This window comes from Nitrosospira sp. Nsp13 (assembly GCF_900101945.1).
GTDB lineage: Bacteria > Pseudomonadota > Gammaproteobacteria > Burkholderiales > Nitrosomonadaceae > Nitrosospira > Nitrosospira multiformis_D.
Genome location: NZ_FMVD01000008.1, coordinates 1 through 57,671 on the forward strand (window position 1 = coordinate 1; position 57,671 = coordinate 57,671).

The window sequence follows — 57,671 nt, forward strand, 5'->3', positions numbered from 1 at the left end:
ATTGGCCGGCTTAGGCCTGGTGGGTGCGATGGCCCGTCGCAGGAAAGCTTTTATCGAACGTTAAGTTCGAATAGGCAAAAGGGGGCTTCGGCCCCTGATCCTGTTTATTCAGGTTCATCAGAGCGTGGAACCAGACCCGTCAACCGCCACACATGGGAAGCTTCCTCATAAGCCGCGCGATTGACAGGATCCTTTTCCAGCCAGGCAATCAATTCATCCTCAGCAACACTGTCCAATGGCGACTCATGTTTGCGTATGATCCACTCGACTGCGGTTTGCCAGACAATATCGTCATGGCGCGAATTTGCCATAAGGTTCACCTTGTGACCAGATCGATCTATATAGATGCCTGGAATCTTCCTGGTTTAGTCTAAATTGACTATTAACCATGCAAGGTGATTGTAACTGACATTGAGAATTTATCGACGGAGAAATGAGATCAGATGGATCGAAGCGCGGCCCGGCAATGATCCATTGCATCATGGATCAGGATATTCACCAGAGAAGTTGAGATATCCAGCTTGGAAGCAATTGCGCAGTGCGTATGCCCGTCGAGGCGATGGAGTTCAAAAACCTGTCTCGTCCGTTCAGGGAGCTCCGATAAAGCGTGTGCAATCAGCGTCAGATGCTGCCGGCTGATCGCAGTCGCCTCTGGCGCTCCTATCAGGGCAGGAACGTGCAGCCCTTCTTCCTCGCTTTCAAAAAGCCCCGTCTCAAACGCAGTCCGCCGATGACGATCGATCGCGAGATTTCGCACCATTTGAAGCAGATATGCTAATGGTTGTTTGATATTTAGTATGTCCGCCGCTTCGGTTGCCTTGATATAAGCATCCTGCACAATGTCCTCTGCTCGCTCGGGATTGCGCACGATATTCAATGCAACCCGCCGCAGTTGCGCCAGATGAGCGACAAAAACCGTACTTAAATCAGCAGACTGCTGGTCCGGAAGCATTTAACACCCCCTGTTTCACTTATAAACAATAACGAGAATTGTTCTTATTATCATACAAGGAAAAGGTTTTTACAATAGAAGTAAATTGCAATGATGCTCATTGCGGCATATAGTTCGCATAAGATACTGATTACAATATATGTATTTAATATCGGATGGAGGGAAGAAAGGAAGCATGGGGTTGACTGCCGGGTTCCCATTCTCCTTTTTATCCACCGCATTATCGCAAAATGATTCTCATTTTATAATGACTTGATCTACAGGCCTGGGAAGCCATGTAGGGAAGCGAATGCAGGCTGACTCAACCCGGCCTGCCCGCCCCTGTTTTCCAATGCCTGTTTCCAGCGGCACTTACCACCATAACCATTTTTCCGGATAGGGAGAATGACTCTTCGCCTCCACCGTGGTCATACCGGTACGGCGAATATCAGCGAATCGTGCCAGCCCCACCCTGACTTGCTCATCTACCCATTGAACAAACATCGGATGCGGTGCAAAGCCGCTACCCAGATCATATTCAAGCCCGGAAAGAAATTTATCTTCAGGGCCTTGCCCGGTGGTTCGCGCGGGGATGACGATCGCTTTTCCCCCTTCCGTTTTTGCGTCCTCAACCATTGCACGTATTTTGTCCACCCACGGTGCGCGCTTGTCGGGCCAGTCTTCGCGCCAGGTGGCCACCCGGATTGCATGGAACTCCTTTCCACCACCCTTGCGCATCTGCTCCGCCATATCTTCCAGCGCCTGGGTCCACAGCTCGTTCTGGTGGTCGCTGCCGGAACCGTGCGCGATCAGAATTACCGTGTCGCGAGCGGGATTTTTGGAGAGTGCGCGTGCCCGTTCAAGCAGCGCGGCGGCAAACAAGGGGCTGGCACCCAGGCCGCCCACCGTCTGAATTGGCAGGCTGGTGCGAATACGAGGTGCCGGAACGGAGGGGGCTGCCCCATGTCCATGACTATGACCATACCCGGCATGGACATCTGCGGTGTCCTGCGCCACGCCTTCGATATCCAGTCCGATCATACGTTCAACAGGCTTGCGGAAACTGCTTTCCATGGCAAATACGCGCACGATTACCGCCGCTTTTGCGCCGCGCTGCTCCAGCTTGCGGAGCGCGCGTTCAATAGTCGGCTGATCCGCCATGGAGAATACGAACTCGATTTTATACTGCTTCATCAACGGCTGGACCGCCTCGCGCATGGTCTCGTTCCAATTGAAGTCGGAGCCATGGGACAGGATGACAACACCGACATCTTCCCTGGCAAGCGGTTGACTTTGATTGGCTTCACGTTGCAGCCAGGTGACCAAATTTATGGTAGCCGAGTTGGCATCCGCGCGAACTTCCGAACCACCATCGGCCAGAAATTTAGTGCCGGGAGGCAATAGTTGCTGAAGTCTCGCATCGAACGACATCATGCTGTCGAGCTTGGGACCGAGATGAAACGGTATCACAACAGTCTTGCGGCCGCCATCACCATCCCCATTCACGGCGTCAGTCAGCTCCCGCGTTAATTTTTCGGTGCGCGCCACTGCATCATCATCTTTTTTCTTTTTATCATGCCCGATCAATATATTGATGGATGCAAAGCCGAACCCGGCAGCGGCTTTCTCAGCAATACGCTTCCAGTCCGCCTGCATCTTCCGCTCGCTGTCGCTATCGACCGCCCCATAACCGACAACGATCAGATTCGTATCCGCCGGTTGCGGGATGGTACGGAATTTATCCGCCAAATCCTCAACCGCAAAGTAACTCTCGCCATAAGGACGCGTGTAGGAAACGGGTACATCGAGCTTCTCGCGTTCCAGCAATTGATGGACGAGCTCATAGCGCGGCGCCGCCGCGGAAATGAACAGGGGAATTACCACGATGCGCTCAGCCCCTTTCTTCAGCAGCCTATCCAGGCTGTTCCTGAGGTATTTCCCGGTACGCTCATCGGTGACAAAAATCAACGAGGCATTGCGTGTCTTTGCAAATAACTGGAACTCATCGATAATTTCTTCATTGCCGATAAAGCCGCGATCCTCTGCCACAACCAGGAAGCCTGTCTGCCTGTCCCTTCTGCTCAGCGCCTCATCCGCAAAACCAGGCCTGATCGATGCCGCTACCAACAATGCCGTCAAGGTAATCCAGTAAAAACGTTTAAACCTTGACATATATTCTTGCGTGTTCATGGATCTCCTTATTGATAATCCGCGTACATAATACTCGCAGGATTGACGAAAAAATAGAACGCCGGATCAAGTGCCATGCGGGTGACATAATAGACGAATAAATAAACGGATCCCGACTGCACGCCATAGGAAGAAGCATTGATGGCTTGATGTTCAATTGCCTGCCGTTCCGGTAATCCTGAAATAGAAATTCGACTATCCTTCATGCGCGCGCGCGATTGTGGTATTCAACGTAATCCCGCACAGCTGCGCCTGAGAAGCGATCCAGAACCATTTAGCTCCCCTCACAAATACTAACGAGAATTGTTCTTATTATCATACATGAGATAATGCTATATAATAATTGTTTGTTCCACTTAGCTGATACCGACCCTTATCAAAAAATTTGTATTTACAGGGTTATCTTTTGCTCCCCCCATAAATAGGAACAGAATCCCACGATTGCTGCATGGAACAGCTACATCTACGGTGCCAGAAAAATCAGACAAAATTTGTTGTAAGACGATAGCAGATTCGTCTATATATTTTTGTCACGGCAATTTAGCCGCTATAGGCTTCCCTGGACTCCTGCTACCAATTGGCCTCTCAATCTGGCGAAAACACATGCCAAAGATCCTTGGGCTAACCATTCTCTCAATTTTCCTGCTAAGTATTGGCGGTTGCAAAACAGCGCCGGAGCGGCGTACCGATGATGCTGGAGCTAAAATACCAGCCCACTGGAGCGGGGCCGGTGAATCCGGCCAACCGGCGCCGGAACATTGGGTGGAAACGTTTGGCGACCCTGATTTGAGCGCGCTGGTGCATAGCGCGCTGGCTGACAACTATGACCTGAAAGCGGCAGCCACCCGGGTAAACGCGGCCATAGCCCAAGCGCGAATCGATGGCTCTTTACTCTGGCCTCAAGTATTTTTTAATCCAGATCACCAGCGAGCACAAATTCGCGAGCAAGGATTTGGGTCGGCAAAATTCAGTGTATTCGAAGCCATATTCAGTCTGAACTGGGAGCTGGATGTATGGGGCCGCATTCGCGACTTCAGGCAGGCAGCGATTCGGGACGCCGATGCGATCGCAGCTGACCTGCATGGTGCACGGTTATCCCTGGCAGCACGAATTGCGCAAAGCTATTTCGACCTGGCCGAGGCCAGGCTTCAGTCCGAGGTAGCCGAGCAATCGGTCAGAGATCGCCGTACAATTGTCCAGCTGGTACGTGGACGCTTTGCACGTGGCATAACGAATGCCCTGGACTTGCGCCTTGCGCTCACCGACCTCGCCACCGCTGAGTCGGAACTTACTGGAGCTCGCAATCAGATCCAGATAGTCATCCGCCGGTTGGAAGTGCTGCTTGGACGTTATCCCGCAGGACGCCTGACTGAAGCTTCCACCCTTCCGGAACCTCCGCCCGGCCTTCCTTCCGGATTGCCTTCCGAATTGCTCGAGCGGCGGCCCGATCTCATTGCTGCTTTCAATCGCCTGCTGGCTGCCGACTCCCGCGTGGAAAGCTCGAAAAAACTATTGCTACCGAGAATTGTCCTAACTGCGGCAGGAGGCACGCGCAGTACAGCCCTAACCGATCTGGTTGATCCTCGCTCCCTTGCCTGGAATGTGGTGATCGGAATGCTGCAGCCACTATTCACCGGCGGACGTATTCGTGGAGAGATCCATCTGAACGAGGCACGCGCGGAGGAAGCTGTCAATCTATACAAGAGCACGGCACTCAATGCTTTTCGCGAAGTAGAACAGGTGCTGGCCACGGATGAGTGGTTGCGTGAACAAGAAAAAGCGCTACGGCATGCCGTCGAGCAAACGGAAGCGAGCCGAAAATTGGCTATCTATTCGTATCAGCTTGGCATTATTGAAATTCTGACGCTGCTGGATAGCTATCGCAGCACATTGAATGCACAAAGCGCTCATCTCTCTGTCAAACGCCAGTTACTCACCAATCGAATCAACCTTTATCTGGCATTGGGAGGTGGCGTTTGAAAATCAAGGAACCTCTGAGTAAGGTTCCGGAATGGTTGACTCCTTTTACCGGTAGCCTGACGTCGCGGCATACCCGGAAAGCACAATGGCCTGGAAGCCTGGAAACGCGTTCCAAGAAAGACTTGTCCAGAGGGTCACTATAAGCATGCTGAAAAATTCAAAACGTAAAGGCATGCTGAAAATTATCGCTCCCATCCTTGTTGTACTCGCTGGCATCAGTATTTCCTGGGCGATTGTCGTCCATCGGCCACCATTAAAATCGCAAATATCGGAAAGCGAAGTACCGCTGGTGCAGGTAATCCAGGTCGAACCGCAGACCGTCAAACTGAACATTCGCTCCCAGGGTGTCGTCGTGCCCCGCACGGAGATCGATCTGGTGCCAGAGGTAGCCGGTCAGATAATCCGGCTCCATCCCAGCCTTGTCGCGGGAGGATTCTTCGAAGCCGGCGATATACTGGTCACCATAGATCCGCGTGATTACGACTATGCAATCGCCCAAGCACGTGCCCGGATTGCCGAAGCTGAACGGCAGGTGATGATGGAGGAAGCCCAGTCGGAGCAGGCGCGCAATGAGTGGCATTCCCTTGGTGAAGGACAGCCATCGGCCCTGACTCTGCGCGAACCGCAACTGGCGGAAGCCCGCGCCAAATTGAAAGCAGCGCAAGCCGATCTGACCAAGGCCCATTTACAACGTAGCCGATGCGAGTGGCGCGCACCATTTGCCGGAAGGGTGCGGGAGAAGCACATCGGTCTCGGGCAGTATGTTCAACTAGGCGAAAAACTCGCCCGGCTATATGCGATTGACGTCGTGCAGGTACGCCTGCCTTTGGCCACCGATCAGTTTGCTTATCTCGATGTGCTGCTGGATCACCGCAATAGCAAACAGGAAACAGGTCCTAAAGTAATTTTAAGTACAGAATTCGCAGGCGCCCTCCGGCATTGGGAAGGCCGCATCGTCCAAGCCGAAGGCGCCCTGGATGAAGAAACCGGCCTTCTCCACGCCGTGGCTGAGGTAAAAGATCCTTATGCCGTTAAATTGGACCAGCCGCCGCTTATGCCCGGATTGTTCGTGAAGGCTGAAATTGAGGGACGAGAACAAACCGATGTATTCATACTGCCGGCTGGCACAGTAAACGCCTCTCATGAAGCATTGCTGGTTGACGAAAAAGACCACCTGCACATTCGCCGCATGAACATATTGCGTAGTGAGCCTGATCGAGTCCTTGTCAAGGGAGGTCTGAATGCGGGAGATCGAGTAGTGATCTCCGGAATCCAGATTCCGGTGGAGGGTATGAAAGTCAGGACCGAGATCATAGCGCCCGGGCAGAAATCTGAAACACCCGTATTGGACACTTCCATGCCGGACGCAATACCGTGAAGTTTTGTTTTTTTCCTTCTGTCAGATGCTTTTCACTTTCAGTTAAGGAAGGAATCAAGTGAGGCCAATGCTCGGTGCTTCACTCCCCTCTGGCTTGATCGCGTGGTTTGCCGCCAATCCCATTGCCGCCAATTTGCTGATGCTGCTGATTCTCTTCGGTGGTGCTGGTAGTCTGCTTCTGATGGACAAGGAGGTATTCCCCCGGTTTATGCCTCATCAAATCGAAGTCCGAGCGATCTATCCCGGCGCGGGCCCCCTGGAACTCGAGGAATCGGTTTGTATACGCATCGAAGAAGCAATCTACAGTTTATCCGGAGTAAAACAGCTTAAGACGGCGATCATCGAAGGGGAGTGCCTCGTCAAGGTAATTGTCTTACCGAACTATGACAAGAATCAGGTAATGAATGCTGTGCAGGGACGGGTGCAAGCCATACAGCGCCTGCCGAAAGGACTGGAAAAAATTGAGGTGCTGCCGGGCAACCGCATCGGCGACGATGGCGTTATCTGGGTGGCGTTACACGGCCCTACGGACGCACTTACGCTCAAGCGCCTGAGCGACCGCATCCAGGGTGATCTGTCGCAGATACCCGGCGTAACCCGCGCACATAACTATTACGATCTGCCTTACGAGATCGCTATCGAGGTGTCTTCCGAGCGGCTGCGTCAGTTCCGCGTATCCCTGAATGAAGTAACCGAAACCATTCGGCGTGCTTCGGTGGACTTGCCCGGCGGCGTAATAAAAAATCCGATGGGCGAACTATTACTTCGGGTCAAAGGCAAAGCCCAGGATGACGTCTCGGTCGGGAATCTGGTGGTGCGAACCAATTCGGATGGCAGTCGCGTGCTGCTTCGCGACGTCGCGGTGATCAAGGACGGTCTGGAGGAGCGCCTGTCGGAGTGGCATCACAACGGAGAAACAGCGCAGGGCTGGGAGATCCATGCTGAAAAGGATAGCGTTGCGGTAGCGCGCCGGGTTAAAGCTTATGTGGCGGAAATGAAAACTCAGCTGCCGCAAGGGGTGGGACTGATTACCTGGTGGGATGACTCGCAAGCTTACGAGGAGCGAATCGGAACATTGCTTGAAGATGGCCTAACCGGCTTTGTTCTGGTTTGCCTGATACTCACTTTATTTCTCCAGCTTAAAGTGGCGATCTGGGCGGGTATCGGGATACTCACTTCGATTTTTGGCGCTTTCTGGTTGATGCCGGCGCTGGACGTATCACTTAATATGTTATCCCTGTTCGGCTTTCTTCTAGCCATGGGAATTCTGGTGGATGATGCCATTATCATAGGCGAATCCATATACGCCAAGCAGGAGGCTGCGGATGCCGCCGGTTCGCCAGGGTCCGGCACCGGACAGCCGCTCATGGCAGGAGCCATGAGGAATCTTGCCTATCTGGAAGCCGCCATATCCGGAGCCCGCGAGGTTTCACTGCCGGTTATCATCGCAGTCATGATCGTCCTTGTTGCCTTTCTGCCTGGTTTATTTTTGCCGGGCTGGGCGGGTCAGATGATGAAGCCAATTTGTGTGGTGATGATCCTGACTTTGGTGTTTTCACTCATTGAAGCGCTGCTGATTTTACCTTCCCATCTCGCAGTCCCCTCCAAACCGAATGCATCGTACACCCCTCTGCTGCGGGTACGGACCGCCCTGAATCAAGGTTTGCAGCGTTTTATCCATAGGGTTTATGGCCCATTGCTGAAAAAAGCCCTCGCCTGGCGATATCTTACTGTTGCTGCGTTTGCCGTGCTGATGATGCTGGCTACCGCATTGGTGGCGGGAGGTTATGTTCGGCTTTCTTTGCAAGCTGACGTTACGAAGGACAGCTTCTGGGTCACACTGAAATTGCCCAAAGATCTTCCCTATAGTGAAACCCGCCGGATTGCGGAAAAAGTGGAACGTGCGTTAATGGAAGTTCAAAGCGAACTGGACAAAGAAGCCAGAATTCGTGACCCTGATATGCAGGAAAGTGTGATTGTCGGCGTGGAAACAATCATCACGGAGCATGAGGCTGGTTTCTGGACCGAATTATCGCCCGCGGGACGAAAGCATATTGTTGTGGAGGATTTCATCCGCGAGTGGCGCAAACGCATTGGTGACATAGGCCGCGCCAAGATTGAATTCCTTTATAAGGAAGGTGATCTCCCCTATGATATTGAGTTTGATTTAGGGCATCCTGATCCCGCGACTCTTGCCGTGGCGGCTGCTCAATTCAAGCAAAAACTGGCTGGATATCCCGGCGTATACGATGTAGTGGATTCCGCCGAACCGGGTAAACCCGAAGTTCGCCTACGCTTGAAACCGGAGGCCGAGCACCTGGGGCTTCGGCTGGAAGACGTCGCGGAACAAATGCGGCATGCGTATCACGGTGATGAAGTGCATCGGCTCCAAAGAGGGCGCAACGAGGTCAAAGTAATAGTGCGTCTGCCTCGCAGCGAGAGAGAATCTTTACATGACATGCAAAGTCTTCCCATACGACTGCCAAATGGGGCACAAGCACCTTTGGGAACATTGGCGGAGATCGACGTGGTGGCCGGCCAGTCCTTGCTGATCCGCCAGGATCGACAGCGCATCCTGAAAATTCAAGCCCAGATCGATCCCGACGTGACAGACGTCAATGCCGTCCATAATGGCTTGGCGGCGGAAGAAATATTGCAATTAAAACAACAGTTCCCTGGACTGGATGTCAACATCGGTGAAGAGCGCCAGGAGCAGGAAGAAACCGCCCAAACCCTGCTATTCCTGACTGCGATTGCTTTGACGGTAATTTACGCCTTGATTGCAATTCCGTTCCAGTCTTATGTAAAGCCGCTCATCTTTTTGCTCGGTGCCCCCGTCGCCTGGAGTGGCGCGGTGTGGGCGCACTGGCTGCTTGGCTTCACGGTGTCCATGGAATCGCTGGTCGGCATGATAGCCGCAAGCGGCGTGGTGGTGAATGACAGTCTGGTCCTGCTGGACTATGTTCACAAGAGAGGGGATTCCGATGAGCCCACTGCAAACCTGATTCTCGAAGCCTGTACGGCGCGCTTTCGTCCGATTTTGCTGGCCTTCCTGACTAATTTCGTCGGTTTTCTTCCCATCCTGCTGGAAACCAGCGAACAGGCCCAGTTTCTGGTCCCGATGACGCTCTCTTTGACTGTCGGCCTGATGATTGGCATGACTGCCAGCCTCATACTGACACCGGTCTGTTATGCCATTGTAGAGAAATCCTGATTATCAGGCTGCCTGATCAGTTGGCGAAATCCGTGTTTCATGTCGTCAAGTAAGCAGCAATACGGCAGGCTGCTCGCTTGCAAGTCAGTGTGACTGGTGCGCTGACGCTATCTTTATAAAGCGCTTGGCAAAGATTATACTTGCGCTTACATCCAACTCCTCCAGCAGTTCTTATTGTCAGCTCAAATCTGTAAGGAATTAACTGTTCCTCGCAAAAAAAAACAGGCAAAACCAGGCATGCAATCCATTGTAAAACAGTCGCGGCGCATCGTTGTTAAAGTCGGCAGTAGCCTTGTCACCAATCAGGGGCAGGGGCTCGACCATGCCGCGCTCGCGCGCTGGGCGGAGCAGATCGCCAAGCTCAAAGAAATGGGCAAGGAAGTCGTGCTGGTTTCTTCCGGCGCGATCGCGGAAGGCATGCAGCGTCTGAACTGGAAGAAACGCCCTCACGCGCTGCACGAGTTGCAGGCCGCCGCCGCCGTCGGACAGATGGGTCTGGTACAGGCGTATGAATCCTGTTTCCGCAAGCACAATATACAGGCGGCTCAAGTGTTGCTCACGCATGAGGACTTGTCGGACCGCAAGCGATACTTGAATGCTCGCTCGACTCTGATTACGCTGCTAAGCCTGAACGTCATTCCTGTCATTAACGAAAATGACACCGTAGCGACCGACGAAATCCGTTTTGGTGATAACGATACACTTGCCGCATTGGTAACCAACCTGATCGAAGCTGACGTATTGGTGATTCTCACCGACCAGGGTGGGTTATTCACTGCCGACCCGCGTAAGGATGCGAAAGCCATACTGGTAGAGGAAGCTCGCGCCGGAGATCCGGCAATCGAAGCCATGGCGGGCGGAGCTGGCAGCGCCATAGGCCGCGGTGGCATGCTAACCAAAGTAATAGCCGCAAAACGTGCGGCGCGCAGCGGTGCCCACACCGTCATTGCATCCGGGCACGAAACCGGCGTCCTGCTTCTTCTCGCTGAAGGAAAAGCCATCGGCACGCAATTGCTGGCGGAAACCATGACATTGGCGGCGCGCAAGCAATGGCTCGCCGATCACCTGCAAATGCGCGGGAACGTCATACTGGACGAAGGAGCGGTAAAAGCACTCATGGGTAGCGGCAAAAGTCTTTTATCGATAGGTGTGACGGATGTTCATGGTGATTTCGAGCGTGGTGAGGTGGTGGGTTGTCTTGATCCGGCTGGCAGGGAAATCGCCCGTGGACTGGTTAATTATAACGCGACTGAAACACGGAGAATCCTGCGGCGGGCCAGTAACGAAATCGAATCCATCCTGGGATATGTGGGAGAACCGGAACTCATTCATAGGAACAATCTGGTTCTGCTATAGTATGAATCAATACCTTTCGAAGGATGCCCTATGAAATCGCTCACCAGACTTGACGCCAATTTCTCGACCAGCCCGCAAATCGACCTGGAGGACTTACCTGATATTAAAGCAGCGGGATTCAAAAGTATAATTTGTAACCGGCCCGATAGCGAGGATGGCGGTATTCATCCGGATCATAATCTTCTTGAAGAGACAGCGAAGAAATTGGGGCTGGAATTTGCCTACCTGCCGGTCGTGCCCGGTCAAATAAACGATATGAACGTTGCCACTTTCAAGACAGTGATCGCCAATTTGCCTGGTCCGACCATGGGCTATTGCCGGCTGGGGATTCGTTCAAAGATCCTCTACGAACGATCACGGTGATACGCTCTTCGATTCAGCCGAGTCTGTAATGCCACCATCCTAACTTCGGCGGTTGACCCTTCGCTTTTCAGTTTAACATCATGATCCAAAAGAACTATTTACTCTACTTGACCTTCTTTTTGATGAATTCGCTGCCGTTGCCGGATTTAGAATGATATTTCGGCAATTGTTCGAGCCTTTGTCCAGTACCTTCACATACCTGCTCGGCTGCGAAGAAACCGGGCAGGCCGTGTTGATTGATCCGGTGATTGTGTCCATGGATCGTGATCTGGCTGAACTCAGCCGCCTCGGACTGAGTTTAGCCTATAGCGTTGAAACGCATATTCACGCGGACCACATCACCGCCGCACTTGAACTGAAAAAGCAGGTAGGCAGCAAAATCGCCGGACCAGCTTTCGACCGGCTATCCTGCACAGATTTTGGTATTGAAGAAGGCAAATCATTGCAGGTAGGAGGCATTGCATTGCAACCGTTACATACGCCTGGGCATACCGACGGGCACTTTGCTTACCAATGCGGTGACAGGGTCTTTACCGGCGATGCCCTCCTGATTGAAGGGTGCGGGCGTACCGATTTCCAGAACGGCGATATGGACGCATTATATAAAAGCGTGAAGGAAAAGCTGTTTTCGTTACCGGATGACTGTCTGGTATATCCGGCCCATGACTATAACGACCGGCGGGTTTCCTCCATTGCGCAGGAAAAAAAACGCAACCCCCGGTTAGGAAATCACCGCACTTTGCAAGAGTTCAGGGAAATCATGGCAAGTCTCAAATTGCCATATCCGACGTTTATGGATTATGCCGTGCCGGGAAACCGGCAGTGCGGTGTCTGCCCCGATGATCTACCGGAGAATCTGCAAAAATACTGCCGGCATATGACGGATAGTCCCCAGGGATAGCGCACTTTTCGACCTTACTGGTTAATCCGCACGATAGGGACTCAGTAACGCACGGCGCGCGGGTGGATCCCGGCTTTCAACGCACTGATAGCCTCCTCCGCATCTTTCACCATATGGATTCCGAGGGGGCAGAAGTAATACCGGTAGAGTGCCCGCTGGGCGTAATTCTGGGCAATATTTTCCAGGTCAGCCCATTTAGACAGCCTTGCCCGGCTCCAGGTATTATCGCTGCGGCCGTAAGCATAAGTTCTTTTCTCTGCAGTCTGGCAGCGTATTCCCTCATAACTCACGTTCATCGCCCCTGAGGGCGATTTGACCACAAGGCTATAGCGCACTACGCTATCCTCTCCTACCGCAATGGAGGAGGCATCGACGTAATGAAGGTTGTTACTGGCCGGACCAGCATCAAATTGCAGCATGTTTTCCGGCTGGGGATAGGCCGGCAATTGTGTCTGGAGTTCAATCCAGGGCTTTTCATGATCAAATTCATACTCGAATTTATTTTGCTGGGCATCAGCCGCAATCGGCAGAAAGCATAGCAACGTCAGGAGTTTTTTCATCATGTTAATCTGCGGTCAAATCATTGATTAAAGCGTCGCGCACCGTTCCTGTTACCAGTTTAGCCGGAACCTCATACGCGGGATGGTCGATGCCCATGCTCAAAGGGGCACCTTGGCGCAATGCCTTGATCATCCCGTTACCCAGCTCAAAACGCAAAAAATGCACCGAGGAGGTTTTTTCCGCATTTTCCCGCTCGAGATCCTCATCGGCAATGGCGTAAACCGGGTCGTGGTCATGTACCCTTACCCATACTCTATCCTCGATACCTGTCAATTCCGCCAGTCTGGCAGCGCGCTCGACCGGATCTGGATATTCAATCATCATGGTAGCTTTCCAGTTGCCGCCGTCAGGAACCAGGGGGCCATACGCATCCAATTCGTCGAGTATGCCCTCTTCCTCAAAAATCTTCTCTACCCGCAACATCTCCTGGATCTGATACCGTATGGTCAACTCATCCTCGAAAATGAGCGTCACGTTTTCGCCCAGATAAACTTTGCGGTTTTTTTTGTGCGCCATCACCCTGGCGCGGAATTCCTGCCGCGCTTTGGCATAGGCTTCCAGTGTCATCAGGCTATCGCGGGTAATTTGAGGCATGATTGATAGATAGTTCCGAATTGGCGTAACAAGAATGGTTATGGATAAATATGCCGCCTGGAGTTGAGCCGTTCAGTCATGACCTGTTCAGAGTCCGTAAGCGATCCGTATCAGCGTCAATGGGTGCTGCTTCTGCGCCCTATTCTCACCCATACCCTGCTGAATATGGCGCCCGGCGATGGCACAGTCGGAACTAATGTAATCGGGGCCGGGTGCGGCCATCTGCTTGAACACCGGCTTGCCGATCTTCATGGAATCGGCGAAGTGCTCGCTTTTGACTCCCCACGTGCCATCATGACCGGAGCAACGCTCCACCACGCTCACCTTGGTTCCGGGAATCATTTGCAGCATGTCCTTCGTCTTCTGCCCGACATTCTGCACCCGTAAATGGCAGGGAATATGGTAGGAAACATTCCCCAATGGTTGCTTGAAATCGGTTTTCAGCAGACCGTCCCGATTACGCAGCATCAGGTACTCGAACGGATCGAACATGGCTGCCGCTACTGCTTGTACGTCGTCATCCTCGGGAAACATGAGCGGCAATTCCTGCTTGTACATCAGTGTGCACGAAGGCACGGCTGCGAGTATCGCATAACCTTCCTTCGCCAGTTTTACCAGGTGGGGAATATTCACTTTTTTGAGCTCATTCACCGCATCCAGATCACCCAGTTCCAGCTTTGGCATGCCGCAACAAACCTCTTTTTCCACCAGACATGCCGGAATCTCATTGTGCTCGAGTATTTTCAATAAATCGTGTCCAATGCCGGGTTCATTGTAATTCACGTAGCAGGTAGCATAAATTGCCACCTTTCCTGATGTCCTGGCACCATTTCGAACTTCATGAGAGGAATTTACCTTGGCATTCTTACGAAATTTGTGGCTGTCGTAATCGGGCAGTACCCGTTCGGCGTGAATACCCAGCATGCTATCCATCAACTTGCGGGCGGCAGGCGTCTTGTTAACGGCGTTTACCGTCTGGGCCACTACCGGAATGCTGGCCAGCTTACCCATGAGATCAGTACTGGAAAGCAATTTATCACGGAAACCGGTTTCCCCCTTTTTATACTTGACCGCTTTGGCTCGCAGCATCAGGTGCGGAAAATCAATATTCCATGGATGAGGAGGCACATAGGGACACTTCGTCATGAAACACATATCGCAAAGATAACAGCGATCCACCACTTCCCAGAGGTTCTGTTTTTCCACCCCATCCAGTTCGCCGGTAGCCCCGTCATCGATAAGATCGAACAGTCGTGGAAAAGCCGTGCATAGATTGACGCAACGGCGGCAGCCATGACAGATGTCGAAGACGCGCTCCATCTCCTGAAATAGCTTCGGCTCATCATAAAAATCCGAATTTACCCAGTCGAGCGGATGCCGCTTCGGAGGCTCCAGACTGCCTTCACGAGTGGTCATGGCAAAATGGAAATAGATAAAAGAATTAAAGAAATTGCAGAATAAAGCGGACCGACCGGATCGATTGCTATCCGGTCTATCCGTTTTTTATAACGCTTACCTAATCGGCCAGATTATCCAGAGCTTTCTGAAAGCGGTTGGCGTGAGAGCGTTCAGCCTTGGCCAACGTCTCGAACCAATCGCCGATTTCATCAAAGCCCTCATCCCGCGCGGATTTGGCCATACCCGGATACATGTCGGTGTATTCATGGGTTTCGCCGGCGATGGCCGTTTTCAGATTGTCACGCGACGGGCCGAAAGGCAGACCGGTAGCCGGATCTCCACAGGTTTCCAGATATTCCAGATGACCATGAGCATGACCGGTTTCTCCTTCAGCGGTGGAACGGAATACTGCCGCCACATCATTCTGACCTTCCACGTCCGCTTTGGCCGCAAAATAGAGATAACGGCGATTGGCCTGAGATTCCCCGGCAAAAGCTGCTTTCAGATTCTCTTCAGTTTTTGATCCTTTAAGTTCCATGACGCTCTCCTCTTATATAACATAGTGACAATCAAATTGATCAAGGATTCCAGCCTGCTTGAACGGGTATATCGGATGAGCTCCAGCTGCCCTCGCCCTAATGTCAGGCTAACCAAACTGTAGGAGACTATCGGAGGGTCCTTAGCTTGTCAACTGCACTTACTGGACGCTTATTGGATAAATACCCGGTACATGGACAGTGTTTAGAACGGCTGAAGCAGATGGGCTTCATCCCTGAATCACCGGACCAGACCCATCGCTCAAGTGACCAGGTTCTGCGGCCTGCCAGCCACCCAGGCTTCAATATTATCGATCAACTGATCGGCAAGAGACTGCATGGCTTCATCTGAAGCCCATGCTACATGCGGCGTCAGAATGAAGTTGGGACGACGCAGATCGAGTAACGGATTGCCATTCTTTGGCGGCTCGACAGTCAGCACGTCAAAACCCGCCCCGGCGATCAGACCTTTATCCAGCGCCTGAACTAGCGCTGCCTCATCAACCAGTCCACCGCGCGCGGTATTGATCAGCAGTGCACTGCGCTTCATCTTGCTCAGTTCATTGATACCAATAAGATCTCGCGTTGCAGAGGTCAACGGACAGTGCAGCGAGAGTACGTCCGACTCCGCAAGCACCTGGTCGAGTGGCGTGAGCACCACCTCTTTTTTCTTGGGTGAAGGATGATAGGCAAACAATACATGCATGCCGAAGCCACGCGCGATGGCGGCCGTACCCTGTCCAATGGCACCCTCACCAACGATACCCATGGTGGAACCGGACAACTCGGCGATATGGTGCGTGAATAGGCAGAACTGTTTCGATTTCTGCCAGGCGCCCTGCTCAATCTCCTGCCGGTACGCCAGTAAATTCCTGCGTAACGCCAGCACCAGCGCGAACACGTGCTCCGGAACAGTATGAATCGCATAATTGCGAATATTCGCCACCGCGATGCCGCGACTGCGGCAAGCTGCGATATCGATGCCGTCATACCCGGTCGCCGTCACCGCGATCATTTTCAGCTTGGGCAATTCCGCAAGGGTTTCATCGCTCAGCTGTACTTTATTGATCATTGCCACTGTCGCATGACGCAGACGCGGCACGATCTGATCAAATGCTGTGTGGGCGTATTCTTCGTAAGTATGCTCGAAACTCGGCCGTCGTACCTGCGCCTTGATCGAATCGCGCTCCAGAAAAACTACGTGGTGACCCATATTCATCCCCCTCGTTGGGATTTGCAGGTGCCACAATGGCAATGGCGGCAATGACGACAATGGCGCCGATGCCGCCAAAGACAGCTATAAGAAAGAGACAACGCTACTCCCGATTCATCCTTGCGGAAAACAGACTGGCCGAGACAATCAGCGCACCACCCATCCAGCTCTTGAGCGTCATGGCCTCATCAGTCAGAAAATACGCCGCAACCGCCGCGACCACCAATTCGAATAGCATAATGATGATAGCCCGATTCGCGGGAACATGCGTAACACCATATTGCACAACCACACTCAGTACAAACACTATGATTCCCAATCCGAATAGTAGTAGATACGAATCCATGGAAATACTGCTCAGAGCGGATAAGTCAGGCAAGAACAGGCTGTAAATGAATCCTGTCAGGGTGACGCCCATCCACACTGCCACGGATTTCGATTGAACATTGTGATACTGGTCTTTACGGCTCAGTACATTCAAGAGCGCAAACATGAAACCGGCTGACAACCCCATCCAGTCGCCGTAGGATGAGGGCAGCAAGGAACCACTTTCTGGTTCCCACAGCATGGTTATCGCGCCGGCTAGCGAAACGATGATCACCAGATACCCATGCAGACTTAATTTCTCTTTCAGCAAAAGGCGCGAAAACACGATGGTCCAAAGCGGAGCGAGATAAAATAACAACAGTACCCGCATGACTTCGCCATGGATCACGCCGAGCACATAAGCGAGATTGGTCCAGCCCGCAAATAGCGCGATTCCCAACAACAGATAGGGTTCACCGCCGGCAATATGCGACATTCGCAAATCTTTCCGGAACGACACCAATCCCAGCAGCAAGGCAATAAAATACGTAATCGCCGTTGCGATTGAACCACTTATCTCGGCTTGTTCCAGTACTCGGTAGGGATACCAGAGCAGCCCCCAGATAATAGCGCCACCGAGTAGCGCTGTTACCGGTAAAAGGTTTTGTTTGTTTTGATTATTTTGCTTGGTCAGCAAGCCATCAGCCCTTTATAATTCTGCTCCGATCAAGAGATTCCATCCTGAAAATGACTGCCTACGGTCGCAGGTTGCCTCCTTTATAAAATTGAATCCCAACCTCAACCGCCTGCAACCCTACCCCTTCCAGAAGCTTCACAAGCTGTTCGAGGGAATCACGCCCAGCCGGGCGTTCGCGCCCATTAGCCTGCATATCGGCGAGCCCAAACATGCAACGCCTGATTTCATCCACCAGGCCCTGACGGATAACCTCTCTGGTCTGGCGCATTATCCCACAACGCTTGGAACCAGATCGCTGCGTGCGAGTATTGCCGCCTGGCTAATGCGGCGTTACCGCTTGCCTGCGATAAATTCAGAAACAGAGATCATTCCCGTTAACGGCAGCCGCGAAGCGCTGTTTTCCGTTGCCCAGTCGGTGGTTGATTCATCTCTTTCAAACGCGGCGGTAGTATGCCCAAATCCGTTTTACCAGATATATGAAGGCGCCGCTTTGCTGGCCGGTGCCACACCCTATTTCTTGAACACGTTGCCGGAGAATGATTTCGCGCTTGACTATGCACAATTACCGGATGATATCTGGTCCCGCACGCAACTGGCATACGTCTGCTCACCCGGCAATCCCACCGGCAGAGTGATGTCGATGGATGAGTGGCGGCGATTATTCGAGCTTTCCGACCGGCATGGATTCATCATCGCCGCGGACGAGTGCTACTCCGAAATCTATTTCGATGAAGCCGTGCCCCCGCTCGGCGCCCTGGAAGCCGCCCATCATCTCGGCCGTAGCGGCTTTCCACGGCTGCTGGTATTCAGCAGCTTGTCGAAACGGTCCAATGTGCCGGGTATGCGCTCAGGTTTTGTAGCGGGAGATGCGGCGGTGCTGGAAAAATTTCTGCTCTATCGCACTTACCATGGCAGCGCGATGAACCCCGTGGTACAGGCAGCGAGTGAGGCGGCCTGGAATGACGAATCCCATGTGATCGAGAACCGCCGCTTGTATCAGGAGAAATTCACAGCGGTCACCGAATTGCTGGCGGGTACCATGCAAATATCCAAACCGGACGCGGCATTTTATCTGTGGGTAAAAACACCGGTTAGCGATGTCGAGTTCACCCGCAAGCTATATCAAGATTATAATGTAACGGTATTACCGGGCAGTTATCTGGCACGGCACGCGCATGGGATTAACCCTGGTAAAAATTTCGTGCGTATTGCCCTGGTCGCACCGCTGACGGAATGTATCGAAGCGGCCAGCCGGATAAAAATGCTGATGTCTTGTTTATAGCGTGCACCGAAAAATTCCAATTCAAAAACGTCTTAGATATCTCAGGAAAAATAAAGGAAAACCATGGATCAGCTCCAAAGCACCATAGAAGAAGCGTTCGAACGCCGTGCCGAGATTACACCGCGCAATGTCGAAGCCAAACTCAAGGAATCCGTTGCTCAAGTACTGGAAATGCTCGACAGCGGCAAGCTGCGGGTTGCGGAAAAAATCAACGGTGAATGGAATACGCATCAATGGATCAAGAAAGCGGTGCTGCTTTCCTTTCGCATCGAAGACAATAGCTTTATCAAGGGCGGTTTCTCCAATTATTTCGATAAGGTGCCCTCCAAATTCGCGGATTACAGCTCCAAGGATTTCCGTAATGGCGGTTTCCGTGTGGTGCCGCCCGCCGCTGTACGCAAGGGATCTTTTATCGCCAGCAACGTTGTGCTGATGCCATCCTATGTCAACATCGGTGCCTACGTGGATGAAGGCACCATGGTTGATACCTGGGCCACGGTGGGCTCCTGCGCCCAGATCGGCAAGAATGTGCATCTGTCCGGCGGCGTGGGCATAGGCGGCGTGCTTGAGCCGGTGCAGGCCAACCCGACCATCATCGAGGATAACTGCTTCATCGGCGCACGTTCAGAAGTTGTCGAGGGCGTGATCGTGGGAGAAAATTCGGTCATCTCGATGGGTGTTTATATTGGCCAGAGCACCAAGATTTATAACCGGGAAACCGGTGAAACAAGCTATGGCCGCATTCCGCCGGGGTCGGTGGTGGTGTCAGGCAATCTGCCCTCCGCGGATGGAAAGTACAGCCTTTACTGCGCGATCATTGTTAAGCAAGTAGATGCCAAAACCCGCGCAAAAACCGGCATCAATGAACTGTTGCGCGGGATTTAACCATTACTCGATTTCCAGGAAAATATCCCATGCAAAATGATACGCTGGCTCTTGCACAGACATTGATCGCCTGTCGTTCACTGACACCCTTCGATGAAGGATGTCAGGAAATTCTGATCAATCGCCTGGAAAAAATCGGTTTCAATATCGAGAGAGTACGCTGCGGCGAAGTGGATAATTTATGGGCACGGCGCGGGACGAGCGCACCGCTGCTGTGTTTTGCCGGCCACACCGATGTGGTGCCAACCGGCCCTGTCGATAAATGGGACAGCGATCCATTCAAGCCGGAAATCCGTGATGGCAGGCTGTATGGCCGAGGTGCGGCCGACATGAAAGGATCGCTGGCGGCGTTCGTGACCGCAATCGAGGCGTTTGTCGCAGCGCACCCTGACCATGGCGGCTCGATTGCGCTGCTCATCACATCGGACGAAGAGGGCGTCGCCATAGACGGCACCGTCAGGGTGGTTGAAGCACTCAAGGCGCGCAATGAGCTGATCGATTATTGCATCGTCGGCGAACCCACGTGTGTCAACGATCTGGGCGATACCATCAAGAATGGCAGGCGCGGCTCGTTGTCGGGAACATTGACCGTAAAAGGCATACAAGGCCATATCGCTTATCCGCATCTGGCAAAGAATCCCATCCACCTCGCCGCCCCTGCCATTGCCGAGCTGACGCAAACCCGGTGGGATGAAGGCAACGAATACTTTCCGCCCACCACCTGGCAGATTTCCAATATCAATGGCGGCACCGGCGCCACCAACGTGATTCCTGGCGAGGTCACCATGCTGTTCAATTTTCGTTTCTCCACCGCCAGCACGGTTGAATCGCTAAAAGCCAGAGTGCACGAAATCCTCAACCGGCAGGATTTCGATTACGACCTGCGATGGGAGTTTTCCGGCAAACCCTATCTCACGCCCAGGGGCAGCCTGGTGGACGCGATCAGCAATGCGATCCGAACCGTTGTGGGAATCGAGCCGGAACTTTCCACTTCCGGGGGCACCTCCGATGGGCGGTTCATCGCCGATATTTGCCCGCAGGTAGTAGAAATCGGGCCGCGTAATGCCACCATTCACAAGCTCAATGAATATGTGGAAGTAAAAGATCTGGAACAGTTGCCGGAAATCTACCGGTTGACGCTGGAGCATTTGTTGCTGAAATAATAGAAATCTCTGAATAAATCTCCATAGAGTGCTCTGTTGATAATTTATTCGGAGGTTCCTAATTGCTGGCGAGAAAATACCATGAATTTGTCATTCCGGGCTTAATCGGGAATCCAGCCCACACCAACAATCGCGTGCCTTGCATGCCACTGGACACTGGCTTCCGTCAGTATGACGCTTATACTATTTGCTCGCTGGATCAATAAGCAGGCACCTGAGTCGTAGCAATCTGAAAGTGAAGGTGTCCCTATGTATATTGAAGCCAAGACCCAGCTCCAAACGCTACGCGATCTGCTGCGCTTCGCCGTAAGCCGCTTTAACGAGGCCGGTCTCTATTTCGGCCATGGTTCAGCCTCGGCGTACGATGAGGCTGCCTATCTCATTCTCCACACACTCCATCTTCCGCTCGACCGGCTGGAGCCGTTTCTGGAAGCGCGTCTCACCACGACGGAACTGGAACAGGCACTGCATATAATCGAGCGACGCGCGGTAGAAAAAATTCCTGCCGCTTATCTCACCCATGAAGCCTGGCTGGGAGATTTCAGCTTTTACGTGGATGAACGCGTAATCGTACCGCGTTCCTTTATTGCCGAGTTGCTGCACGAGCAGCTCGCGCCATGGATAGAAAACCCCGATGAAATCCATGCCGCGCTGGATCTCTGCACCGGATCGGGATGCCTTGCAGTGTTGCTGGCACATGCTTTTGGAAATGCCGCCATAGACGCCACGGATATTTCACGTGAGGCGCTGGATGTCGCACAGAAGAACGTAACGGATTACAACCTGGAGCATCGCGTCAACCTTATGCAATCCGACTTGTTTGCAGGTCTGCGCGGACGCCGCTACGATCTCATTATCAGCAATCCGCCTTATGTCAGTGCTGAATCAATGTCGGCGCTTCCCAAAGAGTATCGGCATGAACCACGTACTGCCCTGGCAAGCGGCGAAGACGGTCTGGAGGCAGCCCGTGCAATACTGCGCGAAGCAGCCGACTATTTAACTGAGCAGGGCGTGCTGGTTGTCGAAATTGGTCATAACCGGGAGGCGTTGGAACAGGAATTCTGCCAGACCCCCTTCACCTGGCTTGAAACCAGCGCAGGTGACGAGTTTGTTTTCCTGCTGAAACGCGATCAGCTTCCCCAATAGCAAACAATACAGGCGTCATACCTTCCGAAGGAAGTATCCGGCAGTGTGCGAAGTACGTCATTATTGGTCTGGACCGGATTCCGGACCAAGTCCGGAATGACGAGATTTATGGTACTTACTTGCTGAATAATTAGGGCACCAGCGCCAACAAACGCCTTGTCTCGGTCTCATCCAGCTCCATCCATTTTCCACGTTTCAGGCGCGGCGGCAAATTAATCGGGCCAAAGCGTACCCGCATCAAACGGCTCACCGTCATTCCCACCGTTTCAAACATGCGGCGCACTTCACGGTTCCTGCCTTCCTTCAATATCACCCGGTACCAGTGATTGGACCCCTCGCCGCCCTGATCCGACAAGTGATCGAATTTCGCCAGGCCATCTTCCAGTTCAATGCCCGTCGTCAACAGTGTCGCCACTTCCGGAGTCAGGCGCCCCATGATTCTTACCGCATATTCACGCTCGACTTCGAACCGGGGATGCATCAGCCGGTTAGCCAATTCTCCGTCGGTCGTAAAAATCAGTAGCCCGCTGGTATTGTAGTCAAGCCTGCCGATGGATATCCATTTAGACGATCGTAATTGCGGCAGCTTGTCGAATACTGACGGCCGGCCCTCGGGATCATCATGACTGACAATCTCGCCCTCCGGTTTATGGTAAAGCACAACCCTGGGCAGGCGGTCATCGGATTTGAAGTGAATGGTGCGCTTCCCTACCCGCACGATATCGTCCGGCCCCGCCCGGTCACCGATTCCCGCCACTTTTCCATTAATAGTTGCCCCGCCGGCAGCAATCAGTTCCTCCATCTCGCGCCGCGATCCCAACCCCGCCTGCGCCAGCAGCTTATGGAGTTTGTGCGTAACCGGCGCGGATACCGATGTGGACATAGAACTGGCGTCAGCGCTACCGGATGGAGAATCCTTTTTCTTTATCGGCCTGATCGGCCTCGCTTTCATCTATAGCTCACCTTTAAAACCATGCAGAACTTCTTCCTGCTTCAAAAAAAGAACTAAGCACATGCTCACGCCCACCGTTAAATTTCTCTGCGCTCGATCACAGCCTGTGCCAATGTGCCGCTATCCACGTGCTCCAGCTCTCCACCCACCGGCAATCCGCGCGCGATCCGGGTAACCTTTACCCCTTTGCCGTGCAGGAGCTCGCCGATATAGTGAGCGGTCGCCTCGCCTTCCACGGTAAAATTGGTGGCGAGTACAATTTCCCGCACCAGCCCATCCTGAGCCCGCTTCAGCAACCGGTCAAGATGAATTTCCCTGGGACCAATGCCATCCAAAGGTGAAAGTCTGCCCATCAGCACGAAATACATCCCCTTATAACAGTGTGCCTGCTCCATCATCAGCAGATCGGCCGGCATTTCCACCACGCATAACAATGTGGCATCGCGCCGTTCGGAACGGCACAACTCGCATACGATTTCTTCAGTAAAGTTGTTGCATTTCTCGCAATGCCTGATATGTTCCAGCGCATAGGCAAGCGAATTGGCAAGCCGCTGTGCGCCGGCATGATCCCGCTGCAACAGGTGATAAGCCATGCGTTGCGCCGACCTGGGACCCACGCCGGGCAGGCAACGTAACGATTCGATCAGATCTTCCAGACTGGTTGGCGTTTTCATTGTAAATAAAACGGGAGGGGGAGCATTGCAACACCAAAATGGCGGCTATTTTTTCACGAAACGGCACACCCATTCCAATATCCGGCCCATCGGATCTCGTCTTCCGCAAATTAAAACGGTAATTTCATCCCCGGCGGCAGAGCCATTCCGGAAGTCAAGCCAGCCATTTTTTCCTGTGTGGTGGATTCCACCCGCCGCACCGCATCGTTTACCGCGGCGGCGATCAGATCCTCGAGCATGTCCTTATCGTCGCCAATCAGGCTGTCGTCGATAGCCACGCGCTTGACGTCATAACGACAGGTCATCACCACCTTGACCATGCCGGCGCCGGATTGGCCTTCAACTTCGATCGAGGCCAATTTCTCCTGCATATTTTTCATGTTCTCCTGCATTTGCTGAGCCTGCTTCATAAAATTGCCCAAGCCACCTTTCATCATTTTTTTACCTCCGCTATTGAATGGGTTTGATCGAAGAAACGATCAGTTTTGCATCGAAATTTTCCACCAGCTCTCGCACAAACGGGTCTGTTTGGATGGCCGTGATAGCCTGCAACTGCTTCTGCTGTTTCTCACGATTTTCTAGCTCCGCGGGACTCTTTCCTGTGCTGATCCCAACTGAGAACTTCAGCCGGACGGGCTTACCTAAATGCTCCCTGACGGCTGTTTGCATCCTGTCCTGATAGGTCTTCTGAAGCAGATGCTTATGCGTCTCCGGTACACAAAACTCGATCTCGTTCGAGGAAACATTTTTGACCTCGCAATTCTGAGCCAGCTCTTTCGCTATGCCGCTCAACTTTAACTGGTTTGCTACCGCCGTCCAGTCACTGCCAAATAAACTCACGGTTGGTGCAGGTCTAACCGTTATGGTTTCGGTGGTTTCGGTGGTTTCGGTGGTTTCGGTTGTTTTTGCTTCTTTTACTGTTCCTGCCGTGCTAAACACTTCTATTGTTTTCCTCGTTTCCGATGTTTCTGATGTTTCTGATGTTTCCGCGGTTCCGGATGCTTCTGTAATCTTTGAAATTGAAGACACAGGCTGCTTTATCTCTTTATTATGTTTTGGTCCTGTAGCTTTCGGCATGCCCTCCGGTATGAACGCCAGCAGCCGCATCAATGTCATGGTGAAACCCGCATACTCATCCGGCGCCTGAGCCAGATCGGAGCGGCCATGTATGACAATTTGATAAAACAGCTGCACATCTTCCGGTGTGAACGTCTTCGCCAACGTGAAAATCCGCTCACGCTCCGGGGTATCTTCGCCGATAGCCACCGGCACAATTTGTGCCAGAGCAAGTCGGTGCAGTAACGTCGCTAGATCCTGCAAAGCCACATCGAACGACAAACTACGGGTTTCCATCGCATCCGCTACCGCCAGTATCTTGACGCCATCTTTCTGCGACAGGGCATCCAGCATGTCATAGAGATAGCCCTGATCGATAGCACCCAGCATGTCCCGTACCCCGGCTTCTTCGATTTTTCCCTCACCGAAGGCGATTGCTTGATCCAGGATACTCAAGGCATCGCGCATGCTGCCCTGCGCAGACCGCGCCAGCAGCTGTAACGACGTGGCGTCGCAGCTTATCTTTTCCTGTTCAAGCACATGCTTGAGGTGGGCGGCAATCAATGGTAACGGGATCTGTTTCAGGTTGAATTGCAGGCAGCGCGACAAAACGGTGACAGGAATCTTCTGCGGATCGGTCGTGGCGAGAACAAACTTGACATGTTCTGGCGGCTCTTCCAGGGTTTTCAGCATGGCATTGAAAGCCGACTTGGAGAGCATGTGTACTTCATCAATGATGTAAATCTTGTAGCGGGCACTGGTGGGAGCATAAAGCGCGTTTTCCAGCAATTCGCGCATCTTGTCCACTTGCGTATTGGAGGCGGCGTCCATCTCGATCAAATCGACGAAACGCCCATTGTCTATTTCAGTACAGGCGGAACAAATGCCGCAAGGCGTGGATGTAATCCCGGTCTGGCAATTAAGCGCCTTGGCCAGAATGCGTGCGATAGTGGTTTTGCCGATACCACGTGTGCCGGTAAACAGGTAGGCATGGTGCAGCCTTTTTTGTTCAAGCGCGTTAGTAAGCGCCCTGACCACATGATCTTGTCCGGTCAGCTCGGAAAAGCTCCTGGGGCGCCATTTGCGGGCAAGGACTTGAGTCGGCACGATAGCGGGAAAGTGATAACCGAGGGACGATAGAAAAGTTTATTGCAGACTGGCCGGGAACTTGAATTCGTTCCGCGGACAGCCTAAGGGTAGAGCGGAGCCGACATCGCAAATGCCGGCTCCGCTCTGACTACCTATCCAAATAAAAATGGGTGGCGAGCCTGACCCCCGGCACTTGCAGAAAATAGCTGTGGCTGCTTCCTTCCGGACCTGACCAGGTTCACTACTATGCAATGCGGGGAGGCCCGCCATAAAAAGTTAAAATAGTTTCAGCCAATAATAACCAGAAACTCACAATGAAACGTTATATCTATAATAATCAATTATCTATACTTGATAGAATTCAGGACTACCGCGATGATTTGCACTACCCATCAATTGTGTCATTGTGCACGGAGTCGGCGCCCGCGTCTACTGCCATAGTCGTAAGAGTAGTCTGGTTAACGCTGAGTCCCGATTTTTTTGGCCAGCGCCAGCAATTCCTCTCCGTTTTCAAGACCATCAAGAAAACGTTTGGGAATGCCCTCAACCCCCAACTGTGCACCAACCAGTACGCCAGTCAGCACTATATGGGCCCATGCCCGGGGTGTGAGCTCGCATTCATCCGGCCTGGCAAGCCCACGCAGAATGCCTAAATCAAAAGCTTCAATGGCCGATTCCGGGATGAGTGTCTGAATGACCATTGGTTCTCCACGTTGCATGAAGCACGCGTTCTTATCGAAGCATGGCGAAAGGATTACAATTCACAGCGACCGCGCAGTTCCCTGGGCACAACACGCCAGCTGAATTTGTGGCCCAGCATCAATTTAATAACCCGGATTCTACTGCGCCGTGTAATTACGGGGAACAGGGTCACTCCAGGAAGATCCAAAAATCAAGATCACCCTACCTGAATACTTCGGATGCTGCGTGTCGCACCTGGCAAGGAATTGTGCACCAATGACGAAATGTCCTTCGGCACCCGTTTTCACTAACCGAGGTACTTAATGGGCTCAGTCAACATCGGGCTGGTTGCGTTTCACATCAATTTTTTACTGTTGCTGGGTGCAATGCTGATCGGCTCGTTCGTCGCAAAACGGACAGGACGACCGCGAAACGTTGATGTCGAGCCGCTTCTTTGGAGAGTTTTTATTGCCTCCTTGGTAGCGGCAAGACTTGTCTTCGTGATGGCCTATTTCGATATGTACAAGAGCGCGCCATGGAGCATTCTGAATATCCTGGATGGCGGATTCTCACCGGCAGCGGGCATTCTGGCTGCAGCGACCGGCATCATCTGGTATGCATGGCACGTACGGGAAGGGAGGCGCACTCTGCTGCTCTCGGCATTGACGGGAGGAGTCGCCTGGGCAGTTGGCGTGGTGGTGGCAACGGCAGTCTTTGCCGTTCCAGTGCAGATGCCGCAAGCAGAGCTGGTTCGCCTTGATGGCAGTTCCGTCCAGTTTGGCTCATTGGCCGGCAAGCCTATGGTGGTCAACCTGTGGGCAACATGGTGTCCGCCTTGTATACGGGAAATGCCGGTACTGCGGGATGCGCAAAAGAATAGTCCAGATGTGGTCTTCATCTTTGCCAATCAGGGTGAATCGGCCGATGTGATTCAGAAGTTTCTGGATCGGGAAGGACTCGTCCTTGATAACGTGTTGCTCGATTCTCGCCTCGAACTCAGCAGCCAGACCAATTCTCAAGGACTGCCAACAACGTTGTTCTTTGATGCAAAGGGCGCGCTGGTTGATCGTCGTATTGGCGAGTTATCGGCCGCTACGCTGGCACAAAGAATCGAGGGAATCGCGACGCGCGTCACTTCTACCCGCAAGCACGGCCAAGATTAAAAAGGGTTACATCGATATCTGACAATCGTTGGCCCACCTCGATACGATGGAGCACAACGTATCGATGACTCAATGGCCGGTTGCATCGCCTTGGCGGCTGGCTTCAAACAGGAACCAGGTGCGCCGCTCAGTTTCGTCGATCCAGACTTCGATGAGGCTGGCGGTGGCAATATCGCGGTGTTTGTCGCAAACATCGTGCGCCTGACGTAAACGGGCTGCCAAGGTCTTGTTGTCCTCGCGCAACTCGGCAAGCATGGCCAGCGGTTCGACGTAGTCAGCATCGTTGTCCGCTATGCGCTGGGTGCGGGAAATATGGCCTATCGACCGAAGTGTGGCCCCGCCCACTTTGCGGATGCGTTCGGCGATAGGGTCGGTCATTGCGAAAAGCTGATCACCCTGCTCATCCAGCAGTAAATGGTAATCCCTAAAATGCGGTCCACTCATATGCCAGTGGAAATTCTTGGTTTTCAGGTAAAGCGCATATACATCCGCCAGGATGGCGTTCATGGCTCCGCCGATATCCTTGGTCGCCGCCGCTTCGAGATCGGTAGGGGTGGCGAGGGGACGCTGCTCAAGATTAGGGTCTTGCTTCTTTACAGTAGGCGATTTTTTCATGTTTTTTCCTTGCTATGGATGGCCGTCTCGAAGATAGCCATGAAGACATTTTCCCAAAGTTTCACTGTAGAAAAATGACCGTCAACGCGCAATTATTGGTTTATTTTTCCAGCACCAGGGATGGAGCGCCCTTTCCCTTAATCAGGAACACAAGAAATTTTGCTGGCTTGGTACTACTTGCGTTCCGGCTAATGGTATGAATATCGTTGGGATCTTCATAGTAGCTCTGGCCTGGCGTCAGCGTGATTTCTTTTCCGCCATTCACCTGCGTCACGATGGAGCCCTCCAGTACGTAAAGAGACACCTGCGCATTGTGGCGGTGGACAGGGCTCGAAAAGCCCGGCGGAAAGTCCACAGTGTACATCTCAATTTCCTTGCCGGAAACTCCTGCCACATCTTTTGATATGAGCGGCGTGATGGTTTCATTCTGCTGCGCCATCAGGGTACCGGTTGTGATCAAAGTGCTGGTTATGAGAAATGCCAACATAAACGTTGGTTTTAAGCTCGCCATTATGATGTTCATTGCACCCTCCTTTACCGGTTAGTTATTAAGGGATCCTAATGCGTGTATCCGCATCCCCATTCAATTAAGCCCGAATCATTGAGGTAAATCTGCCTAGCCTCATGAAAAGCTGCCGACTCTGTATAGCAACAAACTTATACCTATATGGGGTATATGTCAATACCCTGCGAGGGTACCATAGTCCAATAACTTGCCGCCGATCCCCAATGCTACCTATTTGAGCGAGGATCAAGGCGAGCGGATCTGGAAGGATATAGAACTCCCGTTCACTGTTTCATCAGGCATGGCGCAGCGCATCGCCAAGATTGAACTGGAGAAGGCAAGGCAGCAGATAAGCACCGTATGGCCGTGCAAGTTGATCGCATTCAAGGTTCAGGGTGGCGATGTCGTCAACCTCTCTAATACGCGATGGGGCTGGTCTGCAAAGCCGTTCGAGGTCACGACATGGAAGTTTGCCATCCGTGATGATAACGGCGTGCCGAGACTCGGGTATTGATCTGGAGTTGCGCGAGACGGCCTCTGGTGTCTATGACCGGAGCAGTGGAGAGGAAACGGTGCGAGACCTGGCGCCGAATACCACTCTCCCGGATCCATTCACCGTTCAGGTTCCCGGCGATCCATCCATTACCGGAAAACTGTATTCCACTACAGGTAGCACAGGGGTAAAGAGCAAGGCCATCATCACTTGGGGCGCATCGGATGATCGGTTTGCAGACAGATATCAGCTTAAGTACAAGCCGGCAACTCAGAACAATTTCTTTGTCAGGACCGGTATCCGTGATTTAGAAACGGAGCTCATTGACCTTGCGCCCGGCTACTACGACTTCCGCGTCATGGCGCGCAACTCAATTGGCGTGGAGTCTAATTATAGTAGCGAAATGCGGGTGTTGTTGGTTTGGTTACGCGAGCCTCCCGCAGCAGTCAGCAACTTCTCTGTGATCCCATCAAATTTCTATGCTCTCGCCTCATGGACGCTTCCCCCAGATCTTGATGTCCAGATAAATGGACTGATCGTTATCCGACATTCGCCAAAGACAACGGGCGCTGTTTGGGAAGATGGCGTCATCTTGGAAGAGTTCCCAGGCGGCGGCGTGCAAGGCCTCGTGCCTTTGATCACCGGAACCTATATGGCGAAGGCCAAAGACTCGATCGACAACTACTCAACATCGATCGCTTCCTTCGTCGCTACTGAACGCATGGTTACTGGCTTCACGACCGTCGCCACCAGTACACAAGCGCCGAGCTTCACTGGGACTAAAACAAACGTGAGTGTGGTGGGCCCGGTTCTCAACCTGACGGATCCGACCGTGAGTCTGACTGGCGAGGATCTATTCTCTGCCGCGCTGGATATGGGCACTGTTGCCACAAGACGATTCGAGGTTGATATTGAAGCAATCAGCTATGTTGCCGAAGATCTTATAGGTTCCCGCGGATTAATCAGTTCCTGGCCGCTTGTGAGTGGCGCTACGGTCAATGATTGCGATGCGACTATCTACGCATCCACCACTGATCGGCCCCGGTTTTTGTAGCCAGCTCCAGAGTTAGTCGTCGGCCGTATTTTCTCTCTCGGATTTCCAGTTTAACCCGTGCTGACGAGCGAATTCAACCGGTGCGATTTCTCCAAGTGCCCTGTGAGGACGACTCTCATTGTATTCCTGCTGCCAGTTTATAATCTTCATTTTGGCATCCCTCAGTGATTCGAACCAATGAGCGTTCAGGCACTCGTCTCGAAATGTTCCATTGAATGACTCAATGAACGCATTGTCGGTTGGCTTGCCCGGCCTGCTGAACTCGATTTTGACCTTGTTGTGATACGCCCACAGATCAAGAATCTGACTCGTGAATTCGCTTCCGTTATCACAAAAAAGAGTTCCAGGTACGCGCCCATTCTGACGAATTCTGTTGAGTACCGCCACCACCTCGATACCGGACAATCGCTGGCCGACTTCGATTGCCAGGCATTCGCGAGTAAAGACATCCACGATGGTCAGGCAACGAAACCGATTCCCGTTGGAGAGTTGATTCGCAACAAAATCCAAACTCCAAGCTTGATTTGGCCGGCTCGCGAGTTTGCGTTGTGGCCGTGTTACCTGTGCTTTGGAGTGGCGCCCTGGCCGATAGCGCAACGATAGACCTTCCTCACGGTAAATACGGTACAGCATGCCCATGCTGTGCAAGAACCCCTCGCGCTTGAGCAGCACACCGATTTTGCGATAGCCATAGCGCATGCGCGTCATCGCCAGCTCTTTCATGCGCAATCGCAGCGCCGTTTGCGGATCCCTGCAACTTTTATAGCTGTAGACCCCTCGGGTAATCCCGACCAGACGGCATGCACGCCGTTCAGATGTAATATAGCGGTTCTTGAGGTAGTCTACGATGGCACGCCGGGGAGTAGCTTTTCACCACTTTTTTTTAATAACGTCAGCGAGCATTGCCTTGTCCAGGCTCAGTTCCGCCACAATCTTCTTCAGGCGTTCGTTCTCCTCTTGCAGCTGTTTAAGCCGCCTTGCCTGATCGCTGTCCAGGCCAGCGTATTGCTTCTTCCAACGGTAGAATGTCTGTTCGGTAATGCCAATCCGACGAATCAGCTCCGCCACCGGCATGCCAGCCTCCGCTTCCTTCAATACCGCCACAATCTGCTCCACAGCGAACCGTTTCTTTTTCATGCAAAACTCCTCTCCTTAAAGGTAAGTTTCGCCGAAAACTAACATTGCTGCTGGCTACATTTTCGCGGAGCCGATCACAACCCGCTTCGGCGGGTTTATCTTTTACCAGTGTGAGGGCAAGGCAAATATGTTCCTCACCCCTGAAGAAATAGCCGAGCTAACTGGGCGCAAGGTTAGGCGACTCCAGGTCGAACAGTTGCGGACAATGGGCATACCATTTTTCGTCAATGCTATCGGCCGGCTGATAGTGGTTCGTTCGATTCTCGAAGGTAAGAAAGAGGCGCCACAGCGGCCAAAGTGGCAACCCAACCTATTGCGGTCAGATAAAAGCACGAAGCTAGGAGAATAATGACCGGGTGGGGGAGGTTTCCTCACTCCACTTTAAACGCCTCATTAGCCGTCCAAAATCTGTACCGATTCTTTCCTTGCCTGTCAGTCATGCGCTGACATTTAAATCGCACTAGGCCGAACACTGGCAACTTGATCCCCGTCTCGATAAAATCTTCATTCGATTTCTCCGCGTCCGGTAGCGTTTGAAGTGCCTCCGAGACGTATTGCCCGCCTATGATCCGCAGAATATTCTCGCTCATGATGCCTTCTCTTCCTTGATTTAAAGCTCAGCAGTATATAGGATGAAGTTCTTCATTAAATAACAGGTTATTCAAATGAAAGAACAGCCCCGTGAATATCCAGTCGAGGTAGAAAGGGACGGAATTGTCCACTCTGGAACGTACACTATTGAGCGCGGAATTATTACAGTCTTATATGAGTTCTCAGTAAATACTACGCAGCTCGGCTCTATGCCTCATGAGGTCCTGGCGAAAATATTATTAGCTGAGATCCTCGACGGAGCTTAAATCGATATTGAAATAGGTAACGACTCATCTGCAATATTTGCTTACACCGCCACTTACACAACTTCTATAACGCAAAAAGCCCAACTCAAAAGTTGGGCTAAGTGTTTGATAATATGGTTGCGGGGGCAGGATTTGAACCTACGACCTTCGGGTTATGAGCCCGACGAGCTGCCAGACTGCTCCACCCCGCGTCAGGAGGATGTCTATTATAGCAAACCCGATTTATCAAGGTCAAATCTTATTCTCCCCATCCATCACGACCACTAGCAGCCTGCCGGATTTGAAGAATCGAAGCGGAAAAGTGACTCAACGAGCACAGATTTTGACAATTTGAAGGCCGGTAGTTATTCCACTGGTTAAAAAAGCGAGATATGATCCAGCCAGACACTTTTCCAGCCGATTTCCTTTAGATCCGACAGACTGCCAGACATCGATTGTTTAACTAAAAACCGCGCACTTATCAACTTAGCTATCCTTTCACTAATTATTCCCCGGCTACGGCGCGGTCGTGCCGTGCGTTACAGGCGGCTAAATCCTGCTTAATCTCCTCGCGAGCCCAAAATTATTTCTCACAACCATGGCGAAATCTGGCTGCTTTACTCCACTCAGGCCGTCGCTGTTCTGAAGCGCGTCGATGTTCTTTCTAAATGGAATCATTTTCTATTTTCTTATGAGAGTTAGCGCACAGAGTATCTTCCGGAATAACGGCAGCATTACAATTTAGCGCCCTCGTTCAAACGCTGTTCACTGACAGGTATGATGATTAGCAAATCCGATATTTTTAACGCCCGCATCCTGATTGTCGACGATAAGGATGTCAATGTCCGGCTGCTTGAGCAAGTACTAGGTGATGCCGGTTATACCCATACTACCTCGACCATGGATCCCTACGAGGTTTGCCCGCTCTATCGCCAGAACCGCTATGACCTGATCCTGCTCGATTTGCAAATGCCCGGCATGGATGGCTTCCAGGTGCTCGAAGGTTTGAAGGCAATAGAACCGGATGGCTACCTTCCGGTACTCGTGATCACCGCCCAGCCAGGCCATAAGCTGCAGGCGCTGCAAGCCGGTGCAAAAGATTTCGTCAGCAAGCCGTTCGATCTGATCGAAGTCCAGACACGCATCCACAACATGCTGGAAGTACGCTTGCTATACAAAAAACTCGAGAATTACAACAAGCAACTGGAACAGACCGTGGCTGAGCGAACCACGGAACTGCGAACGAGCGAGGCGCGCTTTCGCCGCCTGACCGAGCTAGCCTCCGACTGGTATTGGGAGCAGGACGAGAACGGGCATTTCACCAAGGTGTATGGTCCAGCCCTCGAAATGTTCGGCATTACCGTCGATGCATTAATGGGTGAACCTCAAGGAAGCAACAAGGCACGCTGGGATGAGTCTGACTACGCGGTACTCAAGGCAAACATCGCAGCACGGCGCCCCTTCCTTGATTTTGTCTACAGCCGCACCAAATCCGATGGCTCACGACAATATCTGATGGTCAGCGGCGAACCGATGTTCGATTCATCCGGCCGTTTCACCGGCTATCGTGGAATCGGCAAGGATGTCACCGAAAGCATGCGGCCGGTTAACCGGGTACGCCGGTTCAGTATGGTTACATAATGGTTATGTACCCCATCAAATCAACAAAGCAGCTACGGCCCCAACAACCGAGCAACCTGAATAAAACGAATGGCTGATTAAAAATGGATATCGAGACAATATGATTCCAGAATACGGCCCGATCGATTATTTTTCAATCCGGAGTCATGATCTTCAGAGACATTTTGAGCTAGTTTATCTTCACCTTCATGGTGGGTCCGCTACGGGGTTAGGATGATCGGTGAGAGCGACATTCGCGGCGCCAAAATCCTGATTGTCGATGATCAGGAATCAAATATTCAGTTGCTGGAAAGCGTGCTGGCCACAGCCAATTACACGTCTGTGGCTTCAGTAATGGATCCGCATAAAGTCTATGAGCTACACCGTCAGAACCATTACGATCTGATTCTGCTCGACCTGAAAATGCCGGGTATGGATGGCTTTCAGGTGCTTGAAGCATTGAAGGAAATCGAGATGGACGGATATCTCTCCGTCCTGGTGGTTACCGCCAATCCGGACTATAAGCTGCGTGCACTCCAATCCGGCGCCAAGGATTTCGTCAGTAAGCCATTTGATGTGACCGAAGTGCTTGCACGCGTTCATAATCTGTTAGAAGTGCGTCTGTTGCATCAAAAGGCGCGTCATTATGCTAAAACTCAGGAATTCATGGCACTGCATGACCCGCTGACCGGGCTTGCCAACCGGCGGCTTCTGGTTGAAAGAGTCTCCCATGCCATCATTCACGCAAAAAGAAACAATGGCATCATGGCAGTCGTGTATCTGGATTTGGATGGATTCAAGGAGATCAACAATAATCTGGGCCACGATGGCGGCGATCTGGTTTTGAAGCTGGTTGCCGCACGCCTGGTAGCTACCGTGAGGCAGGAAGATACGGTAGCACGGCTTGGAGGTGATGAATTCGTGATCGCCATGCCCTATATCACCAGCGGCGACGGCGTGGCGCTTGCGGCAGAAAAAATAATCAAGGCATTGTCGCAACCCTACAGTGTTCAAGGCAGCAACGTTAACATGACCGCCAGCGCGGGCATCGGTCTGTATCCCCATAATGGCGAAGATGTGAAGACCCTTCTAAAAAATGCGGATATTGCTTTGCTGGATGCCAAACAAGCAAGCAAAAACACTTATCGCATTTCGGAGCGTACCAATTAATCTCTTTGATTCAATTTTTGTATGCTGCCCGCTCAAGTGTAATGTGCGCGCCGATTTAGCATTTCCCAGCCGCCAATCTTCAAAGAACGTTCTCCAACAGGTATACCAAAGTGCCATTGTTTCTTATAATGAAGGAGATATGATATGAGTACCGGTTCGGGCAGATAGAATAATAACCAATTTACCTATTATCCTTAGTGCCAATAGAGTATCCAATAGGGTATCTTGGGCAGCGTTACAAGATATGGATTAATTATCAATAACGGACAAAATAATGATTAGCAAACCTGACATTCTTAACGCCAGCATCCTGATTGTCGATGATAAGGATGTCAATGTCCGGCTGCTTGAACAGATGCTGAGCGACGCCGGTTATACCCATACTACTTCGACCATGGATCCCTACGAGGTTTGCCCGCTCTATCGCCAGAACCGCTATGATCTGATTCTGCTCGATCTGCAAATGCCCGGCATGGATGGCTTCCAGGTGCTCGAAGGTTTGAAGGCAATAGAACCGGATGGCTACCTTCCGGTACTCGTGATCACCGCCCAGCCGGGCCATAAGCTGCAGGCGCTGCAAGCCGGTGCAAAAGATTTCGTCAGCAAGCCGTTCGATCTGGTCGAAGTCCAGACACGCATCCACAACATGCTGGAAGTGCGCTTGTTGTACAAAAAACTCGAGAATTACAACAAGCGGCTGGAACAGACCGTGGCTGAGCGAACCGCGGAACTGCGCGAGAGCGAGGCGCGCTTTCGCCGCCTGACCGAATTGGCCTCCGACTGGTATTGGGAGCAGGACGAGAACGGGCGTTTCACCAAGGTGTATGGTCCAGCCCTCGAAATGCTCGGCATTACCGTCGATGCCTTACTGGGTGAGCCTCAAGGAAACAACAAGGCACGCTGGGATGAGGCCGACTATGCGGTATTCAAGGCAAACATCGCGGCACGGCGCCCCTTCCTTGATTTTGTCTACAGCCGCACCAAATCCGATGGCTCACGACAATATCTGATGGTCAGCGGCGAACCGATGTTCGATTCATCCGGCCGTTTCACCGGCTATCGTGGAATTGGCAAGGATGTCACCGAAAGCATGCATGAGAAGCAAAATTCGTAAGACTCATTCCGTATAACCTACCAGCCTTCTCGGCGCTATTTCGCCCTGAGCAGTCACCTCTCCCAAGCCGAGAAAGTGCTTTCCCTGATCGTAAAGTCGAATTTTTGCTCCTTCCGGCAGATCGCTCATGGAGAAACCGGCTTTAACCACTTGTCCCTGCAGTAAAGATATCACGGCCGCGCCGTCCAGCGTGACGGCAGGAAAATCATGTAAAAGACCGTCCATCGGGTGCAGGCAGGCGTCTCGTTGCGCCAGCGGCATTGTTTCAAGCGCATCCAGTGTATAGGCCTGCGACAGATCGAACCCATCCATAACGCTGCGGCGCAGAGCGGTAAGATAGGCGCCGCCGTATCCCAGCGCCTTGCCGATGTCTTCAGCCAGCGTGCGAACGTAAGTGCCCGTACTGCACTTGACTACGATGCCCATTTTCTCGCCCGCCAATGTCTCCACATACAAATCATAAATGATGACTTCGCGCGCTTGCCGCTCGATTTCCACACCCGCTCTCGCGTAGGCATACAAGGGCTTCCCCCGGTGCTTCAAGGCGCTGTACATCGGGGGCACCTGCATAATTGAGCCGATAAAGCTTTGGAGTACCGTCTCAACCTGCGACAGCGTCGGCTGCATATTTCGAAATGGCACATCGCATGCCGAAACTTCACCCTCGGCATCGCCGGTCGTACTGATATAGCCCAATCTCAACGTGGCTTCATACGTCTTGTCCGCACCCAGCAACGCCGACGAGAACTTGGTAGCCTCGCCAAAGCAGATCGGCAACAATCCCGTTGCCAGGGGATCGAGCGTACCGGTATGACCGGCCTTGCTTGCCGTAAAAATACGCTTGGCGATTTGCAACGCCTGATTGGAGGAAATACGGGAAGGTTTATCAAGCAGCAGAACGCCGCTGATTTTACGTTTGATGCGTTTGAACTGTCCGGCCCCAGGATTTAACAACCGAGGACTCAATATGCGATGTGGGCGTCGAACGCGGGCAAGCGGAAATTATGGTCCATCTGTCTCTTTTTCCGGACCTTCCTGAGCCACCGCCTCATCGATAAGTTGTGACAATTTCATCCCGCGCTCGATCGACTCGTCATAGATGAAATGAAGCTGCGGTATTACCCGCAGCTTCAATCGATGAGACAGATGGCTGCGCAGAAATCCAGCGGCGTGCTCCAGTCCATGGCTGGTGAGAAAATTATCATTTTCGCTGCGCAGCGTAGTATAGAAAACCTTAGCATGAGCATAATCGTGAGTTACCTCAACCCCCGTCAAGGTAATCATGCCGATACGTGGGTCCTTGAGCTCGTTACGGATCAGGTCGGCCAGCTCACGCTGAATCTGGTCTGCAATGCGCAGTGTGCGGGAATAATCCTTAGGCATGGAATACCCACCCGAGCGAGCGCAGTCCTTGCATTACAGGCTGCGCGCGACTTCGACGATTTCGTAGGTTTCCACCTGGTCGCTTATCTGGATATCGTTAAAGTTTTTGATCGACAGACCGCATTCGAAGCCCGCTCTAACTTCTTTCACATCGTCCTTGAAACGCTTGAGAGAATCCAGTTCACCGGTGTGAATAACCTCCCCATTGCGTAACAACCGTACTAGTGAGCCTCTCTTGATAATACCGTCCAGCACATAGCAACCCGCCACGGCGCCTACTTTGGAAATGCGGAACACCTCGCGAATTTCCACCAGACCCGTGATATTTTCCTTGCGATCAGGCGCCATCATACCTGACAGCGCTGCCTTGATTTCGTCCACCGCCTCGTAAATGATGCTGTAGTAACGCACATCCACGCCGGTAGAGCCGATGAGCTTGCGCGCAACCGTATCCGCGCGGCTATTGAAACCAATGACAACAGCCTTGGAAGCCAGCGCCAGATTAATATCGGATTCGGTAATCGCTCCTACGGCACTATGAATGATGTTTACCCTGACCTCGTCGGTCGAAAGTTTCTGCAGGGCGTGTGTCAGCGCCTCATAGGAACCTTGCACGTCGGCCTTGATGATGAGCGCAAGGACCTTGACCTCGCCTTTCTGATCGAATACGTTCTCCAGTTTGGCGGCCTGCTGTCTGGCAAGCTTTACGTCGCGGAATTTGCCTTGACGGAATAGCGCGATTTCACGCGCCTTGCGCTCGTCGGTCAACGCCACAACCACCTCTCCGGCCACGGGAACTTCAGACAATCCTTGAATCTCCACCGGGATGGAAGGTCCAGCCTGCTCCACCGGCTTGCCATTTTCGTCAAGCATTGCTCGCACCCGGCCAAATACCGCACCTGCCAGCAGTATATCGCCACGCTTCAAAGTTCCGGATTGCACCAATATTGTTGCCACCGGGCCGCGCCCTTTATCCAGGCGCGATTCGATAACAATCCCTCTGGCGGGCGCATCCTTCGCCGCCTGGAGCTCTAGCACTTCAGCCTGGAGCAGCACGCTTTCCAGAAGCGCGTCGATGCCTTCACCAGTCTTGGCTGAAAGCTCAACGAACATAGTATCGCCACCCCAGTCGTCCGGAACCACTTCCTGCGTCACCAACTCCTGCCTGATGCGCTCGGAATTGGCCTCCGGTTTATCTATCTTGGTGACGGCCACCACGATTGGCACCTTGGCGGCCTTGGCGTGATGGATTGCCTCGACTGTCTGTGGCATTACGCCGTCATCCGCCGCCACGACCAATACAACGAGATCGGTGACTTTAGCACCGCGCGCACGCATGGCCGTAAAAGCCTCATGACCGGGCGTATCGAGAAAGGTGACCATGCCCCTTTCGGTTTCCACGTGATAGGCGCCGATGTGTTGAGTGATGCCGCCTGCTTCGCCGCTTGCCACGCGAGTACGGCGGATGTAATCCAGTAACGAAGTTTTACCGTGATCGACATGCCCCATTACTGTAACCACCGGTGCACGCGGCTCTGTTTTCAGTTCGGTGGTGGGTGATTCGGTATCCGCCAGAAAGGCTTCCGGACTATCCAACGCCGCATACTTGGCAATGTGGCCCAATTCTTCCACTACGATCATGGCGGTTTCCTGATCCAGCATCTGATTGATGGTAACCATATTTCCCATTTTCATCAGAGTCTTGATAACTTCTGCGGCCTTGATCGACATTTTCTGAGCCAGAGCCCCGACGGAAATCGTCTCGGGTACCATCACTTCATGCACAACAGGCTCTGTCGGCGCGGAAAAACTATGAGCGGCCACATCTTCGGTGGAAGATTTACTGTGCTTATCCCTGCGTGTACGCCACCCCTTGCCGCCGGATAAATCGCCGCGTGTCTTAAGCCCACGCTTCTCAACTCTTTCGTCTTTCCAGACGACTTGTTTCGTCTGTTTCTTTTTCTTTTCAGCTTTGGCTGCCTTGTCTTCCGGCTTGACCACCGGTTTATGCAAGGTACCTTCTGTTGGCGCAGGCTGCGGCTGCGGAGCCTCCCCTTCGACCTGAACCACGGATGGAGCGGCAGCGGTGGCGGCGGGCACTTCCGCAGGGGCGGCGGGGGCGGCAACCGGTTCGGGTTCCTTGAGATCAGCGACCGCAGCCTTCTGACGCTGTTTCTTCTCCCTGAGTTCGGCTGTCTGCCGTGCGATCAGCTCGGCCTGTTTTCTTGCTTCCTCCTGACGCAGCGCCTGTTGTGCGGCATCTATCACCGACGTGGAAACCGGTGCGGGCGCGGACGGAACGGGTAATGGGGCGGGTTCGGCCGGCTTGCTCGCGACAGCTGCTCTGTCGCTCAAATCGCCTTTCACAACCACGCGTTTCTTGCGAACCTCCACTTGAATGCTGCGAGCTTTGCCGGTGCTATCCGATTTCTTGATTTCAGAAGTCTGCCGCCGGGGCAGGCTAATCTTGCCTTTCTCCTCCTGGGCGCCATGAATTTTACGCAAATAATCGAGAAGCTGACTTTTATCCTGCTCGGTCAGGCTATCCGCAGTCATTTTCTTACTGACACCAGCAGCCTGGAGCTGCTCCAGCAGCACGGCTGGAAGCACGCCCAGTTCACTAGCGAATTGCTCTACACTCATTTGAGACATTGATAACCTTTAATAACGCTTATACTTTATCCGGCGAAGCGGCGAACCATGGTGCGCGCGCAGCCATGATCAATTGCTTGGCACGTTCGGCATCCATCTCGACCATTTCCACTAGGTCATCCACAGCCAGATCAGCCAGATCTTCCTGCGTATTCACGCCTTTGGCCGCTAATTTACGCGCGGTCTGGCTGTCCATGCCTGCCAGTGACAGCAGATCTTCTGCTATATGCTCGACTTTTTCCTCACTGACAATAGCCTCGGTCAAAAGAGCATTGCGAGCCCGGGTACGAAGTTCATTGACGGTCTGCTCGTCAAATGACTCGATTTCCAGCATTTCGCTGAGCGGGACGTAGGCGACTTCTTCAAGGGTAGTAAAACCTTCCTGCACCAGAATGTCCGCCACCTCTTCATCCACATCAAGTTTTTCCATGAAGAGCCGGCGAACGACGGAAAATTCCTCTTCATTTTTTGCCTGTGACTCTTCCATCGTCATGATGTTGAGCTCCCATCCGGTCAACTCGGATGCAAGCCGGACATTTTGTCCACCGCGGCCAATAGCCTGGGCGAGGTTATCTTCATCCACCACGATGTCCATACTATGCTTTTCTTCATCCACCAGGATGCTGCTGATTTCCGCCGGCGCCAGCGCATTGATCACGAACGTGGCCGGGTCGTCAGACCACAGAATGATGTCCACCCGTTCCCCCGCCAATTCGCCGGTGACAGCCTGCACTCTGGAGCCACGCATACCGACGCAGGTACCGATCGGATCAACGCGTTGATCATTGGACTTTACCGCAATCTTGGCGCGCGAACCCGGATCTCTCGCCGCAACTTTTATCTCCAGCAGACCTTCCTCAATCTCCGGCACTTCCAGTTCGAACAGCTTTATCAGAAACTCCGGCGCAATTCTTGACAACACCAGTTGCGGCCCCCGGGCGGTACGATCAATCTTGTATAAATAAGCGCGCACACGATCACCAACCCGCAGGTTTTCCTTGGGAATCATCTGGTCGCGGGGCAACGCCGCCTCAACCCTGCCGGATTCGATGATGGCGTTGCCGCGTTCCATGCGCTTGATGGTACCGGTCACCATATATTCTTTACGCTCGAGGAAGTCGTTCAGAATCTGCTCGCGCTCGGCATCGCGTATTTTCTGAAATATCACCTGCTTGGCCGCCTGGGCGCCGATGCGCCCGAATTCCACCGGCTCCAGCACTTCCTCAACGAATTCTTCCAGCTTGATTTCCGAATCGCGCTGCAATGCCTCATTCAGCGCAACCTGACGTGCCGGATCCTCGACAGTATCGTCGGCTACTACCTGCCAGCGGCGCAAAGACTGGTAATCACCTGTCTGTTGATCTATCGATACGCGCACATCGGCATCTTCCTGAAAACGCTTTTTTGTAGCAGACGCCAACGCCAATTCAAGTGCGGCAAAAACGATGTCCTTTTCGACATTTTTTTCGCGCGCCAACGCATCTACCAGCAGTAAAACCTCGCGGCTCATGTTACCTCCAGCCAAATTCTCGGGAAAATTACAATTTTGGTATCAGACGGGCTTTCTCAAGATTATTCAACTCAAGATCCAGCATTTTCCCATCGACTTCCAGTTTTAATACGCCATCGTTCACTTCACGCAGAATCCCGACAAAATTCCTCTGACCCTCTAGCGCCACACGCAGCCTCAACTTGGCCGACTCTCCCGCAAAACGGATAAAATCGGCTACTTTCTTCAGCGGCCTGTCCAACCCGGGCGATGATATCTCCAGCCGGTCGTAGTCAATGTTCTCAACCGCAAGCAATCGGCTCAAATGATTACTGACCGCAACGCAGTCATCCACACTGACACCGTTGGGCTTGTCGATAAACACCCGTATCAGCTTGCCGCGCGCCGACCGTTCGACGTCAACCAGCTCATAACCCAGCCCGGTCAAAGTTGAATCGAGCAATTCATGCAGATCCATCAACCTCTATAGTCCCCGCACAAACAAAAAATGGGCTGAAAGAGCCCATAAATATTTTTGCCATTTTAGCAAAAATTTAGAATTAATGAAATAGATGCCCGACGAATAATAAAACTTGACGGCAGCGCTCGGTTACAGCCGGTAACGCGGCTTCTTTTAGCGGAGGTTCTGTCAAGCAATTGAGGATTTATTTTCCGCTTACACGTCTTCGGCTCCCCGGACGCCAGATCAATCGCGGACGCACACCCTATTATAACTTGCTACTCAAGGTTTCTTCCATAACCGCTCTGGAAGCAGATTCATCCGGCCAATATGAATGATACAATTTTAACCCAGATGTTTCATAAATTCGTGTGATGATGAGCAGTATTTTGTTTTTCAGGGAGATTCTGTGAAAGAGTGGTGTAGTTATTCATACGCCCGACTGAACAAAATTTCCATGCGAGACAAAAGACCAGCGAGGTGCGCGTCAATTTATGAAGCATTCGGGTTAAATATACCTCTTTTCCAGAAAATACTTACCGGAGCACCCCGTGGCCACGATTAAATCCATCTTGCATGAAACCCGCGTATTCCCACCTGAAGCGGCATTTATAAAGCAGGCCAATCTATCAAGCATGGAGGCCTACCATGCCCTTTGCGACGAAGCCGAGAAAGACCTTGATGCCTTCTGGGGCAAACTGGCGCGTGAGGAGGTCATGTGGCATAAACCTTTCAGCCGGGTGCTGGATGAAAGCAACCATCCCTTCTTCAAATGGTTCGATGACGGCGAATTGAATGTATCCTTCAACTGTCTCGATCGCCATCTCGCCTCTCAACCCGATAAAGCTGCCATTATATTTGAAGCGGATGACGGCAAGATTGCCTTGTCCACCTACCGCGATCTTCATGGCCGTGTGTGCCGGTTTGCCAATGGACTCAAGTCCCTGGGTATCAGCAAGGGCGACCGTGTCATTATCTATATGCCCATGAGCATTGAAGCCGTGGTAGCGATGCAAGCCTGCGCCCGTATTGGCGCGACGCATTCAGTGGTCTTTGGCGGCTTCTCCGCCAAGAGCCTGCACGAACGGATTATCGATGCGGGTGCAGTGGCTGTCATTACCGCTGACGAACAACACCGCGGCGGTAAAATCAACCATCTGAAAACCGCGGTGGATGACGCGATTGCGCTGGGTGGAACCGATTCGGTGAAATCCGTGGTGGTTTACAAACGCGGCAGCGGAGATGTGCAATGGCACGTTTCACGCGACGTCTGGTGGCACGAACTGACTAACGGCAAAAGTGATGTTTGCGAGCCGGAATGGATCGGTGCCGAACACCCGCTGTTTACGCTCTACACCTCCGGCTCCACCGGCAAGCCAAAGGGCGTACAACATTCTTCCGCGGGTTATCTGCTGGGTGCAATCCTGAGCATGAAATGGGTTTTCGACTACAAGCCCACCGATATTTTCTGGTGCACCGCCGATGTCGGTTGGGTCACCGGGCACAGCTATGTGACGTACGGCCCATTGGCGGTCGGCGCGACCCAGATTGTGTTCGAGGGTGTTCCCACCTATCCCGACGCGGGCCGCTTCTGGAAAATAATCCAGGATCATAAAGTCACTACTTTTTATACCGCACCCACAGCCATTCGCTCATTGATAAAAAATGGGCCGGATTTACCGGGAAAATACGACCTGTCCTCGTTGCGCCTGCTCGGTTCGGTCGGTGAGCCGATCAATCCCGAGGCATGGATGTGGTACTACACTGTCGTCGGGCAATCCCGCTGCCCGGTGGTGGATACATGGTGGCAAACCGAAACGGGCAGCCATATGATCGCCCCCGTGCCTGGCGCGGTCCCGCTCAAACCCGGTTCCTGCACGTTGCCACTGCCCGGCATCATGGCCGCCATTGTGGATGAAGCGGGGCACGATATCGAAAACGGCAAAGGGGGGTTCCTCGTCATCAAGCGGCCATTTCCGTCTCAGGCACGTACCTTATGGGGAGATCCGGAACGCTTCAGGAATACCTACTTCCCCAAAGAACTGGGTGGCAAGTACTATCTGGCCGGTGACTCCGCCAATCGCGATCTGGATGGCTATTTCTGGATCATGGGGCGCATTGACGATGTGCTGAATGTTTCCGGCCACCGCTTGGGCACCATGGAGATTGAATCCGCGTTGGTGGCCAGTCCCTTGGTCGCGGAAGCGGCGGTGGTGGGCAAGCCTGATGACATCAGAGGTGAAGCCATCGTGGCGTTCGTGGTGCTGAAAGGTGCGCGTCCCCAGGGTGAGAGCGCGCATAATACCGCTGTTGAATTGCGCAACTGGGTATCTCAGGAAATCGGACCCATTGCCCGGCCCGAGGAAATCCGCTTCGGCGACAACCTGCCCAAAACCCGTTCCGGCAAAATCATGCGCCGCCTGCTGCGCACCCTCGCCAAGGGAGAAGAGATCACCCAGGACATTTCCACGCTGGAGAACCCGGCAATACTTGAGCAGTTGAAACAGCCAATCGCGTAATTCGCGCACACTTCATTTTCCTATGAACAACAATTTGTCTCACAGGGCGAAGACGCTCGCCACGCCCTCCGCCTTGCCCCGCATCACCAATTACGACAACGGTGTCAGCGCTATTGATGCGGACTACTTGCGGCCCGGGCTCGCTGCGATTCACCTGATCGTCGAGGGCAACAGAGCGGCGCTGGTGGATACGGGAACTTCATCTTCCGTTGCCGGCGTGATGGAAGTATTGCGAAAAAAAAATCTTGCCCCTGACGATGTGGCCTATGTATTCGTTACTCACATACATCTCGACCATGCCGGCGGCGCGGGTGAATTCATGCATAGTTTTCCCCGTGCGAAACTGGTGGTGCATCCGCGCGGCGCGCGGCATATGGCTGATCCCACCCGGCTCGTTGCCAGCGCAATGACGGTTTATGGCGAAGCGGAATTCAAACGCATGTATGGCATGATTCGCCCGGTGGATGAAAGCCGCATAGTCGAAGCACCAGATGGCTTCACTCTGGACTTTAATGGCAGGCCATTACTGTTCCTGGATACGCCGGGCCATGCGCGCCATCACTACTGTATCTTTGATAAAAAAAACCAGTCATTTTTTACCGGCGATACATTTGGCCTTTCTTATCGCGAATTTGACGTGGATGGAATGGAATTCGTCTTTCCCACCACCACACCGGTGCAGTTCGACCCCGTGGCTGCCCATGCCTCGATCGAGCGCATCATGAGTTATGATCCAGCCTACGCCTTCCTGACCCACTACGGCCGCATCGGCCACTTGCCGCGCCATGCCGGGGAGATGCATGATCTGATCGATGCCCATGCAACGATAGCCAGGAAGCTGCGCAACGTCCCCGACAGGCATGCGGCATTGGTGGAAGAACTTGGAACGCTGTTGTTACAGCGGATCATCGCGCATGGCTGCAAACTGCCGCAGGAAGAGATTCGTCATCTGCTGAGCCTCGATGTCGGACTTAACGCCCAGGGACTGGAACACTGGCTGGATCAGATGGGGGGTTGAAAATAGGCCGTAGGGCGTCAATAAGCGAAGCGCATTGCGCCGTATGTCAATCTTGATATTCGAGCGTGCCTTTATCGCTTCCTATCTCATCGCTCCATCTGCCTTACCCTCTCAAAAAAACATACCGCCGCAGCAGCAGCCGCATTCAATGATTCCGTACCGCCCGGCATAGGAATGCTGATTTGTTCGCTGGTGGCTTGCAGCAGCACTTCCGACAGCCCCATTCCCTCATTGCCGAATACGAACGCGATCGGGCCGGTTAACCGGGTCTGATACAGACTCAATTTTGCTTTCAGAACGGTGGCAATGACCTTGCCGTTGAACGTTCGCGCCACTTCAGCCAGATTGGACCGTTCGTGTATGCGTAGCAGAAAATGCGCACTCATGGCAGCACGCAGGGTTTTGGGCGACCAGGCATCCGCGCAACCCTCAGACAGGTAGACATCGCTTGCACCTGTGGCGGCGGCAGAACGCAGAATGGAACCCAGATTGCCGGGGTCTTGTATGGCTTCAAGCAGCACGCAAAAGGTTTCATCCCTTCCATCCTTATGCACAGGGATGGTTGCGGCCGGAGGGATCGATATCAGCGCCATGATACCGGTAGGCGTTTTTACCAGGGAGGCCTCACGGAACAATACATCGCTCAGCACAATCACGTCAGCTTCTACCCCGGCCTGCTCAGCCAGAAAGCGTTTTATCTCCGCGTTCTCGCAACCCGACTCGCTTACGATAAGGGTTTTTGGCGAACCTAGCGCAAGATAATAAGCACTAATCAGATGAATGCCATCAAGCAGCGTTAAACCAGTGGTTCTACGTTGCCGCGCGGAATCTTCCAGCTTAATGAATTGCCTGAAGAATGGATTATCGCGGGAAGTGATAGATTTTATCGTCAATCGAGACACTCGAATGGGCGCTACTACAGAACATGTTGTTGACAAAACCTGCAATCACTCTCACCAAACATACAGTGTAGGGCATGAATAAGTTCGTCCTTCTGTTGATTGTTTGATCGAAGGAATCGAATCAAGAATCGAGATCAAATGGGAACGAGATTCCCATCACTCTATTGGAGAGAGATTTTTCTACGTCGTGCCATAAAGCCAAGCAAACCTAAACCAGCTAATAGCATGGCATAAGTTTCAGGCTCTGGTACGGCCGACGCAAATACTACATCAATCAAAACTCGCGAAGTCGGCGAGAAGTTGAGTCCGGCGCCACTATAGCGAATCGTGTCACCATCGAAACTCAGCCCGACCGAGGATGCTGCGAACGTCGAAAGGGGATTTAGGGATACGCCTGCAATAACTGGCAAATTCGGGCCGGAAAAGTCAAAGACATAACCATTGAAGGATCCGTTCGCAGAAGGGGAGCTCACTATATAGTCAAGGTCGATGGTGGAGCTTCCAATATCTATGTTGGAGCCGCTAATGCTAAAACCCCTGATTGTCTGAATTGAACCGGATGTAAACTCGATTCCCGTCCCGACAACTTTTGTGAGTGGTATGGTTATCCGGTCCGATTCTACAGGAGCGGTGCAACAATAAGCCGTCGTGGTTACCTGCGCCCCATCAAAGCCTGCGGCGTCTATATTGGAACTCATGGCAAGTGCAATACTTACAGTGAAAATTAAAACTGTTTTCCGCATTTCAATTCTCCCCCTAAATTAGATGGATTTAGGGAAATGATAGCGCAGTATAACGACAACGGTGTGAACTGAACCTGGCAGCAGTGGCATCATTTAATGGATTTTCGTCCGGTGCAATAGGCTTCGCTCATTGCGCCCTGAATTTTTACGTCTCCTCATTTCCCGCGTCGATCCGCTGGCCGAATAATTCCATCGGAATAGTCTGGTATTTGACCTCCAGAATTTCCAGTTCTTCAACTCCGCCCGGTGCGTGCAGCGTCACCACATCGCCTTCCCGCGCCTTGATCAACGCACGCGCCATCGGTGAAATCCAGCTTATATAGCCTTTTGAGGTGTCAATCTCGTCAACACCCACAATGGATACCGTTTTTTCTTCACCTTTCTGATTGGCGAATATGACCGTGGCACCGAAGAAAATTCTCTCGTCATCTTCCCTCGGTGCGGCGGGATCCACGACTTCGGCCACGTCCAGGCGCCGGGTCAGAAAACGAATACGCCGATCGATTTCGCGCAGACGCTTTTTCCCATAGATATAATCGCCATTCTCCGAACGATCGCCATTCCCGGCGGCCCACGACACCGTCGCCGTCACTTGGGGACGCTCCTTGTTCATCAGCCATAGAAACTCATCCATCAGCCGCGCATGACCACCCGGCGTGATGTAATTTTTGCTACCCGCAGGGATAGAGGGTAAATGATCAATGGCCTCGTCTTCATCCAGGCCGTCGCCCGATTCTGGTTCTTTTATAAATGCTTTATTCATCCGCTAAAAATTTTCTATCCAGTAACAATCCACATAGTCCGACTCTTCCAAATGAACCAACCGCGCATCTCATTGGCACCCTCTCCGCGCCGCACCTCATCGCGGTATGTTTCAGTCCAGAGTGCTGCAAGGATGTTGACGTGTGCCTGCTGACGGGACCGGCCTGGCTGATCTGCCTTACCTTCCTGGTAGGTCGCTACGCACCCATTTACTGGCGGCCGCGAGTTGATGGCAGACCGGGCTAATAACACCAAAAGTTTGTTTAGATTTAGATCAAAAATGACTAGATTGACGTCAGACAAGGCACGAGGAGGCGCATAGTATTCCTACGCAACGACAAGCAACGCGATATGACGAGAATCTAGTCATTTTTTAGCAGCATACGCTGCGCTTCGTATGCGGCACCTAGCAACCCGGCTCTTGGGTTCATGACGACATGCACGGGAATTTCACTCATCAGGGCTGAGAAACGCCCCTTGTCGCAAAATGCCTTCATGAAGCCGCCTTCTTCCAATTTGTCGATGATTTTGGGTGCAATGCCCCCAGCCACATATACGCCACCGCGGCTCAGCGTCGACAGCGCCAGGTTCCCGGCATAAGCACCGTATATTTCAACAAATAAATCCATCGCTCTTACCGCAAGAGGATGCTTATGATTAAATGCGAGATCCGCCACTCGCGCCGCGTCGGTGTCCCCCAGACTGGCTTGCGCCAATTCCGGAGCATCGTTCCGATGATGGAATTCGAGGAACTCGAAAATATTGGTCAATCCCGGTCCGGATAGTAGCCGCTCGACCGATACATGGCCAAATTTCTTCCGTAAATATTGAAGCAAGTGATCCTGTAATTCATCGGTGGGAGCAAAATCCACATGCCCCGCCTCGCTGGGTAACGGTATATAGCGGTCGCCTTGCCATATCAGCCATGCCACGCCCATGCCGGTGCCCGCGCCGAGTACAACACCCATCTCGTTATCGTAAGTCCCTCCCGCCTGCAACGTTACCAAATCGCTCGGGGACAAAATTTGGATGCTCAATGCCACGGCTTTAAAATCATTGATGAGCTTGACGGCGGGAATGGAGAATTCTTTTTCGATTACCGCGCTATCCATCACCCATGGCAAGTTGGTAAGATTTGCTCGCTGTTGCGTGATCGGCCCCGCCACTGCAAAACAGGCAGATGCCGGATTTCCAGCCACTCCAGCCATTGCGACCCCATCCAGAAAATCCCGGAGCATATCGGAAAAATCCGGATAGTCGCGGCTGGGATAGCGGCGTTCGTAGCGTACCTGCATGCAGCCATCTATCGCCTCCGCTGCTTGCAGCAAGACCTTGGTGCCGCCAATATCGGCGCTGACAAAATATTCATTCATGATTCTATCCACCGTTGTGCCGTATCCTGGCGGTAAAACAATACCAGCTGTTCATATACCGCCGGAAAATTTAATTTCACCACCAGCGGCATCTCAAAAAATGCTTCGCTCATCACAGCAAAGAACTCCGCGGGGCTCTCGGCTGCGTAAGGATCAAAATAAGAGCCGGTGCAAGGATCGCTGTCATGATGGATTTGAGAATCGATAACCATTGCCTCTACTGCATCCACCTCCACGCAGAAATCCGCATAGGCTTTGCTGAATACTTCACTCCAGGCTTGCTGGCTCATGTCGGCATGCAGCGGAGGTGATCCGTTGGCGTCACCGTTCAGCATATCGAGTTTGTGAGCGAATTCATGTATGACCACATTGTAGCCGACACCCGCCTCCGCTGCGATGGTATCTTCCCAGGAAAGAATCACCGGCCCGCCGAGCCAGGATTCGCCCGATACCGGCTCGCTGGCGTGATGCACCACGCCAGCCTCATCGGCATATTCGTAATCGCGAATGAATTCACCGGGATAAACAATAACCTCGACCCAGCCGTCGTAGTAATCCAGGTCAAGATTCAGAATCAGAATGCAGGCCTGGGCCGCTATCACCACATGCATCTCCTCGGTGACAACCAGTCCATGTGCCCCGCTTATTTGCTTGGCATGAAGAAACAGCGTGACGCATTCCCGCAAGCGCTTCAGTTCGATCGGACTCAGGCCCTGCAGAAATCTCAGTTGCGCTATCGTTCTTTTCCAGAGATCGTCCGGGATGGATTCGTTATCAAGAATGCGGCGGCGGTACCAGTCTTTGAAGTTCCAGGACATTAAGAAACCTCTGAATCAGTCCCCGAAATTACCAGCAAGGGGCGCGATGGCAGGGTTTTTAAATCAATCCTCATCGGATTCCAGCGCATGCTTGCCTTCCAATTCCGGAACATCCACGTCGACTGCGTCTATTCGCGCAAAGCGCTGGCTGATCTTGCGGCTGGAAATATGCACCTCCTCCACATCCTGGTTGGCTTGACGGATATGATCGGCGAGCTTTTTCATGCGTTCGTCGAAACGCACAAAATCCTTGCCGAGCCGGGAAAGCTCGTGCTTGATGATATGTACCTGTTCGCGAGTCTCCATGTCCTTCAGCACCGCGCGCGCGGTATTCAGCACCGCCATCAGCGTTGTGGGCGAAACTATCCACACCTGCTTCTGCATGGCATAGTCCACCACATCGGAGTGATACGCATGGATCTCGGCGAAAACCGCTTCGGCTGGGACAAACATGACTGCGCCGTCACAGGTTTCCGGCGGCAGGATGTATTTGCCGGCGATATCATCCACGTGTTTTTTCACGTCCGCCTTGAATTGTCTTTGCGCCGATGTCCGGCTGGCTTCATCCGCATCGCGATCGAACATGCGATGAAAGTTTTCCAGCGGAAATTTTGAATCTACTGCCACCATGCCTGTGGGTGGAGGCAGCCGCAAGACACAATCCACGCGGCTGCCATTGGAAAGCGTGTACTGCATGCTGTACGCCGCCACTGGCAAAATATTGCGCACCAGTGCTTCCAATTGCACCTCGCCGAATGCACCGCGCGAGCGTTTGTCGCCCAGCAATTCCTGCAAGCTCACCATATTGGTGGTAAGACTATCTATTTTTTTCTGTGCTTCGTCGATGGTCGCAAGCCGCGTCATGACGCTGATAAAAGTTTCGTTGGTTTTCTTGAACCCTTCGTCAAGGCGCTCGGTGACACGTCCACTGATCTGGTCCAGTCGCGTTTCCATCGTTCCACGCAACTGCTCGGAAGTTTTAGCAAGCGCTTCGGATATTCGGTCACCCTGATTCGCGAGTCCTTCATGCAAATCCTTGAGCATGTCGCGGTGCTTGTCTTCCATCATCCTTGCTTGTTGTCCCAGCAGGTCACGCATCATTGACGAAAGCATACCAAGCCTGATCACCAGAAAAGCCATGGTTACCAGTAGAATGGCGACGGCGGTGATAATCAGCAAGGTTTCAGGCATTATGTATAAAGTATACTGGAGAATCTGATTCGATAGGAGCATGCCGGACTTCGCACGCTTCCACGTTTTTCAACACCTTGTCAAGTCGAGCAGGCTGCCAGAAAACAGTTGTCAGGCACGCATCACCTTGGTGGAAATCCCGTAATGGGGTCATACCGTTCACTTTCCATCTGGTGCCTTTGCCATTTGGTCTGCTGGTGCGTCCCGCGGCGACTCGAGGAACCAGACTCCTGGGTTCTTTTATTCTCTTGTTCAAGCTGCTCTTTCCGGGCTTTTCTGCCCACCCGGCGCCTTTCGTCCGTAGCTTTCTGCTGTTTTATCGGGTCCGTGGCATTCTGCTGCTCCCACGGCCTTACCTCCCACGGCTTCGGTTCCTGACCTTGCTGCTTGCCCTCCAGTCCCAATCCCGGTTGACTATTTTTCTGCGCTTGCTGCCTCGCCGCATTCGTTCCTGGTTCTCGCTGTTTCGAGAAAGCATCTTGATATGCCATGGCGGCGGATTGAAAACCCAGCACGGCAAGGGCGATAAACGCTGTCCAGAAGATTTTCATGTGTACTCCTTTACAATTGATGTTTAGCTTGCGTTTCCGATAAACTAACACCGGTGGGCCAGGGATGATCCGGTTATTTAAAATTTAGCTACATTTACTTATCGACAGATTCCGGCTGTTGCTTGAGGAGGATAACTGATCTTCAGGCCATCCGCTCGTGGCCATGGCGCAGGAGACCGACCACCGGCCGCTTTTTCCCTATGATGTTTGCCCTGCTCTCGTTCACCATTGACGATAGCCGCAAAAAACATTGGCAATAAACCTATGGTGCTATTTCTGCCGGGGGCGCCGCAATGCAGCCGAACCGCGATGCGTTGAGCGCCACATCCGCACGCGCCCACGCCTTCTTGAAACGTGCTTCGATCAATGCCGCCTGGTCGTCCTTCTTTTGCGCGCGTAGCGTCTGCAGCAACCCGTAAAGCGCCCAGCCATTGTTACGATTTCTCCGCAGATCTTCCCAATACACCGTCTCTGCTTCAGCTGCACGCCCTGCTTCCAGCAGAATGGCACCCAACACCAGCCGTGGGGAAGACTGCCATTCCGACGGCTCCGTGTAAACCAGCGCATCCTCCAGACGAACCGCCCGGTCAAGATGTGCGATGGCCGAATCGAACTGTCCACGGGCGGTGGCAATCTCGCCAGCAAGCATCTCGGGACCGATACTCAATACGTCGCGTGCGGTATTTAGCGACATAAGCGGCCAATCCAGCGACCCATTTTTCATGATCCCGCGCAACGCTTCCAACTCCTTCTCGGCCTGCGGCAACTGCCTGGTTGCCGCGAACGCCAGGCCGCGCACATAATGCCAGCCCCCCTTAAGGAAAGCGTTTGTAGCCGGTGGCGGCGGTTCCTGCAGAATCTCGTTCCACTTCCCGAACTTCGCGTATGCCCAATACGGTGTGACACGGAATATTCCCGTTCCCGGCACAGCCTCCAGTGCCGCATCATCTATCGTGCCGGCCACCTTTCGCGCCGATTCGATCGCAAGCCGGCTTTGCCCATCCATCGTAGCGGCAAACCACAGAAAGTGAATGTTATGGGGAGTGTACATAATGGGGTACATTCCCTGCACATGGCTATGCGACAGATACTCCTCATCAGCCGCGATGGCAAGCTGATTACTCTTTATCGCGTCGGCATAGCGGCCCACGCGCTGATAGATATGCGACGGCATGTGCACTGCATGTCCGGCCGCCGGCATCAGCGTAAGAAGGGTATCGGCCGCCTTCTCCGCCCGCTCGGGCGTACTCGTCGGCTCGACGAGGTGGATATACATATGCACCGCACCCGGATGTTTGGGGTTGCGCCGTATCACGTTCTCGGTAAGCGCGACAATTTCGGCGGTCCCTCCGATCGGATAACCGTCCCGCATCCAGTAACCCCAGGAGTTGAGATCCATCATCGCCTCGACATAGAGCATCGCAATGTCAGGATCATCCGGAAAGCGTGTATGGACTTCCCGCATCGCATCCGCATAAGCCTTATTGTTCGCCTTGCGCTGCTCGGGGCTGCCGGTATAACGTTTTTCCAGCGCACTGATAAGCGCCTGCTCGCGCGGAGATGCCTTCGCCATGAGCGAGGCAGCCTTCCGTACGAGATCCAGAGCCGTCGCCTCATCCTTCGGCTCCATCATTGCGTTGATGTTGGGTCCAAGCACAAGCGCCTGGCCCCAGTATGCCATCGCAAGCGAGGGCTCGAGCCGCGCCGCCTCCCGAAACGAGCGGCCCGCCTCGGCATGATTGAACGCGTAGGAGAGATTCAGTCCCTGGTTAATGAATTGCTGGGCTAACTTGTTCCTGGTGCTGACCGGGAATGCGTGTGACCCAAGATTTAACAGTCTGGGTGTAGCCTGATCATCCTGGACCGCCTGCGCATAATGCTTGTGGACAGCCCCGGATACCGTGGATGCCGAAGCATTCTCGCCCGTATGAGCGAATGTACCGGTAACCCCGCCTGCCGTCACCGCCAGCCCCAACATCATGCTATGAAGTATGCGCAATTGCATGGATATTCCCTCCTGATTCTTGACTATCCTGCACCCGGTCGATGACGCAGTTCCGCGAGGCGCGCCAGACCGAAATGAACGAAAGCCAGGGCCGCCAGCACTGGCGCAAACAGATTGAAAAATGGTATGAATTGTACCAGACCGGTTAGTAGACCCAGGCCCCAAAGCGACGGGCGACAGGTTAAAAATATCGTCCCCATCTCTTCGCGGCGCGCGTGCTCTGCGAGCGCATCATAACGGAACAAACGCTGGTTCAGATATGCCGCGGCAATAAATGGCACAACTACCCCCGCGCCGACCAGCCACAATGGAATGGTGGCAAGCCATATGGCGATAAAGATGCCGATGGCGAGCAGGGCATTGAGCAGGCTCCCTGTAATGCCGCTGTTATTTTCACGTTCAAGTTGCGGGTAATCACGATCCGCTACCAGATGAACCAGCGCTGGCATGGCGAACAAGGCGGTAATCACCAGCGCCGTAATAAAAACCAGCGGCACAAAAAGAATCAGATGTGCCACACCCTGAATTCCATATGCAATCCACCTCGGTTCTACGCCTTCAAGCCAGGTTTGAATGCCGATCGCCGTGAGTCCGCTTGCGATCCATCCCGAGAAAGTGCTCCAGAAAACCACACCCAGAATAAACCACAGCAAAGCGGCCACCAGGATTGGCCAGATGACAATCCACAAGACCTGAAACCGGAACAAATCGCGGAAGGCGCGCGAAAGCGCATCGAGTACGGGGATCATGGATAATTCTCCTTCGCAGGGCGAAACTCATTGAATCATTGAATTCCACTTCCGCATCGCGGATCCGCCTCGTAGGCAAACGCATTGTACCAAGTGGTCCGCTCCCAGATTTCCTTGCACACCTCGGCGCAGACTTCCCGCTCGAACCCGCACATCCCGCCCAACTTGAAACGCGCCGTATAGGCACCTGCGGCTTCCCCGCCTTTAAGTTCGATAACAACGCGTGCATTTTGTTCAAAGATGCGCAGTTGATAAGTGTTGGTGAGATCCTGATAGAATTTCCTGGGAATGACGAATTCCTTGCCGTCGATAGAAACAAGAAAAACCTCGGTGATAAACCGGGGAATACCTCCGTCGATGCCCCACATGCCTGCATCGGCTTCCCAGCACTCGCCGCTCTTGCATGGGCGCTCCCGGAATGAAACGGTAACTCTCTTGCCGGAGGGCAGCACGGATATTTTCTCGTGCACAAACGGAACGGCTTCCGTGTACGCCAGGGCATCCAGGGATACGAAGGACAATGCAGCGGTGAAGCTGAAAAGCAGTACTTTCAGAAGACTTAACATTACTCAGACGATACGGCTACGCTATCTCGATGAATATCTTTTCGGTCTCGGACGCAGCCTTCAATTTAGTGAAAAGCTGCTCGAAAGCGAGTCGGCTTTGGCCGATGAATCCCGCGTCCTTCGTCTGACCTACCAGTATACATCCCTCCGTATCCGCGGCTGTATTTCCGGGATGTATCCGCACCCCCTCAAAGTTGGGCACATTCAGAAAAAGTGGCAGCAGGCGGCCAAAACGCTGTGAGTGGTTAATAATGATTTCATAGCGTCCCGCAGGGATGGCCGTCTTCCCCCTGATCTTGACCGGCCTGACTTTATCTTCCAACGTGTAGCACTCAAACTGATCATCCACGTATAGCTTGCCGATCGTACTATTCTCCAAAAAATCTGTTCTCTCTACCCGTATTTCCATTTTCATCTCTCCTTTTTTATTATGCGGCAGGAATGATGTCGTCCCATTTCCTTCCCGCGCTTTATCCTCGTCCTTTAAAAATAGTATATATTTGAATTGTTTTCACTATTTTTGTCTGGCTATTACTGGATCAATGACATAGAACGTAAAGGAGTTAAGCAGATGTACCATTGCCAGCCACCTTTGGACTGGTATCAAGAAAACAACGACAGGATGGGCGGGCGGGGAATATTTTCGCCTTGAATTGCGGACGGCAAGGTCAAGAACCTTCCGGTTCAAAAAGGTGACAAAACTTATGCTCGCCGCCAAGCGGTGCCCTGAGATCCATCTTCCAGAATAATGCCGGCATCCAGCAATTCCTTGCGGATACGGTCGGATTCACCATAATCTTTATTGGTACGGGCGATGAGGCGCTGTTGAATCATTTGTTCAATGCGTTCCTGGGTAAAGGCAGGATCTCCCATGATCACGGTATCCTGGAGATATTGCTGCGAATCCTGTTGCAGCAGCCCCAGTACACCGCCCAAGGCTCTCAGCAATGCCACATCCACGGGTAAACCGGTCTTGTTAATTTCGTTGGCAAGATCAAACAGTACAGCGATGGCATCCGGGGTGTTGAAGTCGTCGTTCATCGCTTCCCTGAAACGCCGTGCCGGAGCCTCGCTCCAGTCTATCGCCTCGGCAGACTCGCTTATCTCACCTCCTTGCTCACTTCCTTTCAGGGCCGTGTAAAGCCGGTCGAGCGCACGTTTGGCATCCTCCAGATGCTGGTCGGAATAGTTCAGCGGGCTGCGATAATGCGCACGCAAAATAAAGAAACGCACCACTTCCGGTTGGTAGCGATCAAGTATTTCACGTACAGTGAAAAAATTGCCCAGCGACTTGGACATTTTCTCATCATCGACACGCACGAAACCGTTGTGCATCCAGTAGTTGACGAAAGGATGATCATGCGCGCCTTCGCTTTGCGCAATTTCGTTTTCATGATGCGGGAACTGCAAGTCCTGACCCCCGCCGTGTATGTCGAAATGCTCGCCCAGAAAATGTTCGCTCATTGCCGAGCATTCGATATGCCAGCCGGGACGCCCCCTGCCCCAGGGCGAATCCCACCAGGGCTCGCCGGGCTTGGCGGCTTTCCATAACACGAAATCCAGCGGATCTTTCTTGTGTGGATCGATGATCACGCGCTCCCCCGCTCGCAAATCGTCAAGCGATTTCCCCGAAAGCTTTCCATAACCCGGAAATCGATGCACAGCATAATATACATCGCCATTGGCTGCGGCGTAGGCGAGACCCTTATCCACCAGGGTATGGATCATGGCGACCATTCTTTCCACATGCCCGGTAGCTCGCGGCTCGCAAGTAGGTGGCACGACCCCGAGCGCGGCGGCATCTTCCTCCATCGCCTGAATAAAACGAGCGGTCAGGGTTTCGATGGGCTCATTGTTTTCCTGCGCACGTTTGATGATTTTGTCGTCAATATCAGTGATGTTGCGCACATAAGTGACATCAAGGCCGCTGGCCCGCAACCAGCGCACCACCATATCGAATACCACCATCATGCGTGCGTGACCGAGATGGCAATAATCATAGACCGTTATGCCACAGACATATATTCTAACGCTGCCGGGCGTCAGGGGAACGAAATCCTGTTTTTCTCTTACGAGCGAATTATGAATCTTGAGCATCTGGCGAGATTGTGAAATAGACGGGCTTCTTGGTAGAATCGGCAGGCATCTTGGCGGAAGCCAGAATATTCCGAGCTGGCTCAACAAAAACCGGAGCAGTATAGCACAATGAAATCGCTAAATTTTCACCGGGCCAATGC

Annotated in this window: 53 protein-coding genes, 1 tRNA gene, 1 other RNA gene and 2 pseudogenes (1 of these 57 running past the window's edge); 21 read left to right on the top strand and 36 right to left on the bottom strand. The window is 52.8% G+C overall.

The features are described 5' to 3' along the window. Positions 1–104 precede the first annotated feature (104 nt). From BLO43_RS10370 to BLO43_RS10380, 3 genes are all read right to left on the bottom strand, one after another. Positions 105–311: a FecR/PupR family sigma factor regulator gene (locus BLO43_RS10370; protein ID WP_074631799.1), complete on the bottom strand. Its 207-nt coding sequence runs from the start codon at positions 309–311 to the stop codon at positions 105–107. A 128-nt stretch (positions 312–439) separates the two neighbouring features. Next, entirely contained in the window at positions 440–952 is a 513-nt protein-coding gene (locus BLO43_RS10375) for an RNA polymerase factor sigma-70 (protein WP_074631798.1), read from the bottom strand. Between the two features lie 351 nt (positions 953–1,303). Then, on the bottom strand, positions 1,304–3,121 hold the full coding sequence (locus BLO43_RS10380) for a CbiX/SirB N-terminal domain-containing protein (protein WP_090907021.1): 1,818 nt from the start codon (positions 3,119–3,121) through the stop codon (positions 1,304–1,306). Positions 3,122–3,724: 603 nt separating this feature from the next. On the opposite strand from BLO43_RS10380, the gene BLO43_RS10390 reads away from it, so the two are divergent. The 6 genes from BLO43_RS10390 to BLO43_RS10415 all read left to right on the top strand — a co-directional run bounded on the left by BLO43_RS10390 (position 3,725) and on the right by BLO43_RS10415 (position 12,313). Then, entirely contained in the window at positions 3,725–5,101 is a 1,377-nt protein-coding gene (locus BLO43_RS10390) for an efflux transporter outer membrane subunit (RefSeq protein WP_090907023.1), read from the top strand. A gap of 145 nt (positions 5,102–5,246) precedes the next feature. Further along, on the top strand, positions 5,247–6,479 hold the full coding sequence (locus BLO43_RS10395) for an efflux RND transporter periplasmic adaptor subunit (protein WP_090907115.1): 1,233 nt from the start codon (positions 5,247–5,249) through the stop codon (positions 6,477–6,479). Positions 6,480–6,546: 67 nt separating this feature from the next. Beyond that, the gene (locus tag BLO43_RS10400) at positions 6,547–9,693 is read left to right on the top strand and encodes an efflux RND transporter permease subunit (RefSeq protein WP_090907024.1); all 3,147 of its coding nucleotides are present in this window, start codon (positions 6,547–6,549) and stop codon (positions 9,691–9,693) included. Between the two features lie 237 nt (positions 9,694–9,930). After that, positions 9,931–11,049 carry a glutamate 5-kinase gene (proB, locus tag BLO43_RS10405; protein ID WP_090907025.1) on the top strand — a complete coding sequence of 373 codons (1,119 nt, stop codon included), beginning with the start codon at positions 9,931–9,933 and terminating at the stop codon, positions 11,047–11,049. A gap of 30 nt (positions 11,050–11,079) precedes the next feature. Then, entirely contained in the window at positions 11,080–11,412 is a 333-nt protein-coding gene (locus BLO43_RS10410) for a protein tyrosine phosphatase family protein (RefSeq protein WP_090907026.1), read from the top strand. Between the two features lie 151 nt (positions 11,413–11,563). Beyond that, complete coding sequence (locus tag BLO43_RS10415; protein ID WP_090907027.1) at positions 11,564–12,313, top strand: MBL fold metallo-hydrolase; 750 nt, start codon at positions 11,564–11,566, stop codon at positions 12,311–12,313. A 41-nt stretch (positions 12,314–12,354) separates the two neighbouring features. On the opposite strand, the gene BLO43_RS10420 is transcribed toward BLO43_RS10415, so the two are convergent. From BLO43_RS10420 to BLO43_RS10445, 6 genes are all read right to left on the bottom strand, one after another. Next, entirely contained in the window at positions 12,355–12,876 is a 522-nt protein-coding gene (locus tag BLO43_RS10420) for a CNP1-like family protein (RefSeq protein ID WP_090907028.1), read from the bottom strand. 1 nt (position 12,877) lies between these two features. Further along, entirely contained in the window at positions 12,878–13,468 is a 591-nt protein-coding gene (locus BLO43_RS10425) for a DUF3501 family protein (protein WP_090907029.1), read from the bottom strand. Positions 13,469–13,555: 87 nt separating this feature from the next. Continuing rightward, positions 13,556–14,884: a heterodisulfide reductase-related iron-sulfur binding cluster gene (locus BLO43_RS10430; RefSeq protein ID WP_090907030.1), complete on the bottom strand. Its 1,329-nt coding sequence runs from the start codon at positions 14,882–14,884 to the stop codon at positions 13,556–13,558. Positions 14,885–14,984: 100 nt separating this feature from the next. Continuing rightward, the gene (locus BLO43_RS10435; RefSeq protein WP_074631788.1) at positions 14,985–15,404 is read right to left on the bottom strand and encodes a rubrerythrin family protein; all 420 of its coding nucleotides are present in this window, start codon (positions 15,402–15,404) and stop codon (positions 14,985–14,987) included. Between the two features lie 260 nt (positions 15,405–15,664). After that, positions 15,665–16,615: a D-2-hydroxyacid dehydrogenase gene (locus tag BLO43_RS10440; RefSeq protein WP_090907031.1), complete on the bottom strand. Its 951-nt coding sequence runs from the start codon at positions 16,613–16,615 to the stop codon at positions 15,665–15,667. Between the two features lie 103 nt (positions 16,616–16,718). Continuing rightward, on the bottom strand, positions 16,719–17,618 hold the full coding sequence (locus BLO43_RS10445; RefSeq protein ID WP_090907032.1) for a DMT family transporter: 900 nt from the start codon (positions 17,616–17,618) through the stop codon (positions 16,719–16,721). A gap of 88 nt (positions 17,619–17,706) precedes the next feature. Between BLO43_RS10445 and dapC the strand changes: the two genes are divergently transcribed. From dapC to prmB, 4 genes are all read left to right on the top strand, one after another. Beyond that, entirely contained in the window at positions 17,707–18,900 is a 1,194-nt protein-coding gene (gene dapC, locus BLO43_RS10450; RefSeq protein ID WP_090907116.1) for a succinyldiaminopimelate transaminase, read from the top strand. A gap of 63 nt (positions 18,901–18,963) precedes the next feature. Further along, positions 18,964–19,785 carry a 2,3,4,5-tetrahydropyridine-2,6-dicarboxylate N-succinyltransferase gene (gene dapD, locus BLO43_RS10455; protein ID WP_074631785.1) on the top strand — a complete coding sequence of 274 codons (822 nt, stop codon included), beginning with the start codon at positions 18,964–18,966 and terminating at the stop codon, positions 19,783–19,785. A gap of 29 nt (positions 19,786–19,814) precedes the next feature. Continuing rightward, on the top strand, positions 19,815–20,948 hold the full coding sequence (dapE, locus tag BLO43_RS10460; RefSeq protein WP_090907033.1) for a succinyl-diaminopimelate desuccinylase: 1,134 nt from the start codon (positions 19,815–19,817) through the stop codon (positions 20,946–20,948). A 249-nt stretch (positions 20,949–21,197) separates the two neighbouring features. Beyond that, complete coding sequence (prmB, locus tag BLO43_RS10465) at positions 21,198–22,094, top strand: 50S ribosomal protein L3 N(5)-glutamine methyltransferase (RefSeq protein WP_090907034.1); 897 nt, start codon at positions 21,198–21,200, stop codon at positions 22,092–22,094. Between the two features lie 130 nt (positions 22,095–22,224). On the opposite strand, the gene rluB is transcribed toward prmB, so the two are convergent. From rluB to ffs, 5 genes are all read right to left on the bottom strand, one after another. Then, positions 22,225–22,977 carry a 23S rRNA pseudouridine(2605) synthase RluB gene (gene rluB, locus BLO43_RS10470; protein ID WP_254773434.1) on the bottom strand — a complete coding sequence of 251 codons (753 nt, stop codon included), beginning with the start codon at positions 22,975–22,977 and terminating at the stop codon, positions 22,225–22,227. Between the two features lie 146 nt (positions 22,978–23,123). Beyond that, positions 23,124–23,720, bottom strand: coding sequence for a recombination mediator RecR (gene recR, locus BLO43_RS10475; protein WP_074631781.1), 597 nt, complete (start codon positions 23,718–23,720; stop codon positions 23,124–23,126). Between the two features lie 110 nt (positions 23,721–23,830). Beyond that, positions 23,831–24,154 (bottom strand): YbaB/EbfC family nucleoid-associated protein, encoded by a 324-nt coding sequence (locus tag BLO43_RS10480; protein ID WP_175443936.1) that lies wholly within the window; start codon positions 24,152–24,154, stop codon positions 23,831–23,833. A gap of 16 nt (positions 24,155–24,170) precedes the next feature. Next, on the bottom strand, positions 24,171–25,886 hold the full coding sequence (dnaX, locus tag BLO43_RS10485; RefSeq protein WP_090907035.1) for a DNA polymerase III subunit gamma/tau: 1,716 nt from the start codon (positions 25,884–25,886) through the stop codon (positions 24,171–24,173). Positions 25,887–26,034: 148 nt separating this feature from the next. Beyond that, an RNA gene (gene ffs, locus BLO43_RS10490) (signal recognition particle sRNA small type) lies at positions 26,035–26,133 on the bottom strand. 320 nt (positions 26,134–26,453) lie between these two features. Between ffs and BLO43_RS10495 the strand changes: the two are divergent. After that, positions 26,454–26,679 (top strand): annotated as a pseudogene (locus tag BLO43_RS10495) (transposase); the annotation flags it as partial. 190 nt (positions 26,680–26,869) lie between these two features. Continuing rightward, the gene (locus tag BLO43_RS10500; protein WP_090907036.1) at positions 26,870–27,709 is read left to right on the top strand and encodes a TlpA disulfide reductase family protein; all 840 of its coding nucleotides are present in this window, start codon (positions 26,870–26,872) and stop codon (positions 27,707–27,709) included. 69 nt (positions 27,710–27,778) lie between these two features. On the opposite strand, the gene BLO43_RS10505 is transcribed toward BLO43_RS10500, so the two are convergent. Further along, the gene (locus tag BLO43_RS10505) at positions 27,779–28,324 is read right to left on the bottom strand and encodes a Dps family protein (RefSeq protein ID WP_090907037.1); all 546 of its coding nucleotides are present in this window, start codon (positions 28,322–28,324) and stop codon (positions 27,779–27,781) included. A 100-nt stretch (positions 28,325–28,424) separates the two neighbouring features. Continuing rightward, positions 28,425–28,847: a cupin domain-containing protein gene (locus tag BLO43_RS10510; RefSeq protein ID WP_217628061.1), complete on the bottom strand. Its 423-nt coding sequence runs from the start codon at positions 28,845–28,847 to the stop codon at positions 28,425–28,427. A 217-nt stretch (positions 28,848–29,064) separates the two neighbouring features. Here BLO43_RS10510 and BLO43_RS10515 point away from each other — a divergent pair, with 217 nt between their 5' ends. Then, positions 29,065–29,343, top strand: a complete 279-nt coding sequence (locus BLO43_RS10515; protein ID WP_139149268.1) for a hypothetical protein — start codon at positions 29,065–29,067, stop codon at positions 29,341–29,343. Beyond that, positions 29,312–30,376, top strand: a complete 1,065-nt coding sequence (locus tag BLO43_RS10520; protein WP_090907039.1) for a phage tail protein — start codon at positions 29,312–29,314, stop codon at positions 30,374–30,376. The genes BLO43_RS10515 and BLO43_RS10520 overlap by 32 nt, the downstream gene beginning before the upstream one ends. A gap of 12 nt (positions 30,377–30,388) precedes the next feature. Here the strand turns inward: BLO43_RS10520 and BLO43_RS10525 are convergent. Then, positions 30,389–31,513 (bottom strand): annotated as a pseudogene (locus BLO43_RS10525) (IS3 family transposase). 127 nt (positions 31,514–31,640) lie between these two features. Here BLO43_RS10525 and BLO43_RS17265 point away from each other — a divergent pair. Then, on the top strand, positions 31,641–31,862 hold the full coding sequence (locus BLO43_RS17265) for a DUF4224 domain-containing protein (RefSeq protein ID WP_090907040.1): 222 nt from the start codon (positions 31,641–31,643) through the stop codon (positions 31,860–31,862). A 22-nt stretch (positions 31,863–31,884) separates the two neighbouring features. Here BLO43_RS17265 and BLO43_RS10535 read toward each other — a convergent pair whose 3' ends face one another. Both BLO43_RS10535 and BLO43_RS10545 read right to left on the bottom strand, forming a co-directional pair. Next, positions 31,885–32,103, bottom strand: a complete 219-nt coding sequence (locus BLO43_RS10535) for a hypothetical protein (RefSeq protein ID WP_090907041.1) — start codon at positions 32,101–32,103, stop codon at positions 31,885–31,887. A 381-nt stretch (positions 32,104–32,484) separates the two neighbouring features. Then, positions 32,485–32,561: transfer RNA gene (locus BLO43_RS10545), tRNA-Met, on the bottom strand. Between the two features lie 568 nt (positions 32,562–33,129). On the opposite strand from BLO43_RS10545, the gene BLO43_RS10550 reads away from it, so the two are divergent. From BLO43_RS10550 to BLO43_RS10560, 3 genes are all read left to right on the top strand, one after another. Beyond that, positions 33,130–33,990 carry a response regulator gene (locus BLO43_RS10550; RefSeq protein ID WP_090907043.1) on the top strand — a complete coding sequence of 287 codons (861 nt, stop codon included), beginning with the start codon at positions 33,130–33,132 and terminating at the stop codon, positions 33,988–33,990. A 213-nt stretch (positions 33,991–34,203) separates the two neighbouring features. Next, the gene (locus BLO43_RS10555; RefSeq protein WP_090907044.1) at positions 34,204–35,139 is read left to right on the top strand and encodes a GGDEF domain-containing response regulator; all 936 of its coding nucleotides are present in this window, start codon (positions 34,204–34,206) and stop codon (positions 35,137–35,139) included. Between the two features lie 274 nt (positions 35,140–35,413). Further along, positions 35,414–36,253, top strand: coding sequence for a response regulator (locus BLO43_RS10560; protein WP_090907045.1), 840 nt, complete (start codon positions 35,414–35,416; stop codon positions 36,251–36,253). Between the two features lie 3 nt (positions 36,254–36,256). On the opposite strand, the gene truB is transcribed toward BLO43_RS10560, so the two are convergent. The 5 genes from truB to rimP are packed head-to-tail and all read right to left on the bottom strand — an operon-like array spanning position 36,257 to position 42,255. Continuing rightward, positions 36,257–37,207 carry a tRNA pseudouridine(55) synthase TruB gene (gene truB, locus BLO43_RS10565; protein WP_254773426.1) on the bottom strand — a complete coding sequence of 317 codons (951 nt, stop codon included), beginning with the start codon at positions 37,205–37,207 and terminating at the stop codon, positions 36,257–36,259. Positions 37,208–37,255: 48 nt separating this feature from the next. Next, positions 37,256–37,636, bottom strand: a complete 381-nt coding sequence (rbfA, locus tag BLO43_RS10570) for a 30S ribosome-binding factor RbfA (protein WP_090907047.1) — start codon at positions 37,634–37,636, stop codon at positions 37,256–37,258. Positions 37,637–37,669: 33 nt separating this feature from the next. Beyond that, complete coding sequence (gene infB, locus BLO43_RS10575) at positions 37,670–40,288, bottom strand: translation initiation factor IF-2 (RefSeq protein ID WP_090907048.1); 2,619 nt, start codon at positions 40,286–40,288, stop codon at positions 37,670–37,672. A 19-nt stretch (positions 40,289–40,307) separates the two neighbouring features. Continuing rightward, positions 40,308–41,798, bottom strand: coding sequence for a transcription termination factor NusA (gene nusA, locus BLO43_RS10580; protein ID WP_090907049.1), 1,491 nt, complete (start codon positions 41,796–41,798; stop codon positions 40,308–40,310). 28 nt (positions 41,799–41,826) lie between these two features. Beyond that, positions 41,827–42,255, bottom strand: a complete 429-nt coding sequence (gene rimP / locus BLO43_RS10585; RefSeq protein ID WP_074631764.1) for a ribosome maturation factor RimP — start codon at positions 42,253–42,255, stop codon at positions 41,827–41,829. Between the two features lie 533 nt (positions 42,256–42,788). Here rimP and acs point away from each other — a divergent pair. Beyond that, on the top strand, positions 42,789–44,756 hold the full coding sequence (gene acs, locus BLO43_RS10590) for an acetate--CoA ligase (RefSeq protein WP_090907050.1): 1,968 nt from the start codon (positions 42,789–42,791) through the stop codon (positions 44,754–44,756). 22 nt (positions 44,757–44,778) lie between these two features. Then, positions 44,779–45,774 carry an MBL fold metallo-hydrolase gene (locus BLO43_RS10595; protein WP_090907051.1) on the top strand — a complete coding sequence of 332 codons (996 nt, stop codon included), beginning with the start codon at positions 44,779–44,781 and terminating at the stop codon, positions 45,772–45,774. A gap of 86 nt (positions 45,775–45,860) precedes the next feature. On the opposite strand, the gene BLO43_RS10600 is transcribed toward BLO43_RS10595, so the two are convergent. The 12 genes from BLO43_RS10600 to cysS form a co-directional block, all read right to left on the bottom strand. Further along, entirely contained in the window at positions 45,861–46,661 is an 801-nt protein-coding gene (locus tag BLO43_RS10600; RefSeq protein ID WP_090907118.1) for a TrmH family RNA methyltransferase, read from the bottom strand. Positions 46,662–46,837: 176 nt separating this feature from the next. Further along, positions 46,838–47,419, bottom strand: a complete 582-nt coding sequence (locus BLO43_RS17080; RefSeq protein ID WP_254773427.1) for an FxDxF family PEP-CTERM protein — start codon at positions 47,417–47,419, stop codon at positions 46,838–46,840. Between the two features lie 145 nt (positions 47,420–47,564). Next, a complete protein-coding gene (gene greB, locus BLO43_RS10610; RefSeq protein ID WP_090907052.1) occupies positions 47,565–48,182 on the bottom strand; it encodes a transcription elongation factor GreB in 618 nt (205 codons plus the stop codon). Positions 48,183–48,543: 361 nt separating this feature from the next. Continuing rightward, positions 48,544–49,554 carry a glucokinase gene (glk, locus tag BLO43_RS10620; protein WP_090907054.1) on the bottom strand — a complete coding sequence of 337 codons (1,011 nt, stop codon included), beginning with the start codon at positions 49,552–49,554 and terminating at the stop codon, positions 48,544–48,546. Next, complete coding sequence (locus BLO43_RS10625; protein WP_090907055.1) at positions 49,551–50,372, bottom strand: M90 family metallopeptidase; 822 nt, start codon at positions 50,370–50,372, stop codon at positions 49,551–49,553. Before BLO43_RS10625 ends, glk begins: the two co-directional genes overlap by 4 nt. Positions 50,373–50,435: 63 nt before the next feature. Continuing rightward, a complete protein-coding gene (locus BLO43_RS10630) occupies positions 50,436–51,563 on the bottom strand; it encodes a DNA recombination protein RmuC (RefSeq protein ID WP_090907119.1) in 1,128 nt (375 codons plus the stop codon). A 122-nt stretch (positions 51,564–51,685) separates the two neighbouring features. Then, positions 51,686–52,114, bottom strand: coding sequence for a hypothetical protein (locus tag BLO43_RS10635; protein WP_090907056.1), 429 nt, complete (start codon positions 52,112–52,114; stop codon positions 51,686–51,688). 262 nt (positions 52,115–52,376) lie between these two features. Beyond that, positions 52,377–54,119, bottom strand: a complete 1,743-nt coding sequence (locus tag BLO43_RS10640) for a tetratricopeptide repeat protein (RefSeq protein ID WP_090907057.1) — start codon at positions 54,117–54,119, stop codon at positions 52,377–52,379. Between the two features lie 23 nt (positions 54,120–54,142). Continuing rightward, positions 54,143–54,868: an EI24 domain-containing protein gene (locus BLO43_RS10645; RefSeq protein WP_090907058.1), complete on the bottom strand. Its 726-nt coding sequence runs from the start codon at positions 54,866–54,868 to the stop codon at positions 54,143–54,145. Between the two features lie 35 nt (positions 54,869–54,903). Next, positions 54,904–55,434: a hypothetical protein gene (locus tag BLO43_RS10650; RefSeq protein WP_090907059.1), complete on the bottom strand. Its 531-nt coding sequence runs from the start codon at positions 55,432–55,434 to the stop codon at positions 54,904–54,906. Positions 55,435–55,450: 16 nt separating this feature from the next. Then, on the bottom strand, positions 55,451–55,843 hold the full coding sequence (locus BLO43_RS10655) for a DUF5675 family protein (RefSeq protein WP_090907060.1): 393 nt from the start codon (positions 55,841–55,843) through the stop codon (positions 55,451–55,453). Positions 55,844–56,136: 293 nt separating this feature from the next. Beyond that, a complete protein-coding gene (cysS, locus tag BLO43_RS10660) occupies positions 56,137–57,531 on the bottom strand; it encodes a cysteine--tRNA ligase (RefSeq protein ID WP_090907061.1) in 1,395 nt (464 codons plus the stop codon). Positions 57,532–57,639: 108 nt separating this feature from the next. On the opposite strand from cysS, the gene BLO43_RS10665 reads away from it, so the two are divergent. Next, on the top strand, positions 57,640–57,671 hold the beginning of the coding sequence (locus BLO43_RS10665; protein WP_090907062.1) for a nuclear transport factor 2 family protein. 1,024 nt of this gene lie beyond the right edge of the window; 32 of the gene's 1,056 nt are visible here — the first part of the coding sequence; the start codon lies at positions 57,640–57,642; the stop codon falls past the right edge of the window.

Bases quoted from the DNA above. Each gene is read 5' to 3' on its own strand.
- nusA (WP_090907049.1), bottom strand. From the start codon at position 41,798: ATGAGCCGCGAGGTTTTACTGCTGGTAGATGCGTTGGCGCGCGAAAAA.
- BLO43_RS10550 (WP_090907043.1), top strand. From the start codon at position 33,130: ATGATTAGCAAATCCGATATTTTTAACGCCCGCATCCTGATTGTCGAC.
- BLO43_RS10520 (WP_090907039.1), top strand. From the start codon at position 29,312: ATGATAACGGCGTGCCGAGACTCGGGTATTGATCTGGAGTTGCGCGAG.
- BLO43_RS10380 (WP_090907021.1), bottom strand. From the start codon at position 3,121: ATGAACACGCAAGAATATATGTCAAGGTTTAAACGTTTTTACTGGATT.
- BLO43_RS10415 (WP_090907027.1), top strand. From the start codon at position 11,564: ATGATATTTCGGCAATTGTTCGAGCCTTTGTCCAGTACCTTCACATAC.
- BLO43_RS10440 (WP_090907031.1), bottom strand. From the start codon at position 16,615: ATGGGTCACCACGTAGTTTTTCTGGAGCGCGATTCGATCAAGGCGCAG.
- BLO43_RS10625 (WP_090907055.1), bottom strand. From the start codon at position 50,372: ATGTCCTGGAACTTCAAAGACTGGTACCGCCGCCGCATTCTTGATAAC.
- BLO43_RS10410 (WP_090907026.1), top strand. From the start codon at position 11,080: ATGAAATCGCTCACCAGACTTGACGCCAATTTCTCGACCAGCCCGCAA.
- BLO43_RS10505 (WP_090907037.1), bottom strand. From the start codon at position 28,324: ATGAAAAAATCGCCTACTGTAAAGAAGCAAGACCCTAATCTTGAGCAG.
- BLO43_RS10645 (WP_090907058.1), bottom strand. From the start codon at position 54,868: ATGATCCCCGTACTCGATGCGCTTTCGCGCGCCTTCCGCGATTTGTTC.
- BLO43_RS10595 (WP_090907051.1), top strand. From the start codon at position 44,779: ATGAACAACAATTTGTCTCACAGGGCGAAGACGCTCGCCACGCCCTCC.
- BLO43_RS10370 (WP_074631799.1), bottom strand. From the start codon at position 311: ATGGCAAATTCGCGCCATGACGATATTGTCTGGCAAACCGCAGTCGAG.
- BLO43_RS10560 (WP_090907045.1), top strand. From the start codon at position 35,414: ATGATTAGCAAACCTGACATTCTTAACGCCAGCATCCTGATTGTCGAT.
- BLO43_RS10535 (WP_090907041.1), bottom strand. From the start codon at position 32,103: ATGAGCGAGAATATTCTGCGGATCATAGGCGGGCAATACGTCTCGGAG.
- rimP (WP_074631764.1), bottom strand. From the start codon at position 42,255: ATGGATCTGCATGAATTGCTCGATTCAACTTTGACCGGGCTGGGTTAT.
- rluB (WP_254773434.1), bottom strand. From the start codon at position 22,977: ATGTCCACATCGGTATCCGCGCCGGTTACGCACAAACTCCATAAGCTG.
- BLO43_RS10630 (WP_090907119.1), bottom strand. From the start codon at position 51,563: ATGCCTGAAACCTTGCTGATTATCACCGCCGTCGCCATTCTACTGGTA.
- BLO43_RS10555 (WP_090907044.1), top strand. From the start codon at position 34,204: ATGATCGGTGAGAGCGACATTCGCGGCGCCAAAATCCTGATTGTCGAT.
- BLO43_RS10640 (WP_090907057.1), bottom strand. From the start codon at position 54,119: ATGCAATTGCGCATACTTCATAGCATGATGTTGGGGCTGGCGGTGACG.
- BLO43_RS10510 (WP_217628061.1), bottom strand. From the start codon at position 28,847: ATGAACATCATAATGGCGAGCTTAAAACCAACGTTTATGTTGGCATTT.
- rbfA (WP_090907047.1), bottom strand. From the start codon at position 37,636: ATGCCTAAGGATTATTCCCGCACACTGCGCATTGCAGACCAGATTCAG.
- recR (WP_074631781.1), bottom strand. From the start codon at position 23,720: ATGAAAACGCCAACCAGTCTGGAAGATCTGATCGAATCGTTACGTTGC.
- dapE (WP_090907033.1), top strand. From the start codon at position 19,815: ATGCAAAATGATACGCTGGCTCTTGCACAGACATTGATCGCCTGTCGT.
- BLO43_RS17265 (WP_090907040.1), top strand. From the start codon at position 31,641: ATGTTCCTCACCCCTGAAGAAATAGCCGAGCTAACTGGGCGCAAGGTT.
- BLO43_RS10420 (WP_090907028.1), bottom strand. From the start codon at position 12,876: ATGATGAAAAAACTCCTGACGTTGCTATGCTTTCTGCCGATTGCGGCT.
- BLO43_RS10635 (WP_090907056.1), bottom strand. From the start codon at position 52,114: ATGAAAATCTTCTGGACAGCGTTTATCGCCCTTGCCGTGCTGGGTTTT.
- prmB (WP_090907034.1), top strand. From the start codon at position 21,198: ATGTATATTGAAGCCAAGACCCAGCTCCAAACGCTACGCGATCTGCTG.
- BLO43_RS10500 (WP_090907036.1), top strand. From the start codon at position 26,870: ATGGGCTCAGTCAACATCGGGCTGGTTGCGTTTCACATCAATTTTTTA.
- BLO43_RS10650 (WP_090907059.1), bottom strand. From the start codon at position 55,434: ATGTTAAGTCTTCTGAAAGTACTGCTTTTCAGCTTCACCGCTGCATTG.
- dapD (WP_074631785.1), top strand. From the start codon at position 18,964: ATGGATCAGCTCCAAAGCACCATAGAAGAAGCGTTCGAACGCCGTGCC.
- BLO43_RS10390 (WP_090907023.1), top strand. From the start codon at position 3,725: ATGCCAAAGATCCTTGGGCTAACCATTCTCTCAATTTTCCTGCTAAGT.
- BLO43_RS10435 (WP_074631788.1), bottom strand. From the start codon at position 15,404: ATGGAACTTAAAGGATCAAAAACTGAAGAGAATCTGAAAGCAGCTTTT.
- BLO43_RS17080 (WP_254773427.1), bottom strand. From the start codon at position 47,419: ATGCGGAAAACAGTTTTAATTTTCACTGTAAGTATTGCACTTGCCATG.
- BLO43_RS10480 (WP_175443936.1), bottom strand. From the start codon at position 24,154: ATGAAAGGTGGCTTGGGCAATTTTATGAAGCAGGCTCAGCAAATGCAG.
- BLO43_RS10425 (WP_090907029.1), bottom strand. From the start codon at position 13,468: ATGCCTCAAATTACCCGCGATAGCCTGATGACACTGGAAGCCTATGCC.
- BLO43_RS10375 (WP_074631798.1), bottom strand. From the start codon at position 952: ATGCTTCCGGACCAGCAGTCTGCTGATTTAAGTACGGTTTTTGTCGCT.
- BLO43_RS10430 (WP_090907030.1), bottom strand. From the start codon at position 14,884: ATGACCACTCGTGAAGGCAGTCTGGAGCCTCCGAAGCGGCATCCGCTC.
- BLO43_RS10395 (WP_090907115.1), top strand. From the start codon at position 5,247: ATGCTGAAAAATTCAAAACGTAAAGGCATGCTGAAAATTATCGCTCCC.
- greB (WP_090907052.1), bottom strand. From the start codon at position 48,182: ATGAATAAAGCATTTATAAAAGAACCAGAATCGGGCGACGGCCTGGAT.
- proB (WP_090907025.1), top strand. From the start codon at position 9,931: ATGCAATCCATTGTAAAACAGTCGCGGCGCATCGTTGTTAAAGTCGGC.
- BLO43_RS10400 (WP_090907024.1), top strand. From the start codon at position 6,547: ATGCTCGGTGCTTCACTCCCCTCTGGCTTGATCGCGTGGTTTGCCGCC.
- cysS (WP_090907061.1), bottom strand. From the start codon at position 57,531: ATGCTCAAGATTCATAATTCGCTCGTAAGAGAAAAACAGGATTTCGTT.
- glk (WP_090907054.1), bottom strand. From the start codon at position 49,554: ATGAATGAATATTTTGTCAGCGCCGATATTGGCGGCACCAAGGTCTTG.
- BLO43_RS10655 (WP_090907060.1), bottom strand. From the start codon at position 55,843: ATGGAAATACGGGTAGAGAGAACAGATTTTTTGGAGAATAGTACGATC.
- infB (WP_090907048.1), bottom strand. From the start codon at position 40,288: ATGTCTCAAATGAGTGTAGAGCAATTCGCTAGTGAACTGGGCGTGCTT.